Origin of the sequence: Alkaliphilus metalliredigens QYMF, assembly GCF_000016985.1 — a bacterium.
GTDB classification, from domain to species: Bacteria; Bacillota; Clostridia; order Peptostreptococcales; family Natronincolaceae; genus Alkaliphilus_A; species Alkaliphilus_A metalliredigens.
Genome location: NC_009633.1, coordinates 2,364,529 through 2,422,199 on the forward strand (window position 1 = coordinate 2,364,529; position 57,671 = coordinate 2,422,199).

At 36.2% G+C, this 57,671-nt stretch carries 60 protein-coding genes, 1 tRNA gene and 1 other annotated feature (2 of these 62 only partly in view); of the genes, 57 read left to right on the forward strand and 4 right to left on the reverse strand.

The genetic code is table 11. The features are described from left to right. The 24 genes from minD to sdaAA all read left to right on the forward strand — a co-directional run. Nucleotides 1–593: the 3' portion of a septum site-determining protein MinD gene (minD, locus tag AMET_RS11340; RefSeq protein WP_012063427.1), read on the forward strand. It extends 205 nt beyond the left edge of the window; only the last 593 of its 798 coding nucleotides appear in the window; the start codon falls outside the window, past its left edge; its stop codon occupies nucleotides 591–593. Between the two features lie 19 nt (nucleotides 594–612). Then, the gene (minE, locus tag AMET_RS11345) at nucleotides 613–897 is read left to right on the forward strand and encodes a cell division topological specificity factor MinE (protein ID WP_012063428.1); all 285 of its coding nucleotides are present in this window, start codon (nucleotides 613–615) and stop codon (nucleotides 895–897) included. 17 nt (nucleotides 898–914) lie between these two features. Then, the gene (gene mgsA / locus AMET_RS11350; RefSeq protein ID WP_012063429.1) at nucleotides 915–1,319 is read left to right on the forward strand and encodes a methylglyoxal synthase; all 405 of its coding nucleotides are present in this window, start codon (nucleotides 915–917) and stop codon (nucleotides 1,317–1,319) included. A 213-nt stretch (nucleotides 1,320–1,532) separates the two neighbouring features. Next, nucleotides 1,533–2,228, forward strand: a complete 696-nt coding sequence (locus AMET_RS11355) for a M23 family metallopeptidase (RefSeq protein ID WP_012063430.1) — start codon at nucleotides 1,533–1,535, stop codon at nucleotides 2,226–2,228. Between the two features lie 27 nt (nucleotides 2,229–2,255). Beyond that, nucleotides 2,256–3,173 carry a M50 family metallopeptidase gene (locus AMET_RS11360; protein ID WP_012063431.1) on the forward strand — a complete coding sequence of 306 codons (918 nt, stop codon included), beginning with the start codon at nucleotides 2,256–2,258 and terminating at the stop codon, nucleotides 3,171–3,173. A gap of 78 nt (nucleotides 3,174–3,251) precedes the next feature. After that, the gene (locus AMET_RS11365) at nucleotides 3,252–5,093 is read left to right on the forward strand and encodes a TIGR03960 family B12-binding radical SAM protein (RefSeq protein ID WP_012063432.1); all 1,842 of its coding nucleotides are present in this window, start codon (nucleotides 3,252–3,254) and stop codon (nucleotides 5,091–5,093) included. Beyond that, nucleotides 5,090–5,830 (forward strand): TIGR03936 family radical SAM-associated protein, encoded by a 741-nt coding sequence (locus tag AMET_RS11370; RefSeq protein ID WP_012063433.1) that lies wholly within the window; start codon nucleotides 5,090–5,092, stop codon nucleotides 5,828–5,830. Before AMET_RS11365 ends, AMET_RS11370 begins: the two co-directional genes overlap by 4 nt. 11 nt (nucleotides 5,831–5,841) lie before the next feature. Further along, a complete protein-coding gene (locus AMET_RS11375; RefSeq protein WP_012063434.1) occupies nucleotides 5,842–7,344 on the forward strand; it encodes an Rne/Rng family ribonuclease in 1,503 nt (500 codons plus the stop codon). A 128-nt stretch (nucleotides 7,345–7,472) separates the two neighbouring features. After that, nucleotides 7,473–7,784 (forward strand): 50S ribosomal protein L21, encoded by a 312-nt coding sequence (gene rplU / locus AMET_RS11380; RefSeq protein WP_012063435.1) that lies wholly within the window; start codon nucleotides 7,473–7,475, stop codon nucleotides 7,782–7,784. 10 nt (nucleotides 7,785–7,794) lie between these two features. Beyond that, nucleotides 7,795–8,127: a ribosomal-processing cysteine protease Prp gene (locus tag AMET_RS11385; RefSeq protein ID WP_012063436.1), complete on the forward strand. Its 333-nt coding sequence runs from the start codon at nucleotides 7,795–7,797 to the stop codon at nucleotides 8,125–8,127. 3 nt (nucleotides 8,128–8,130) lie between these two features. Beyond that, on the forward strand, nucleotides 8,131–8,427 hold the full coding sequence (rpmA, locus tag AMET_RS11390; RefSeq protein WP_012063437.1) for a 50S ribosomal protein L27: 297 nt from the start codon (nucleotides 8,131–8,133) through the stop codon (nucleotides 8,425–8,427). Nucleotides 8,428–8,583: 156 nt separating this feature from the next. After that, complete coding sequence (locus AMET_RS11395; RefSeq protein ID WP_012063438.1) at nucleotides 8,584–9,159, forward strand: Spo0B domain-containing protein; 576 nt, start codon at nucleotides 8,584–8,586, stop codon at nucleotides 9,157–9,159. Nucleotides 9,160–9,300: 141 nt separating this feature from the next. Next, complete coding sequence (obgE, locus tag AMET_RS11400) at nucleotides 9,301–10,584, forward strand: GTPase ObgE (RefSeq protein WP_012063439.1); 1,284 nt, start codon at nucleotides 9,301–9,303, stop codon at nucleotides 10,582–10,584. A gap of 56 nt (nucleotides 10,585–10,640) precedes the next feature. Then, nucleotides 10,641–10,982, forward strand: a complete 342-nt coding sequence (locus AMET_RS11405; protein WP_012063440.1) for a YhbY family RNA-binding protein — start codon at nucleotides 10,641–10,643, stop codon at nucleotides 10,980–10,982. Nucleotides 10,983–11,173: 191 nt separating this feature from the next. After that, on the forward strand, nucleotides 11,174–11,878 hold the full coding sequence (gene nadD / locus AMET_RS11410) for a nicotinate-nucleotide adenylyltransferase (RefSeq protein WP_198135423.1): 705 nt from the start codon (nucleotides 11,174–11,176) through the stop codon (nucleotides 11,876–11,878). Then, nucleotides 11,871–12,446 carry a bis(5'-nucleosyl)-tetraphosphatase (symmetrical) YqeK gene (gene yqeK, locus AMET_RS11415; protein ID WP_012063442.1) on the forward strand — a complete coding sequence of 192 codons (576 nt, stop codon included), beginning with the start codon at nucleotides 11,871–11,873 and terminating at the stop codon, nucleotides 12,444–12,446. The genes nadD and yqeK overlap by 8 nt, the downstream gene beginning before the upstream one ends. 45 nt (nucleotides 12,447–12,491) lie before the next feature. Beyond that, nucleotides 12,492–13,655, forward strand: coding sequence for an LCP family protein (locus AMET_RS24350; RefSeq protein ID WP_012063443.1), 1,164 nt, complete (start codon nucleotides 12,492–12,494; stop codon nucleotides 13,653–13,655). Between the two features lie 297 nt (nucleotides 13,656–13,952). Next, nucleotides 13,953–14,957, forward strand: coding sequence for a calcium/sodium antiporter (locus AMET_RS11425; RefSeq protein WP_012063444.1), 1,005 nt, complete (start codon nucleotides 13,953–13,955; stop codon nucleotides 14,955–14,957). 21 nt (nucleotides 14,958–14,978) lie between these two features. Next, nucleotides 14,979–15,347: a ribosome silencing factor gene (gene rsfS / locus AMET_RS11430; RefSeq protein ID WP_012063445.1), complete on the forward strand. Its 369-nt coding sequence runs from the start codon at nucleotides 14,979–14,981 to the stop codon at nucleotides 15,345–15,347. 99 nt (nucleotides 15,348–15,446) lie between these two features. Beyond that, nucleotides 15,447–15,634: a binding site (T-box leader), on the forward strand. Between the two features lie 53 nt (nucleotides 15,635–15,687). After that, a complete protein-coding gene (gene leuS / locus AMET_RS11435; protein ID WP_012063446.1) occupies nucleotides 15,688–18,162 on the forward strand; it encodes a leucine--tRNA ligase in 2,475 nt (824 codons plus the stop codon). A gap of 10 nt (nucleotides 18,163–18,172) precedes the next feature. After that, entirely contained in the window at nucleotides 18,173–18,820 is a 648-nt protein-coding gene (locus tag AMET_RS11440; protein WP_012063447.1) for a helix-turn-helix transcriptional regulator, read from the forward strand. A 21-nt stretch (nucleotides 18,821–18,841) separates the two neighbouring features. Continuing rightward, nucleotides 18,842–19,222, forward strand: a complete 381-nt coding sequence (locus tag AMET_RS11445) for a RidA family protein (RefSeq protein ID WP_012063448.1) — start codon at nucleotides 18,842–18,844, stop codon at nucleotides 19,220–19,222. Nucleotides 19,223–19,372: 150 nt separating this feature from the next. Beyond that, on the forward strand, nucleotides 19,373–20,041 hold the full coding sequence (gene sdaAB, locus AMET_RS11450) for an L-serine ammonia-lyase, iron-sulfur-dependent subunit beta (protein ID WP_012063449.1): 669 nt from the start codon (nucleotides 19,373–19,375) through the stop codon (nucleotides 20,039–20,041). A 22-nt stretch (nucleotides 20,042–20,063) separates the two neighbouring features. Then, nucleotides 20,064–20,939, forward strand: a complete 876-nt coding sequence (sdaAA, locus tag AMET_RS11455; RefSeq protein ID WP_012063450.1) for an L-serine ammonia-lyase, iron-sulfur-dependent, subunit alpha — start codon at nucleotides 20,064–20,066, stop codon at nucleotides 20,937–20,939. A 44-nt stretch (nucleotides 20,940–20,983) separates the two neighbouring features. On the opposite strand, the gene AMET_RS11460 is transcribed toward sdaAA, so the two are convergent. After that, entirely contained in the window at nucleotides 20,984–22,309 is a 1,326-nt protein-coding gene (locus tag AMET_RS11460) for a D-alanyl-D-alanine carboxypeptidase family protein (RefSeq protein WP_012063451.1), read from the reverse strand. Between the two features lie 172 nt (nucleotides 22,310–22,481). Here AMET_RS11460 and AMET_RS11465 point away from each other — a divergent pair, with 172 nt between their 5' ends. After that, nucleotides 22,482–23,111 (forward strand): helix-hairpin-helix domain-containing protein, encoded by a 630-nt coding sequence (locus AMET_RS11465; protein WP_012063452.1) that lies wholly within the window; start codon nucleotides 22,482–22,484, stop codon nucleotides 23,109–23,111. A gap of 51 nt (nucleotides 23,112–23,162) precedes the next feature. Beyond that, nucleotides 23,163–24,176, forward strand: a complete 1,014-nt coding sequence (gene selD, locus AMET_RS11470; protein ID WP_083761098.1) for a selenide, water dikinase SelD — start codon at nucleotides 23,163–23,165, stop codon at nucleotides 24,174–24,176. Nucleotides 24,177–24,249: 73 nt separating this feature from the next. Here selD and AMET_RS11475 read toward each other — a convergent pair whose 3' ends face one another. Next, nucleotides 24,250–25,632, reverse strand: coding sequence for an alanine/glycine:cation symporter family protein (locus AMET_RS11475; RefSeq protein ID WP_012063454.1), 1,383 nt, complete (start codon nucleotides 25,630–25,632; stop codon nucleotides 24,250–24,252). Between the two features lie 588 nt (nucleotides 25,633–26,220). Between AMET_RS11475 and selA the strand changes: the two genes are divergently transcribed. The 12 genes from selA (at nucleotide 26,221) to AMET_RS11530 (ending at nucleotide 37,276) form a co-directional block, all read left to right on the forward strand. Next, nucleotides 26,221–27,624, forward strand: a complete 1,404-nt coding sequence (selA, locus tag AMET_RS11480) for an L-seryl-tRNA(Sec) selenium transferase (protein ID WP_012063455.1) — start codon at nucleotides 26,221–26,223, stop codon at nucleotides 27,622–27,624. Between the two features lie 11 nt (nucleotides 27,625–27,635). After that, a complete protein-coding gene (selB, locus tag AMET_RS11485) occupies nucleotides 27,636–29,531 on the forward strand; it encodes a selenocysteine-specific translation elongation factor (protein WP_012063456.1) in 1,896 nt (631 codons plus the stop codon). A gap of 38 nt (nucleotides 29,532–29,569) precedes the next feature. Further along, nucleotides 29,570–30,259 carry a response regulator transcription factor gene (locus AMET_RS11490; RefSeq protein WP_012063457.1) on the forward strand — a complete coding sequence of 230 codons (690 nt, stop codon included), beginning with the start codon at nucleotides 29,570–29,572 and terminating at the stop codon, nucleotides 30,257–30,259. A gap of 64 nt (nucleotides 30,260–30,323) precedes the next feature. Continuing rightward, the gene (locus AMET_RS11495; protein WP_012063458.1) at nucleotides 30,324–31,679 is read left to right on the forward strand and encodes a sensor histidine kinase; all 1,356 of its coding nucleotides are present in this window, start codon (nucleotides 30,324–30,326) and stop codon (nucleotides 31,677–31,679) included. Nucleotides 31,680–31,707: 28 nt separating this feature from the next. Then, nucleotides 31,708–32,565, forward strand: coding sequence for a GerMN domain-containing protein (locus tag AMET_RS11500; RefSeq protein ID WP_012063459.1), 858 nt, complete (start codon nucleotides 31,708–31,710; stop codon nucleotides 32,563–32,565). 232 nt (nucleotides 32,566–32,797) lie between these two features. Further along, nucleotides 32,798–32,881: an FMN-binding protein gene (locus tag AMET_RS27375; protein ID WP_083760971.1), complete on the forward strand. Its 84-nt coding sequence runs from the start codon at nucleotides 32,798–32,800 to the stop codon at nucleotides 32,879–32,881. Nucleotides 32,882–33,190: 309 nt separating this feature from the next. After that, a complete protein-coding gene (locus AMET_RS11505) occupies nucleotides 33,191–33,520 on the forward strand; it encodes a hypothetical protein (protein WP_198135424.1) in 330 nt (109 codons plus the stop codon). A 15-nt stretch (nucleotides 33,521–33,535) separates the two neighbouring features. Next, nucleotides 33,536–33,778 carry a hypothetical protein gene (locus tag AMET_RS11510; RefSeq protein ID WP_041720712.1) on the forward strand — a complete coding sequence of 81 codons (243 nt, stop codon included), beginning with the start codon at nucleotides 33,536–33,538 and terminating at the stop codon, nucleotides 33,776–33,778. 49 nt (nucleotides 33,779–33,827) lie between these two features. Further along, nucleotides 33,828–34,847 carry an alpha/beta fold hydrolase gene (locus tag AMET_RS11515; protein ID WP_012063460.1) on the forward strand — a complete coding sequence of 340 codons (1,020 nt, stop codon included), beginning with the start codon at nucleotides 33,828–33,830 and terminating at the stop codon, nucleotides 34,845–34,847. A 581-nt stretch (nucleotides 34,848–35,428) separates the two neighbouring features. Next, a tRNA-Sec gene (locus tag AMET_RS11520) sits at nucleotides 35,429–35,525 on the forward strand. 399 nt (nucleotides 35,526–35,924) lie between these two features. Next, the gene (truA, locus tag AMET_RS11525; RefSeq protein ID WP_012063461.1) at nucleotides 35,925–36,671 is read left to right on the forward strand and encodes a tRNA pseudouridine(38-40) synthase TruA; all 747 of its coding nucleotides are present in this window, start codon (nucleotides 35,925–35,927) and stop codon (nucleotides 36,669–36,671) included. Nucleotides 36,672–36,808: 137 nt separating this feature from the next. Then, nucleotides 36,809–37,276: a Fur family transcriptional regulator gene (locus AMET_RS11530; RefSeq protein ID WP_012063462.1), complete on the forward strand. Its 468-nt coding sequence runs from the start codon at nucleotides 36,809–36,811 to the stop codon at nucleotides 37,274–37,276. Nucleotides 37,277–37,305: 29 nt separating this feature from the next. Here the strand turns inward: AMET_RS11530 and AMET_RS11535 are convergent, their stop codons facing one another. Together AMET_RS11535 and AMET_RS11540 are read right to left on the reverse strand one after the other, a co-directional pair. Further along, nucleotides 37,306–37,506 (reverse strand): DUF378 domain-containing protein, encoded by a 201-nt coding sequence (locus AMET_RS11535; protein ID WP_012063463.1) that lies wholly within the window; start codon nucleotides 37,504–37,506, stop codon nucleotides 37,306–37,308. Nucleotides 37,507–37,596: 90 nt separating this feature from the next. Next, entirely contained in the window at nucleotides 37,597–38,031 is a 435-nt protein-coding gene (locus AMET_RS11540; protein WP_041720714.1) for a hypothetical protein, read from the reverse strand. A gap of 114 nt (nucleotides 38,032–38,145) precedes the next feature. On the opposite strand from AMET_RS11540, the gene AMET_RS11545 reads away from it, so the two are divergent. From AMET_RS11545 to AMET_RS11630, 19 genes are all read left to right on the forward strand, one after another. Beyond that, nucleotides 38,146–39,342: a hypothetical protein gene (locus tag AMET_RS11545; protein WP_012063464.1), complete on the forward strand. Its 1,197-nt coding sequence runs from the start codon at nucleotides 38,146–38,148 to the stop codon at nucleotides 39,340–39,342. A gap of 52 nt (nucleotides 39,343–39,394) precedes the next feature. Then, nucleotides 39,395–40,072, forward strand: coding sequence for a BofC C-terminal domain-containing protein (locus AMET_RS11550; RefSeq protein ID WP_012063465.1), 678 nt, complete (start codon nucleotides 39,395–39,397; stop codon nucleotides 40,070–40,072). A gap of 207 nt (nucleotides 40,073–40,279) precedes the next feature. After that, nucleotides 40,280–40,774, forward strand: a complete 495-nt coding sequence (ruvC, locus tag AMET_RS11555) for a crossover junction endodeoxyribonuclease RuvC (RefSeq protein ID WP_012063466.1) — start codon at nucleotides 40,280–40,282, stop codon at nucleotides 40,772–40,774. A 23-nt stretch (nucleotides 40,775–40,797) separates the two neighbouring features. After that, nucleotides 40,798–41,382, forward strand: coding sequence for a Holliday junction branch migration protein RuvA (ruvA, locus tag AMET_RS11560; protein WP_012063467.1), 585 nt, complete (start codon nucleotides 40,798–40,800; stop codon nucleotides 41,380–41,382). 14 nt (nucleotides 41,383–41,396) lie between these two features. Beyond that, entirely contained in the window at nucleotides 41,397–42,407 is a 1,011-nt protein-coding gene (gene ruvB / locus AMET_RS11565; protein ID WP_012063468.1) for a Holliday junction branch migration DNA helicase RuvB, read from the forward strand. An 86-nt stretch (nucleotides 42,408–42,493) separates the two neighbouring features. Continuing rightward, nucleotides 42,494–44,215, forward strand: a complete 1,722-nt coding sequence (locus AMET_RS11570; protein WP_012063469.1) for a SpoIID/LytB domain-containing protein — start codon at nucleotides 42,494–42,496, stop codon at nucleotides 44,213–44,215. Between the two features lie 7 nt (nucleotides 44,216–44,222). Continuing rightward, nucleotides 44,223–45,248, forward strand: a complete 1,026-nt coding sequence (queA, locus tag AMET_RS11575; RefSeq protein WP_012063470.1) for a tRNA preQ1(34) S-adenosylmethionine ribosyltransferase-isomerase QueA — start codon at nucleotides 44,223–44,225, stop codon at nucleotides 45,246–45,248. A 16-nt stretch (nucleotides 45,249–45,264) separates the two neighbouring features. Beyond that, nucleotides 45,265–46,386 (forward strand): tRNA guanosine(34) transglycosylase Tgt, encoded by a 1,122-nt coding sequence (gene tgt / locus AMET_RS11580; RefSeq protein ID WP_456297478.1) that lies wholly within the window; start codon nucleotides 45,265–45,267, stop codon nucleotides 46,384–46,386. Nucleotides 46,387–46,507: 121 nt separating this feature from the next. Next, a complete protein-coding gene (gene yajC, locus AMET_RS11585) occupies nucleotides 46,508–46,771 on the forward strand; it encodes a preprotein translocase subunit YajC (RefSeq protein WP_012063472.1) in 264 nt (87 codons plus the stop codon). A gap of 189 nt (nucleotides 46,772–46,960) precedes the next feature. Beyond that, entirely contained in the window at nucleotides 46,961–47,368 is a 408-nt protein-coding gene (locus tag AMET_RS11590) for a TIGR04086 family membrane protein (RefSeq protein WP_157047237.1), read from the forward strand. A 73-nt stretch (nucleotides 47,369–47,441) separates the two neighbouring features. Next, entirely contained in the window at nucleotides 47,442–47,582 is a 141-nt protein-coding gene (scfA, locus tag AMET_RS25045) for a six-cysteine ranthipeptide SCIFF (protein WP_012063474.1), read from the forward strand. A gap of 108 nt (nucleotides 47,583–47,690) precedes the next feature. Next, nucleotides 47,691–49,067 carry a thioether cross-link-forming SCIFF peptide maturase gene (gene scfB / locus AMET_RS11595; RefSeq protein ID WP_012063475.1) on the forward strand — a complete coding sequence of 459 codons (1,377 nt, stop codon included), beginning with the start codon at nucleotides 47,691–47,693 and terminating at the stop codon, nucleotides 49,065–49,067. Next, nucleotides 49,048–49,560, forward strand: a complete 513-nt coding sequence (locus AMET_RS11600; protein WP_012063476.1) for a gamma carbonic anhydrase family protein — start codon at nucleotides 49,048–49,050, stop codon at nucleotides 49,558–49,560. The genes scfB and AMET_RS11600 overlap by 20 nt, the downstream gene beginning before the upstream one ends. A 105-nt stretch (nucleotides 49,561–49,665) precedes the next feature. Then, entirely contained in the window at nucleotides 49,666–50,928 is a 1,263-nt protein-coding gene (gene secD / locus AMET_RS11605) for a protein translocase subunit SecD (RefSeq protein ID WP_012063477.1), read from the forward strand. 13 nt (nucleotides 50,929–50,941) lie between these two features. Beyond that, a complete protein-coding gene (secF, locus tag AMET_RS11610) occupies nucleotides 50,942–51,835 on the forward strand; it encodes a protein translocase subunit SecF (protein ID WP_012063478.1) in 894 nt (297 codons plus the stop codon). A gap of 73 nt (nucleotides 51,836–51,908) precedes the next feature. Beyond that, nucleotides 51,909–53,582, forward strand: a complete 1,674-nt coding sequence (locus tag AMET_RS11615; RefSeq protein ID WP_012063479.1) for an ABC1 kinase family protein — start codon at nucleotides 51,909–51,911, stop codon at nucleotides 53,580–53,582. A gap of 78 nt (nucleotides 53,583–53,660) precedes the next feature. Beyond that, on the forward strand, nucleotides 53,661–56,186 hold the full coding sequence (recJ, locus tag AMET_RS11620; RefSeq protein WP_012063480.1) for a single-stranded-DNA-specific exonuclease RecJ: 2,526 nt from the start codon (nucleotides 53,661–53,663) through the stop codon (nucleotides 56,184–56,186). Nucleotide 56,187: 1 nt separating this feature from the next. Beyond that, on the forward strand, nucleotides 56,188–56,700 hold the full coding sequence (locus AMET_RS11625) for an adenine phosphoribosyltransferase (protein WP_012063481.1): 513 nt from the start codon (nucleotides 56,188–56,190) through the stop codon (nucleotides 56,698–56,700). A 61-nt stretch (nucleotides 56,701–56,761) separates the two neighbouring features. After that, nucleotides 56,762–57,671, forward strand: the 5' end (the start) of a protein-coding gene (locus tag AMET_RS11630) for a RelA/SpoT family protein (RefSeq protein ID WP_012063482.1). Its footprint extends 1,274 nt past the window's final position; 910 of the gene's 2,184 nt are visible here — the first part of the coding sequence; the start codon lies at nucleotides 56,762–56,764; the stop codon falls past the right edge of the window.

The window sequence follows — 57,671 nt, forward strand, 5'->3', positions numbered from 1 at the left end:
GATTAAAGCAAGCGTTGATTAGAGATAAACGATATGAAGGGTTATATCTACTGCCTGCTGCGCAAACAAAGGATAAAACTGCAATCAAACCAGAGGAAATGAAAAAGCTAACTGATGAACTGCGGGAATTATTTGACTATGTTTTAATTGATTGTCCTGCTGGTATTGAGCAAGGTTTTAAAAATGCGATTATAGGTGCAGATCGTGCAATTGTTGTGACAACACCAGAAATTTCTGCTGTAAGAGATGCAGATCGAATTATAGGCCTATTAGAAGCTGCTGAATTACAAGATCCACAGCTTATTGTTAACCGGATAAGATATGATATGGTCCGTAGGGGAGACATGATGAATATTGATGATATGATTGATATCCTAGCCATAGACTTAATTGGTGTTGTTCCCGATGACGAATCAATTGTCATATCCACAAACAAGGGAGAACCAGCAGTAACAGATCTACAGTCATTAGCTGGACAAGCTTATCGTAATATTGCCAAGCGAATTTCAGGAGAAGAAGTGCCCTTTGTCAACATGGAGGCAGAAGAAGGATTTATGTCTAGGTTAAGAAAAGCATTTGGACTACGAAAATAAGAATGGGAGGAGGAGAAAAATGATGGATTTATTTAAATTTTTTAGTAAGGATAATGGAACAAGTAAAAAGGTGGCAAAAGAGAGATTAAAGCTAGTTTTAGTTCATGACAGAACTAATTGCTCTCCTCGCTTTCTTGAAATGCTGAAAGAGGATATCATTAAGGTGATTTCAGACTATGTGGAGATTGACGAAGTCGGCTTGGAGATAAAATTGACCACAACAAAGCGTGATTTTGATGAACAATCTGTACCGGCCTTAGTGGCGAATATTCCGATAAAAAAAATGAAAGAAAGAAGTCGTTAATTAAACAGGAGGTTTAGATGAATATTGCATTGATCGCCCACGATAATAAAAAGAAAATGATGATTAACTTTACAACAGCATATGAACTCATTTTATTAAACCATCAATTATATGCCACGGGGACAACTGGAAAAAGAATCATGGAAGAAACCAACTTGAAGGTCACAAGGTTTCAATCGGGACCGTTAGGTGGCGATCAACAAATTGGTGCTGAAATAGCCAATAATCGGATGGATGTGGTGATTTTTTTGAGGGATTCTCTGACAGCCCAACCACATGAACCTGATATACAAGCGCTGATTCGACTGTGTGATGTACATATGATACCAGTGGCCACTAACATTGCCACAGCTGAGATATTAATAAGAGCTTTAGAACGAGGCGATTTAGATTGGCGAGAGCGTGTTAAAGAAAGAGGATAAATGAAGGCTATAAAAGGGAGAGATTGCTAGATAACTTAGCAATCTCTCCCTTTTATTTATGTGTTCTGTGAGTGGATGTGCAAGCATCAAAGGAGTTGATTATTAACTGCATCACTATGATTTCACCCGATCCAAGACCCATTATATAGTGTAATAAAACAGCAGTATAATCAATATACTATAGTAGGGATTTCCAGGCAAAGGGGTGAAAATATGGGTGTACCACAGAAGAATTATGAAATGGTGGGGATTTTTAAAAATAGAATTGCAGAGAAGCGGGATCAGGTAAAAGAATTTAATCTAATGGACTGGTTTAAAAAGACAATGATTCGGACCGCCATCAGTGTTTTGATATTGATTGTTATATTAGGGATAAAAAGCATTCAAGTAGATGGATTTAAACAAATGAGTGAGCAAATTGATTATCAGTTAAAAAATCAAATTACGGTAACCGAGTATTATCAGCATACAATAAATATTGTCCAGAAGGCAATGCAAAAAGGAGAGGATTTACTGGGTTTCATAGACTTCAATGGAAGTAGTAACAACGGCCTTTTATTTCCGTTGTCCGGTACAGAGGCTGAGTTACATGAGAGTGAAATCATGCAATCAATAAAGGAACATAGGGCAGTTGTCATTACGGGTATAGAAGGAGAAGTGATAGTAGCAGCGGAGGATGGGGTTGTCATAGAGACCGGTTCTAATCAATTGGTGGGTAAATTTGTCGTGATTAAGCATAAGGGTGAGCTTTTGTCTGTTTATAAACATTTACAAGAAAGTCAAATGGGAGTGAATGAAATCGTGAATAAAGGAGATGTGATTGGGGTGAGTTCAGAGCAATTACGATTTGAACTTTGGTATCGAAATGAACTAGTTGATCCATCGGACTATCTAGGAGTCAAAAATTAAAAAGATCAAAATAAAGGAACCCTACTTATGAATTTATTTATCATTAAAGGAATTAAAATTAAAATCAACTTCTTACTATTTCCTTTTCTTTTTATTAGTCTATTAATGGGGTATTTATTGGAATTAACCACAATCATGATTATTATTACAATTCATGAGCTATCACATAGTTTGATCTCTTCGTATTATGATATACCAGTAACGGAGATCGAATTATTTCCCTTTGGAGGTGTGGCTAGAACTACATATTACTTAGAAAAAAAACCAAGAGAAGAAACAATCATTGCATTGGCGGGGCCTTTATCAAATATAGTTCTTTTCATCCTTGCTAAAGCAATTGGAAAATATATTGAATCACCCATAGGTATATATGAATTTTTTTTATATGCCAACTTATCTATTGGGTTATTCAACCTAATTCCAATTTTGCCTCTAGATGGTGGAAGGATTTTGCGTTCAAATCTAACCACTTATTTTGGTATTAAAAAAGCAACTACGGTCATGATATATTTAAGTAAGGTCTGTAGTATGATATTATTCTTGTTAGGTCTATGGTTTTCCATAAAAGATATTAGATATGTATATATTATATTGCTAGCTATTTTCATATGGATGAGAGTAGAACAGCAAGATGAGATGCTAGATTATATTGTCATGCAAGAGATGATAAGTAAAAAGGTGAATTTATTGCAACTAGGCAAGATGGAGGCTAAGTATATTGTTGCATTGGAGTTTTTAACTTTAAAAGAAATATATCATGAGTTTAAGGTGGATAAATATTATATTGTAACAGTGATCAATACCAAGGGAGAAGTGATAGGCCAATTAACAGAAAGTCAGGTATTACAAGGTATGGTGGAGGCAACAGTAAATACCTCTTTGGAAACCCTATTAGTCTCTTTGAGTAAAGGAAAAGAATTGAATAAAGTGTTTTCAAATGATTGAGGATGTCATATACTATTAGATGACATATTTTTCAGAAGGTACTAAAACCTAAGAGAAGATTTGAATGGAGGAATACAAATGCAAAAAATCAAAATTGAGGAGCTACTATATAGAGTTGAAAAACCAGCTAGATATTTAGGGAACGAACTAAATAGTGTACATAAGCCTACTGATGAAGGGTTGATTAGATTTGCTTTCTGCTTTCCTGATATCTATGAGATTGGTATGAGTCACTTGGGAATGCAGATTTTATATCACTTGCTTAATAATGAGTCAAACATATACTGTGAAAGGGTTTTTGCTCCAGCGGTAGACATGGAAGAAGAAATGAGAAAAACAAACATACCCCTATTTGGCTTAGAAAGCAGGGAAGCAATCACTCATTTTGATTTTGTTGGCTTTACATTACAATATGAATTAAGCTATACAAACATTTTAAATATGTTAGATCTTGCCCAAATTCCTCTTTTCAGTAAAGAAAGAGAAAATAATCATCCCATTATTTTAGTAGGAGGACCTTGTGCCTATAATCCGGAACCGATTGCGGATTTTGTAGATATTGTGATATTAGGTGAAGGAGAAGAGGTTACCCTAGAATTAGTTGCCTTGTATGAAAGCCTAAGAAAAGACCAGTATAATAGAGGGAAATTCTTAGTTGAAGCTGCTAAAATTCAAGGTGTATATGTCCCTTCTCTATATGAGGTAGCCTATTTTGAGGATGGAACAATTAAAACTTTTAAGTCTGAAATTGAAGGGGTACCACAGCGAATTCAAAAACGATTTATTCATAATCTAGACGAAAGCTTCTACCCTGAAGAGATTATCGTTCCTTATTTAGATATTGTTCATGACCGGGTGATGCTTGAAATTTTCAGAGGTTGCATCAGAGGATGTCGGTTTTGCCAAGCTGGAATGATTTACAGGCCTGTGCGGGAAAAAACCCCTGATAAGGTAGGCTATTTTGCAGAAAAACTATTAAAAAGCACAGGGTATGAAGAGGTCTCTCTAGCTTCATTAAGCACAAGTGACTATACAGGGCTAGATCCATTGGTCAGACACCTCATTGATAAATATGAAGAAGATAAAGTAGGGATTTCTTTACCTTCCTTGAGACTGGATAGTTTCTCTTTAGAATTAATTGAAGAAATTCAAAAGGTTAGAAAAACGGGGTTAACATTTGCCCCAGAGGCAGGAAGTCAAAGGCTACGAGATGTAATCAATAAAGGATTAACAAAAAATGACTTGGTACAAGCTACGACTAAGGCCTTTGCATCGGGATGGAGTAGTGTCAAGCTGTATTTTATGATTGGATTACCTACGGAGACATTTGATGACCTACTTGGAATTAAGGATTTAGCTATGGATGTCATCGAGACATATCATCAGGCACCAAAGGCCTTGAGAGGAAAAGGACTTAATGTAACTGTCAGCACTTCAACCTTTGTGCCTAAGGCTTTCACACCATTTCAATGGGAACCTCAAGATACACAAAAGGATATTGATGAAAAACAAAGCTATTTAATGAAGGAATTAAAGCATAAAAGCATTACCTATAACTACCATGATGCAAAAACAAGTTTCTTAGAAGCTGTATTTGCCCGGGGAGATCGAAAGTTATCGAAAGTGTTAGCCATGGCACTGCAGGAAGGCTGTAAGTTTGATAGCTGGCAGGAACATTTTAGTTATCATAAGTGGATGAGTATTTTTGAAAAATGCAATATGGATCCAAATTTCTATGTATCTCGAAAACGTGAATATGACGAGATATTACCATGGGATCATATTGACATCGGTGTGACAAAACAGTTTTTAATAAAAGAAAGTGAGAAAGCCAAAAATGAGGAATTAACAGATAATTGTCGAACCAGTTGTGCTGCTTGTGGGATTACCCAGATGGAAACAGGGGGAATATGCAAATGATGAAAATTAGGTCACGTTTTTATAAAAAAGATGATATGGTATTTATTTCACACCTAGATGTCATCAGGGTATTTGAAAGAGCCATCAGAAGAGTTAATATTCCTATTGCATATACACAAGGGTTTAACCCCCATCCGATTATGGCTTTTGCCGCTGCTTTAGGACTTGGCATATCAAGTGAAGGTGAATATATTGATATTCAGTTTAAGGAAAATCTAGAACCGCAATTTTTTATGGAAAAGCTAAATGAAGCACTACCTATTGGCTTGCAACTAGTGGAAAGTAAAGTGATAAGCAACAGGGAGAAATCACTGATGTCTATTATCCAATATGCTTCATACTTGGTGAAGATACCCTTAGGCTCCAATGAAAATAAAGCTTTAAAAACGACAATAGAAAACCTTTTAAACAGAGATGAAGTCATGATTACTAAAGAAAAAACAAAAAAAGTTGGTAGAAGAAAACAAGTAACGAGACGGGAAGTCAATATTAGAGATCAAATCATTAACCTTGAGCTGATGGATTCCAATGAAGAAATGACCCTTATGAGCATGCTTTTAGTAGCAGGAAGTGAAGGTAATTTAAAGCCTGAGGTGGTGCTTGGAATCATAAATGAAGAGATGGAGGCATCTATTGATCTACAAACAGTAAGGATTCATAGAGTCGATTTATTTAAAGAAATAAATGGGGAAAAGATGACGCCCTTAGAAGGCTTAGAGAAGATTATTGAAAGTTAGGGGCTGGTGATGTGAATCAAATTATTGCAAGTGTTTCTTTAATTGAAACCAAAGTGGCACTATTGGAAGGGCAAGAACTTGTGGAATTATATATTGACAGAAAGAATAGCCGTCGAATTGTAGGAAATATCTATAAGGGACGGGTGATTAACGTATTGCCAGGCATGGAAGCGGCTTTTGTCGACATCGGATTAGAAAAAAATGCGTTTCTGTATGTCAAAGACGCACTCTCAGAAGAGATGTTTAATCAAGATGTCACGAAATTAAAAGATTTGAATATAAGGGAATTAGTCAAGCCAGGGCAAGAGATTGTTGTTCAGGTCATCAAAGAACCTATTAGTTCAAAGGGCGCTCGAGTGACTAGGAATATTACCTTGCCAGGTCGATATCTTGTATTAATGCCCTATACTGATTATGTTGGGGTTTCTAGACAAATTGGAAATACCGCAGAAAGAGATCGTCTTAAAAGTGAGATTGAGGAGATTAAGCCTGCCAATATGGGCATTATTGTTCGAACAGTGGCAGCCGGCAAGGAAAAAGAAGATTTCAAGGATGACATCAAGTTTCTACTGAAGTTATGGTTAAAAATTGAAAAAGATAAAAAACTAGGTTATCCTCCAAAAACAATCTATAAAGATTTTGATATATTAAATAGAACAATTCGAGATACATTCACCAAATCAATAGAGCGATTTGTAATCGATTCACCAGAAGCCTATCAGCAGTCACTAGAGCTAGTGGAGCTTATTTCACCACACTTGAAGGATAAGCTAAAATTATATGAAGAACCCATTGATATTTTTGAATATTATGGGATCGAGTCTCAGATTCAAAAAGCATTAGAAAAGAAAATATGGTTGCAAAGTGGCGGGTATATTATTATTGATTTAACGGAAGCCTTAACGGTTATCGATGTGAATACAGGAAAGTATGTTGGCAGCATTGATTTGGAGGATACAGTCTTTAAGACTAACATGGAAGCAACCAAGGAAATTGCCAAGCAGCTTAGACTTCGAAATATTGGTGGTATTATTATTATGGATTTCATTGATATGACAAATCCAAACCAGAAACAGAAGGTGCTGGAGCTATTAGAAAAGGAACTAAGTAAAGATAGAACCCGTACTAAAGTACTGGGGATGACACAATTAGGTCTTGTTGAAATGACCCGCAAAAAAGTAAGGGATCGAATCGAATCGACTTTGCAAACAAAATGTCCAACTTGCGAGGGGACAGGTAGAATATTATGTGAACAAACCATGTTGACTAAACTAGAAAAAATGATGATTCGAACGCAAAAGCATACAAATGCCGCTGCAGCGATTGTTGATGTCAATCCCAATACATATGAAGCGATGATGGTATATAGGACGGTCATTGAGGAAATAGAACTCCAAACTAATATCAAAGTTTACTTCAATAAATCATCAGCACTAAGCTTTGACGATTTGAAAGTAAGGTCGATTGGAAGTATTGAGATGATTCAAAAACTAGTGGATCAAAAGTATAGTTAAACGCTTGACACTCTTTAGGCCTTGTGATAACATATATATCTGTAAGTAGCCGCACGAATCGGGTTTAAAACTGGGTTTAAACCTTAGTTACCTAGCATTCGGCGAGTTTGGTTTGAGGAGGTGTAATTATGTACGCAATTATTGAAACTGGTGGTAAACAATACCGAGTACAAGAAGGCGATACATTATTTGTAGAAAAGTTAGAAGCATCGAAAGATGATGTTGTGACTATTGATAATGTACTTGCAGTATCTAAGGATGGAAGTTTAACGATTGGAAGTCCTATTGTAGAAGGCGCTAAGGTTGAAGCTAAAGTAGTTGAACAAGGTAAAGGAAAGAAAATAATCGTTTTCAAGTACAAGCCTAAAAAAGACTATAGAAGAAAGCAAGGACATCGTCAACCGTATACAAAACTAATCATCGAAAAAATTAACGCATAGGATATTGTATATGATACACATTAGGGTTAATCGAAACAAGAAAAACGACATAAGTACATTTGAAGTGAAGGGACACGCTAACAGTGCACACTATGGTGAAGATGTGGTATGTGCTGCTATATCGGTTCTGAGTCAAACAACTGTGTTAGGATTACATGATATTGTTGGAATTAATGTTGAATATAAGATTCAAGATGGATATTTATTCTGCAAGATGCCTGAACAATTATCTGATAATGAAAAAGTAAAAAGTGACGTATTGATAGAGACAATGCTCTTGGGCATTGCAAATATTAAAGAAACTTATCCAAGCTATATTGAGATTTATGACAAGGAGGTGTAAGTGATGTTATTTATAATGGACCTTCAACTATTCGCCAGTAAAAAGGGAGTAGGTAGTTCTAAAAACGGTCGAGACAGTATTTCTAAAAGACTTGGTGTCAAGAGAGCAGACGGACAAAACGTTCCAGCTGGAAGCATTCTCGTAAGACAAAGAGGAACTAAAATTCATCCTGGTAACAACGTAGGTAGAGGTGGAGATGACACTCTATTTGCAAAGGTAGAAGGAATTGTGAAGTTTGAAAGAAAAGGTAAAGACAAAAAGCAAGTAAGCGTTTATCCAAGAGATGTAGTTGCTAACTAAAATATACTGCAACCGCCAAGTAATTGGCGGTTTTTAATTGGATAGAAAAGGTTTCCTTCAATTTACGATGGAATTAAAAGAATAGAGAAGGATAATCTTTAAATATATAGAAATAATATACATAGGGTTGGATGTCGGTGTAAAGGTGTGAATAATATGGATGCTAACACACAAAGAAAAATAGAAATTCACTACTGGAATGAAATTGAACAATTACTTACAAATCAACGTCATGATTTTATGAATACGCTACAGACAGTATATGGCTATATTCAATTGGGGCAACCAGAAAAAGCGGTGGAGCAAATTAAACAGGTGACAAACTATGCAAACCAAATGGGTCGGGTTTTCAATTTGCAATGTGTTCCTCTAGCGATGTTGATTACGGAAACAATGAAGCTTAATACCATAGGAGAAAATTGCACCGTTATTGAAGTGCAAAGCTTTGTGACTATGGAAGATTATATAGAAATTAATGTAGAGGCCGCAATTGAACAGGTAAAGAAGCTACTGGAGAATATCTTAAAACAATTCAATGAATCAAAATCCCAAGAAGTAATTCATATGAAAATTGAAGAGCATGAAATGTGTTGGATTTTTTTTGTTAAGTATAATAAATTTCTTGAAAAAGCTACTTTAGATCATATGCTAGTGGATTTACAATTACAGCATACTTATGGAGATGACATGGTGATTGTCTATTTCAAACTAAAAAAAACAGCTAAACAATAGAAGTTTTTTGCCATTTGGCGGGTATACTAAATATATTGACAGCGCAACACAAATTGGTATAATTAAGTTACAAATCATTAGTAGTAATTTGTACCAGTAAAACAAAATTGATATTAAGTCTAGCACATTAAGGGTGATATTATGTTTATTGATAAGGCAAAAATACATTTAAAGTCTGGTAAGGGAGGCGATGGAGCTGTTGCATTCCGAAAGGAAAAATATGTTCCAGCCGGTGGTCCCGCAGGTGGAGATGGAGGCAAAGGTGGAAACATTATCTTTGTTGTTGATGAAGGTATGCGTACATTAATGGATTTTAGGTATAAAATGCACTATTCAGCTGAGAATGGTGAGAATGGCAAAGGCAGAATGCAGTATGGTAAGGACGGTGAGGATCTAATCCTAAGGGTTCCTCCGGGTACAATTATTCGTGAAGAAAAAACCGGTCACCTTGTGGCAGATTTAACGCAACCAAAAGAAAGAAGGATCATTGCAAAAGGTGGTAAAGGTGGTAAAGGAAATGTACACTTTAAATCAGCTACGAGACAAGCGCCTCAATTTGCAATAGCTGGAGTGAAGGGTGAAGAGCTCACCGTAACACTAGAGCTGAAACTTATTGCAGATGTTGGACTTGTAGGGTTTCCTAATGTAGGTAAATCTACGCTTTTATCAGTGGTTACCAGTGCAAAACCTAAAATTGCAGATTATCATTTTACGACCCTTACACCTAATCTCGGGGTTGTGAGAACGAAACGTGGAGATAGCTTTGTTTTGGCAGATATACCAGGACTGATTGAAGGCGCCCATGAAGGAACGGGCTTAGGCCATGAGTTTTTACGTCATGTTGAACGGACAAAACTCCTAATCCATGTATTAGATGTAGCGGGAATAGAAGGACGAGATCCCCTAGAGGATTTCGAAAAAATAAATGAAGAGTTGAAATTGTACAATGAAAAGCTATCAACTCGACCACAAGTGGTTGCAGCCAATAAAACTGATGTCATGGGTGAAAATGAAAACCTTAAGAAGCTGACGGAAGCTTTAGCAGAAAAAGGGATAGAAGTTTTTCCTGTCTCAGCAGCAACAAAGCAAGGGCTAGATGAGCTATTAGATTATGTCTCCATCAAGCTCAAGGAATTAGAGGATACTGAAGTAGAGCTAGAAGAGGTCGAAGAGGAAAAATTATATGAACTCAAAGAGAAAGATACAAATCAATTCACAGTGAAAAAAGAGGATGATACCTATATTGTAGAAGGTGATTTCCTAGAGAGATTAATTATGTCTACTAACTTTGAGGATATGGATTCACTGACTTACTTCCAAAAAGTGTTGCGAAGAAAAGGTATTATTGATGAGTTAAAGAAGCTGGGAATCGAAGATGGAGAATTTGTAAAAATCTATGATGTGGAATTTGAATATTTTCACTAAAGTAAGCTTGTTTCAGCAAGCCGAAACATCAGGAAATCAGATGGGGAATTCACCTCATGAGATTAAAAAATGATAGAAGCGTAGAGAAGAGGAGTATTAAAATGTTAACGGGAAAACAACGGAGTTATCTTAGAAAACTAGCAAATGGAATTAGACCAGTTACGCAAATTGGTAAAGCAGGTATTACTGACAGTTTATTGGAACAGCTAGAATTAACCTTAGCGTCACGGGAATTAATTAAAGTAAGTATTTTAGAGACAAGCTTATTAGACACAAAAGAAACGGCAAATGAAGTATCAACAAAATTAAGAGCAGAATTTGTACAAGCCATTGGAAATAAATTTGTCATTTACCGTAAGGCCTATGAAAATCCTCAAATTGAATTACCAAAAAGCTAGTGCAATTGCACGGCTTTTTTCAAATAATAGGAAAGTTCTGCTTTCCTATTATTTGAAAAAGAGGGGTTGTAGGGGATGAAATCCCCTGCCCGCACTGAGGAAGGTGCTCAGGCTGCAAAACAGCCGTCGAAGGAAACCTAGGGTTTCCTAGCGAAAGCGTCGAAGACGCTTTTTTCAATAGACACAATATTATGGAGAATAGGGTGAAAGGTGGAAGGGATACTGTGGATTCTGCTATAGGGAGTATTAAAGAAGAGGGTATCACTAAAGTAGGAATTATGGGTGGAAGCTTTGATCCGATTCATATTGCACATTTGATCGTTGCAGAATCTGCATTAGAAGCCTTTGGTCTAGAAAAAATTATATTTATTCCAACGGGGAACCCTCCTCACAAGGATTCTAGTAAGATGAGTGATGCTAAAAATCGCTTAGAGATGACAAAACTTGCCACCCAGAGTAATAGTCGATTTAGGGTTTCAACAATTGAAGTATACCAGGGGAAGGTATCTTATACCATAGATACAATCGCAGCATTACAAAGTCATTGGGGTAAAGAGGTTTCCTGTTATTTTATTATTGGGATTGATGCCCTGATTGAAATTGAAAGCTGGAAGGCGTATGAAGAATTACTGAAATCAATCACCATGGTTGTTGCCACTCGGGCGGGACATGTAGGGAATTTTATAGACACAACCATTGCCTCTCTTAAAGAAAACCATCATGCGAACATATTACCTATGACGATCCCAGATATTGAGGTTTCTTCAACCGAAATTAGAAAAAGGGTTAAGGAGAATCACTCGATTAAATATTTGGTTCCTGAATCAGTTGAAAACTATATTAAGAAAAACAAATTATATAGGGTAAGCGATCAAGGGGGGGATACCTGTGAGTGAAATTGTTAAAAGGATTGATGAAGAGCTGAAAAAGGTATTGACTTATGAAAGATATATTCACACACAGGGAGTCGTAGATGCTGCGTTGTATTTAGCCCGAAAATATAATGAAGATTCTCAAGAGGCTGAAATAGCAGCTTTGATGCATGATTATGCTAAGGGCTTCAGCAAAATTGAAGCCCTTGGATTTATCCAAAAGCATAAAGTTGAAATAGATGAGGTACTATTAGAGGCACATCAATTGTTACATGGCAAGATAGCAGCTCATATCGCACGTAATGAGTTTCAAATTGATAACGAGAATATATTAAATGCCATTGAAAATCATACCACTGGTCGACTGAACATGAGCAAATTAGAAAAAATAATTTACTTAGCTGATTTTATAGAAATAGGGAGAACATATGCTGGTGTTGATGATTTAAGGATCGTTGCTGAAGAAGATTTGGATAAGGCTGTGCTACAGGCACTAAACAATACAATGAAGTATGTATTGAGTATCGAAAAATTATTGCATCCCAATACCTTATTAGCCCGGAATCAACTGCTGATTGGTTTAACAAGGTAGGAGAATTGGTTTGAGTTAGCAAAAATTTCGATAAAGAGGTGAAGTATGTCTATCGAAAAAAAAGGAAATAAAAAGAAGCTATCATTATTTAGGGTAACTTTAATTGTCGTTGTTATTTTATTTATTGGGAATTTTATCAATACATACAGAGCAGACCAAGTAGGAGACCGGACACATGTTTTGGTTTTTGGTGTAGACGATCCTGATGGTAATAGTGGGGCGCGTACAAGAGCAGATACAATCATGGTATTAAGCCTAGACCCTAAAATGAATAATCCGCTACTTTTATCTATCCCTCGAGATACAAGAGTCAATATTCCAGGAAGAAAATCCATGGATAAGATTAATCATGCCCATGCCTATGGAGGACGGGAGCTTCTTGTGAGCACTGTTGAAGGATTGTTAGAAATTGAAATTGATTATTATCTACGACTTAATTATGAAGCTGTGAGAGAGGTTGTGGATACCCTAGGGGGCATTGAGGTTGATGTTGCAGTGGATATGAAATATGAGGATCCCTATGATGATCCACCCTTGTCTATTAATATCCCTAAGGGAAATCAAGTACTTGATGGTATAAATGCAATGCATTTTTTGCGATTTAGAAGTGGTTATGCCAGTCAAGACTTAGGACGCATACAGGCGCAGCAACAGTTTGTTCAAGCCTTAATTAAAGAAGGATTGGCACCATGGAATCTAATTAAAACACCAAAACTACTAAGTGTATTCTTTCAACACGTGGATACGAACTTGACCATGGGAAAAATACTTACTATGGGTGTTAACTCGATCAATTTAGATACTGATAATATGACAAAAATCACTTTGCCTGGGACACCTAAGATGATTAACAGGGTCTCTTATATTGTGGTTGATGAAAATGAACTAAAGGAAATTAAAAAAGATTATTTACTCAATTCCGAATCTGTATCATCACAGATTGTGATAGAAGTATTGAATGGTTGTGGGGTATCCGGTACTGCAGGGAAATTTGCCGAGGTAATTCAGGGACATGGCTATGCAGTTGAGGGTATTGGAAACTATGACAATGGTAATGTTGAAAACTCATTTATAGAATATAGCTCTCAAAGTAAAAAAGAGGTGAATGTTTTAGCTAAAAAACTAGGAATTTCTCAACTAATTGAAGTTGATGGGGAAACAAACACTGCCAATGTACGTGTTATTATTGGAAGCGACTTAGTCAATTAAGAATTATGGGTATTAAAATGCAATTCAAGAGCCTTGTTTACCATTTATCATAATGGGAGACAAGGCTTTTATTATACTTGTATAAAGTAAAATTGAATGCAGAGGTGAGCTTAGAAATAATTTGAATACAAATCTGGGTTTCCTTTGCGTATATTTAAAATGAAGCTGAGAAAAAAGGACATAAGTTTAAAATAAAAAAATATATTATAAAAAGATCTATTTATAATTAAAAATCACAATTATGAGAGTGGATGAATCATCTATGTGAAACGAGATGAAAAACCAGGGGGAGGCAATATGGGAAGCTGGAGTGTCTTTTTTCTTTTTTGTATGGGATTAATTATGATTATCAAGGGGGGGGACTGGTTCGTGGAATCCGCAGTGTGGGTTGCCAAGGTAACCGGGGTCCCCAATGTGTTAATAGGAGCTACAATTGTGAGTATTGCAACAACACTTCCAGAATTACTGGTATCAGTGATCGCAACACAACAACACTACTACGATGTGGCCATTGGCAATGTCATCGGATCTATGATTTGTAATGTTGGACTGATTCTAGGGTTAACGACGCTATTCTCTCCAATAAAATTAAATAGATCCGGGTTTGCCATCAGAGGTTTTTTTATGTTAGGGAGTACGGCCCTAATGCTGTTCTTTTTACGGGATAGAATGATTAGCCCTAGGGAGGGAACGTGGTTTATTGTATTATTCACTATTTATATTCTAATTAACTTACAAGAATTCAATAAAAATCAAAAAAGAGTACCTCATGTCCTGAATCAAGAACAGGATGTTCCTCAAGGTAGTGCAAGTAAGAAGATCATTATGTTTATTGTAGGAGCTGTGTTTATAGCCTTAGGGGCGAGACTACTGGTTAACAATGGTGTCATCATTGCAAATATATTAGGTGTACCAGAACAGGTGGTGAGTTTGACCTTGATCGCCTTAGGAACATCGCTACCTGAGCTAACCACAGCCATCAGTTCTGTTGTAAAAGGACATCAAGGTATTTCTGTAGGAAACATTTTAGGAGCGAATATACTTGACATAGTGATGGTACTTGGGTTATCCTCTAAAATAGGAAGCCAAGGAATTGTAATTAGTTATCAAAATGTAATGCTAGGAGCAACCATATACAATATTCCCCAGACGCTTTATTTAGATCTCCCAGTGACCCTACTGATGATGGGTGTATTGGTTTTCGGGGGACTCTTGACCGGGAAGATTAATCGTGTAATTGGTTTTTTGATTTTTAGTATTTATGGTATATATTTGATTGCATTGGCTAAATTATTTATGTAGTCCTATAATAGGAGGCGTACGATGGAGAAGGAAATATTTCAACAAGTAAAGAATATCGTAAAAGCAATTGATGACAAGTTAGGAGAAGACATTGTTGTACTGAATTTAGGGCAGGTATCCCCCATATGTGATTATTTTGTTATCGCAACCGGTAAGTCAGATCGCCAGGTGAAGGCGATTGCCGATGAGGTCGAAAATCAATTAAAGGAAACAGGAGGTCTGCTAAGTCATAAAGAAGGACATAGACTAGGGAGATGGATTCTCTTAGATTATGGTGATATTGTGGTGCACATTTTCCATGAGGAAGATAGAGAATTTTATAGTATCGAGAGAATTTGGAAGGATGCATTGGTTGAAAATATTGACAAATTTATGGATAATGATATATAATATAATTTAATCAATGGTAATAAGTAGATGAATGGGTTATGTGTAGTGTGATTAATGAAAAACTGTATATATCAGAATAAAATGATAACATCATAGAAAGAACATATGGTTATAAGGAGTAGTAGGTAAACTTACTTTTTTAGAGAGTCGATGGTTGGTGTAAATCGATAAAGCAAGATGCTGAACTTGCCTTAAATAAGTACCATAAGGGTGGTTTCCTTTACAGACTACTATAAGTGGACTTTCAGTCAATTAGGGTGGTACCGCGGGAATTTCCCGTCCCTAAAGACTTGAAAGTTTTTTTGTTGTAAATTTTTGTATTTTGAAGGAGGTAGCTAAAATGGCAATATATGACTTTGGCAATATTGAAAAGAAGTGGCAGGAAAGATGGCAAGAGAACAAGGCTTTTTCAATTATAGAGAGAGATCGTCCTAAATATTACGTGCTTGAAATGTTTCCTTATCCATCTGGAAAAATTCATATGGGACATGTACGTAATTATTCAATTGGAGATGTTGTGGCTCGATTTAAGAGAATGAAAGGCTACAATGTGTTACACCCAATGGGATGGGACTCTTTCGGACTTCCTGCTGAAAATGCTGCAATAAAGCATGGAATTCATCCGGATCATTGGACTAAAGAAAATGTAAAAGAGATGAAGGAGCAGCTAGATGCCCTAGGATTAAGTTATGATTGGGATCGAGAAGTGTCAACTTGTACGCCAGAGTATTATAAATGGACACAATGGCTCTTTTTACAGTTTTATCATAAAGGACTTGCCTACAAAAAAGAATCTCAAGTTAACTGGTGTCCATCCTGTGAAACGGTTTTAGCTAACGAGCAGGTAGTCAATGGGGGCTGTGACCGATGTGATAGTTCTGTTGGTAAGAAAAACTTAAACCAATGGTACTTTAAGATTACGGATTACGCTGAAGCACTATTAGAGGATATCAAGCTTTTAGATGGGTGGCCGGAGAAGGTTAAAACAATGCAACAAAATTGGATTGGTAAAAGCCACGGAGCTGAAATTGATTTTCCCATCGAAAACACTTCAAAAGAATTGAAAGTTTTTACCACTAGACCAGATACAATCTACGGGGCTACATATATGGTTCTGGCACCAGAACACCCCTATGTGATGGAACTAGTGAAGGAAACAGAATATGAAGAAGCGGTTGTGGCCTTTCGCAATAAACTACAGCATATGTCTGATATTGAAAGGACATCTACTGAAATAGAAAAAGAAGGAATCTTTATTGGTAAGTATTGTATCAATCCTGTATCTAATGAAAAAATACCGATTTATATTGCTAATTATGTATTAGCCGACTATGGTACAGGGGCCATTATGGCGGTACCTGCTCATGATCAAAGAGATCTAGACTTTGCAAGAAAGTATGATATAACCGTGACTCCGGTTATTCGACCAATAGATGAATCAGATGGTTTTGACATCGAAAAGGAAGCTTATACAGATAGTGGTATCATGATCAACTCAGAAAAATTCAATGGATTAGATAGTGAAAAAGCTTATGAGGACATTGCAAAACATATTGAAACCCTAAATGCAGGAAAAAGGACCATTAATTATCGGTTAAGAGATTGGTTGCTTTCAAGACAACGATACTGGGGAACACCAATTCCTATCATATACTGTGATGATTGCGGTATTGTACCCGTAAGAGAAGAAGAACTGCCAGTCAAATTGCCTGTTGATGTGACATTCTCAGGAAAAGGATCATCACCACTTGAAACAAGTGAAGGTTTTTTAAACACAAACTGTCCAAGCTGTGGTAAAATGGCTAAAAGAGAGACTGACACAATGGATACCTTTGTTGATTCTTCTTGGTACTTCCTGAGATATACTGACGCAAACAATGAACAACTTCCTTTTTCTAAAGAAGCTGCTAATTATTGGGTGCCAGTAGATCAATACATTGGTGGCGTAGAGCATGCCATTTTACATCTACTTTATTCTAGATTTTTTACAAAGGTCATGAAGGATCTAGGTTTGACGGATCAACCTGAGCCATTTAAAAAGTTACTGACACAAGGGATGGTTTTAAAAGATGGGGCAAAGATGTCTAAATCAAAAGGCAATGTAGTCAGTCCTGAAGAAATCATTCAAAAGTATGGTGCAGATACAGCGAGACTATTTGTGTTGTTTGCAGCGCCACCAGAAAGAGATTTAGAATGGAGTGACCAAGGGGTTGAGGGTAGTTATCGTTTCTTGAACCGAGTATGGCGCTTAGCTGAGGAATTCATAGACAATAATCTATTTATGTCAACTTCTTTGGGTGAGGCCCTAACTAAAAGGGACAAAGATTTGAAGTATACGATACATTACACCATTAAAAAAGTAACCAGCGATGTTGAAGATAGATTTAACTTCAATACAGCCATTAGTGCGGTTATGGAGTTAATTAATGAATTATATAAATATAAAGAAACAGATCCTTCGAAATTAAATGGCGATCTATTTCGAGAAGGAATTGAAACAAGTATCTTGTTGCTAGCGCCATTTGCACCTCATTTTACCGAGGAATTATGGGAGAAACTTGGGAAAGCTGAAAGTGTCCATATGACAAATTGGCCTGAGTACGACCATGAAGCCATCATAAAGGATGAAGTTGAAATCGTTATGCAAGTCAATGGTAAGGTAAAGGATCGAATGATGGTTCCTACCAATGTATCTAAGGAAGAGCTGGAAAGTTTAGCCATGAAAAATGAAAAGATAATACAGATTATAGAAGGGAAACAAATCATTAAGATTATTGCTGTACCAAAGAAGTTAGTTAATATTGTTATAAAATAGGGGGGGCAATATGGAAAAGAAGTTACATCCAATACTACAGGGAATGATTCCTTTAGTTGAAGGAATTGCAAAAACATTGGGGAAAAATTGCGAAGTCGTGCTTCATGAAATTAAGGATAATGAAAAATCCATCGTAGCCATCACGAATGGACATGTTACAGGTAGATCAGTTGGAAGTCCTATGCTAGATGTGGGAATACAGGCAATTAGGAAAGGGAACGATGCTGATAATATATTAAACTATCGAAATAAAAGTTCAGATGGCAAAACGTTGAAGTCCTCAACGATGTTTTGTAAAAATGAAAAGGGCATCATTATTGGTTGTTTATGTATCAACATTGATATTTCAGAATTTATGATTGCACAACGTGTACTTGAAGAGTTAACATTTACAGATATAAAAGGGGAACCAAATCTAGGTGATACCACAACCAATAATGTGAATGATGTGTTGACTGCTATTGTCTCAGAGACATTAGAGTTATCAGGAAAACCTGTTGCATATATGAACAAAGAAGAAAAGGTAAATATTGTAAAAAAGCTAGATGATCAAGGTGCTTTCTTAATAAAAGGAGCAATTGACTATGTAGCAAAAATACTATGTGTCTCCCGTTATACGATTTATAATTATCTCGATGAAATCAGAGTTAACGGATAAGCGAGTAAAGGAGGAAATAAAATGTCAAAGGTAATCAATACAAAAAAGGCACCAGCAGCTATTGGCCCTTATTCACAGGCGGTGCAAGCTGGTAATATGTTATTTGTTTCTGGTCAAATTCCATTTGTTCCTGAGACAATGGAATTAATTTCTGAAGATGTACAAGAGCAAACCAAACAAGCACTGGAAAATTTAAAAGCAATTTTAGAAGAAGCAGGGCTAGGCTTTAAGGATGTTGTGAAAACAACAGTTTACATTAAAGATATGAATGAATTTGGAAAAATCAATGAGATTTATGGAGAATACTTTAAGGAAAATAAGCCTGCAAGAGCTTGTGTCGAAGTGGCAAGATTACCCAAGGATGTTAAAGTAGAAATTGATGCAATTGCTGTAGTAGAATAAGAAGACAAAAGTGGCCATGAAAATCGGCCACTTCTGTTATGTAAAGAAGAATTATATCTATGGATAAAAATACAATAAGAAGTTAAAATAAGAAGATTAGATATGACTGATCCAATTGAATGGGATCAAGAAGGATGGGAGGAGATGTGTATGAAAAACTATAGTATGTTTGATGTGATAGGACCTAATATGATAGGACCTTCGAGCTCTCACACTGCGGGGGCTTGTCGATTGGGAAAGGTTGCTTATAAAATTGCTGAGGGAGACATCAAAAAAGTCACATTTCTATTGCATGGTTCCTTTGGAAAGACATACAAAGGACATGGAACGGATAAAGCACTGGTGGCAGGAATATTAGGATTTGACCCCGATGATGAACAGATCAAATACTCCTTTCAGATGGCAAAAGAGAAGGAGATCCTGTTTTCCTTTGTAGAGGAGGACCTAGGTGAAGTTCATCCTAATACGGCTAAGATTATGATTGAGAAGGCCGATGGCAAGGAATTATCCATATTAGGTTCTTCAATTGGCGGAGGAAGCATTATCATTACTGAGATCAACGATCTGAAATTAGAGTTTACTGGAGAATATCCAACTATAATTGTTTCTCATAAAGACAGACCAGGATTAATTGCCAAAACCACAGCGATTTTATGTGAGTATGGCATTAACATTGCATTTATGAGGGTCTACCGATATCATAAAGGACAAAATGCATTTATGATTATAGAAACAGATAATGAGATTGTACCTGAGGTAGTAGGTGATATTAAAAAGGTAGCTGAAATAGATAACGCCTATCTGATCAGTATTAAATAGTTGAAGGGAGAAGAGATAGCAGATGAGTTTTACAAATGGGATCGAACTATTAGAAATATGCGAGAAAAGTAATAAAAAAATATATGAAGTGATGATCGAGAAGGAAATAGAAGATACCGGTTTAAGTGAAATTGAAATAAGGGAAAAGATGACAGAAAGTTTGACGATTATGAAGGAAGCATCACTAAAAGGATTGACCGAGGACATTAAATCTGTCAGTGGTTTAATTGGAGGAGATGCCAAGAAGGTAAAGGAAAGAAATGAAAAGGAAAGATCTGTATGCGGGCCATTGATGAGTAAAGCCATTAGTAGTGCCATGGCTATACTAGAGGTGAATGCTGCAATGGGCAAAATTGTTGCGGCTCCCACAGCAGGCTCCTGTGGTATCGTTCCAGGAACACTGTTAACAATAGGTGAAGAGTTTAACTTAAGTGAAGTGGACTTGATCAATGGGTTGATTACAGCCAGTGCTGTTGGATTCATTATCTCAAGAAATGCCACAGTAGCAGGAGCTGAAGGAGGATGTCAGGCTGAAACCGGTTCAGCAGCGGCTATGGCATCAGCAGCCATCGTAGAGTTAATGGGAGGAACGCCAAAGCAGGCCTTGGATGCTTCTGCCGTGTGCATTAAAAACATTCTTGGATTGGTATGCGATCCAATCGCAGGATTGGTAGAAGCGCCATGTGAAAAAAGAAATGCGATTGGAGCAGCAAATGCATTGATTTCTGCTGAGATGGCATTATCTGGTGTAGGTAGTTTAATTCCCTTTGATGAGGTTGTAGAGGCTATGTATCGAGTGGGCAGGTGTTTACCCTTTGAGCTTAGAGAAAGTGCCTTAGGAGGCTTAGCGGATACGCCTACAGGTAAAAGAATTAAGAAGGAAATACTAGGTGAATAACTTAGAATGAAAAAACGCCCATTGATTTTTAATGGGCGTTTTGATTACTTCATTAGATTTTTACTAAAGCTGTATCCCTTTCGTCTTCCATAGGACATTCCACGGCTTCTTCGCTTTCTAAATCTCAGATGAGCAATGAATAATTGCCAGAATACCAATACCACTAGGAAGCCACCTACAAATACCATTGGACGTCTAAGTCCTTCTATTATTGTACGAGAAAATGATTTTAGCTCGATGGATTGAATCGGGACTAATTCTACCTCACCGAGTATTTCGCCTCCTAAGGAGTAAATGATTTTACCATAGGTCTCTTCCAATAGAATTGGAGCACTTAGTTCATCATTAATAATCAATTGTTTTTCGATAAGAGATGGGTCTACATCTATAGGTAATATCTTGGTGAGGGAATCTTTTGAATATAAGGAAACTTCATCCTCCACGCCTTTTAATAATGGCTCAGTGGTAACGTAATGTTGTTCTTCAACCAATTGAACAAGCTGATAATTTTCAAATCCATAGTCAATCAATGCCCTTGAATCAGCATAAACATTAACTCCCTGAGCGCCTAAAACAACTGAAATGAATCGCTGATCCCCTTGTATAGCCGAGGCAATTAGACAATTTTGTGCTGCGTTGGTAAACCCTGTTTTGAGACCTTCGACGATGTCATACTTGATGTTTTGGTACTGTCCTCTGTATAAAATTTGATTTCCTGATCCCGTTCCCCATAGAAATCGATTGGTATTTCGATAATAACGAGTTTCAGGCGTAAATTCTGTTGGCTCAACGTCATAACGAACTGTGCCAGCAATTTCTCTAAGTACATCGAAGGTGATGGCATGTTTCCCGATCATGGCTAGATCGTAGGCTGTGGTTACGTGTTCCTCATCGGGTAAGCCATGGGGGTTGGTAAAGTGACTATTTAAAGCACCAAGCTCTTTAGCCCTTCGGTTCATTAGGTCAGCAAAGGCCTCAACGGATCCTGAGATGTGTGTTGCAAGCAGTTCAGCAACGTCATTTGCTGAACGGATCATCAGCACATGTAATAGCTCATTAACTGTGAAAGCCTCACCCTTTAAGAGATACATACCTGAACCACCAACGAACATATCTTCTTCTACTGTAATGACTTCGTCTAACTCAAGATTCTCTAAAACAAGTATCGCAGTAAGGGCCTTGGTAGTACTGGCAGGATAGGTGATTTCATGTGCATTTTTGTCATAAAGCACCTCTCCAGTCTGAAAATCAAGCAATACACCATTAGGGGCAGTGATAGAAGGTTTGCCTTCCCCATGAGATATATCAGGATTGAACATAAAAATTAAAGTAATCACACAAGTTAAAAATAAAGAAACACTTTTTTTCATCTGTAATACACCCCCCTCGTCAGCCAAGTTTCTACTTTATACAGTATATCAAACTTTTAGAAGAAAATTAAGGAAAAATTTTGTTAAATGTAAAGGAAATAAATGTTATCTTGTAGAAATAATAAAAAGTTGAACTATTATGGCGCGTATGATATAAAGGGGGTATAATAAAGTGAACCTTTCAAAGCAACAACGCTTTATTGTTTTTGCAGTAGTTGCATCAATTGTGTTATTGGTAGGTACATTCAATCACTTGAGGGATAGACGGGAAAAATACATTTTAAGTGGAGACAATCAGAAGGCAAATGTTGATTTTCTTCAGGAGGATAATCTGGAGATTGTTTTAAACCAACCAGAAAAAATCATTGTACATATAGAAGGAGAAGTTTATGCACCTGGAATATATGAATTAGGAGAAAGTAGCAGAATTTTTGATGCAGTAGAAGCAGCAGGTGGATTGACCCCTAATGCAGATCGTAGGAGGTTAAATCTTGCCAGACGATTGAATGATGAGGAATTTATTTATGTTGTCAGTCATGATGAAACAGAGCCCGTAGATGCTAACTGGGGACAGGAAGCATTAGTGGCAGGCAATCAAAGTCAAAATGCACTTATCAACATCAATTATGCCGACACAGAAGACTTAAAAAAGCTAAATGGTATAGGGGATAGCTTAGCCAAAAGGATTATTGAATACAGAGAGCTCAATGGATATTATCAGCAAATTGAAGATATACAAAATGTGAGTGGTATTGGCGAAAAGAAGTTTCAGGATATAAAAGATGAGATTACCACTAGATAGGATTGAATAGGAGGAGAGCACAAAGTGAATGAAGACAAAAGACTAACTCAAATGACGGCTAGTGCAGGCTGAGCGGGCAAAATTGGACCCGATGTCCTGGCACAGGTGCTGTGTCATATACCGAGAATAAAAGATGAAAAACTCATTGTTGGATTAGAAACATCAGATGACGCTGCTGTTTATCAAATTGATGAAGAGCGGGCGCTGGTACAAACATTAGACTTCTTTACTCCTGTTGTTGATGACCCTTATACATATGGACAAATAGCAGCAGCAAATTCCCTAAGTGACGTCTATGCCATGGGGGGACAACCACTCACTGCCATGAATATCGTATGTTTTCCTAGTTGTTTGTCTCCAGATGTTCTTAAAGAGATCCTTAAGGGTGGGGCAGATAAAATAATGGAAGCTAATTGCTTGTTAGTAGGGGGACACACAGTAGAGGATAACGAGCCAAAATATGGACTGTCTGTTACTGGCATGGTTTCTCCCCATGAGATTTGGACTAATGCTGGGGCTAAAGTTGGGGAATACTTAATTTTAACTAAGCCAATTGGGACAGGAGTCCTGAACACAGCAATCAAAGTAGACATGGTAGATGAAAGTCAATATGAGGACGCAGTCAAAGTGATGGTGACCCTCAATAAGTACGGGATGGAGGCACTGAAAGATTTCAACATTTCAGCTTGTACAGATATTACTGGTTTTGGTTTATTAGGCCATGCCTATGAAATGGCAAAGGGAAGCCATGTTTCGCTGGAAATATACAGTGATCAAGTACCTTTCATAGCCGGGGTTAAAGAATTTGCTAGAATGGGGATTATTCCAGGTGGTATGTACGCCAACAAAAAGCATATTGAAAAAGATGTAAATGTCAACGGTGACGTGGAGGAAGTGATAATGGATTTATTATATGATCCACAAACTTCTGGAGGACTATTGGTATCAATAGCTGAAGAACAAGTAGAAGAGGCTATAGAGAAGCTCACAGAGCTAAATTTAACTGAGTTTGCTGTCATAGGGAAAGTCGTTGAAAAAGATGAATTTACAATCTATATAAAATAAAGTTGGACAAAGAAAGGAGACAGGCAATAGCCTGTCCCCTTTCTTTGTAAAAATATATTAAATCATATTAATCTTAAACGTGTCTTTTAGTTGTAAAGAATTCCTTAGTCAACTTAAGAACAATACCACTTAATCCTAATAGACCAATTAAGTTTGGTATAGCCATTAATCCGTTTAATGTATCCGCAACGTCCCAGATTAATTCTAATCCACCGATGGCACCAACAACAATTAATGGAAGCCATAGAATACGGTAGAATTTATTGATTCCAGAACCAAATAAATGCTCAGCACATTTTTCACCATAGTAGGCCCAACTTAATATTGTAGAGAATGCGAAGAATAGGATACCGATTGCTACGATAATTCCACCAGGACCTGGTAAACCATGATTAAAGGCAGCAGTGGTTAATGCGGCACCAGTCAACTGATCTCCAGCTACATCTACAAGTTTCCAAGCACCTGTTGTGATAATAGTAAGAGCTGTTAATGTACAAATAACAATTGTATCAGCAAATACTTCGAAAATACCCCATAGTCCTTGTCGTACAGGGTGGTCTGTTTTTGCAGCAGCATGAGCGATTGGCGCACTACCTAAACCAGCCTCATTGGAGAATACCCCACGGGCAACACCAAATCGCATAGCCATCATAACAGTTGCGCCAGCAAACCCACCTACACCAGCTCTAGGTGTGAAGGCATAACTGAAGATTTCGCCAAATGCTGCAGGAATCGCAGCGGCATTTAGGATGATAATGACTGAAGCACCAATAATATAGAATACTGCCATGATCGGAACAACTTTTTCTGTAACAGAGGCAATTCGCTTAAGTCCTCCTAGGATAACTAAAGCAGCACCACCAGCTAAAGCTAATCCAGTTAGAAGCGGCGGAATGTTGAAAGTTGCATCTAATGCAGCTGCCACAGAGTTAGACTGAACCATGTTTCCGATACCAAAGGCAGCTACTGCCCCAAATATCGAGAATATAATCGCAAGCCATCTCCAGCCCAGTCCCTTTTCAATATAGTACATAGGACCTCCAACCCAGCTACCTTCTGCATTCTTTTCACGATATTCAATTGCCAAAACAACTTCTGCAAATTTGGTCATCATACCAAAGAAAGCAGAAATCCACATCCAGAAAATTGCACCTGGACCTCCAATTGCAATTGCTGTAGCAACACCGGCAATGTTACCAGTACCGATTGTTGCGGCTAAAGCAGTAGAGAGGGCTTGAAAAGGTGTAATATCTCCCTCTTCTGAAGCTTCTGGTTTGTCAAAAATTTTCATTAAGGTTTCTTTCATAGTAAATCCAAATTCTCTAACCTGTAAAAAGTTTGTCTTAAAAGAAAACCAAACACCAGTTCCAACTAACAGAATTAGCATATAAGGTCCCCAAACAAGGCTGTTTATGAAACCATTAATATTTTCAATAGCACTTATAAAACCGTACACATTAAAACCTCCTTAGAATTTAGTAATAATAAATGTAATGCGTTGTGCTCAGACTAGTAAGAAGGATAAATCGCTCTACGAACTATGTAACTAAAATGTTCACCCCCCTAGCTAAGATTTGATGGCTTCATTTCAAGGACTAATCAAATAAGAAACGTAAAGTCTCAGATGAAAGTAGATGCGAATAAAAAATGTATTTAAACGCAAGTTACTGAAGATAACTTCAATGATGAATTTGAAATGAAGTCTAAGAATTTTAAGTAAATAATTTCGAAAAGCACACCAGTAGAGAGTATTCCACATATCAGTAGAGAGTATTCCAAATTTGTACAACCTTCTTACTATTTACTATATTAACACAAATGTAACAGAAATGAAATAATTTTTTCCATAGGATACCAGTTAGTCTAGATATAAATAGGTGATTTACTGCACTAGATATTATAAAAGAAGCTTGTGCTTATAAGTGAAGATATAGAACATTTCTTATGTACTTTATAAAATGTTTTCTCATGGACAAGCCGCATATTCTAGAAAAAAATATGTTATAATCAACATAACACTTAACACGTAAGGAGTGATTGATCGATGAATAAAGGAAGAATATTAAGTCAACTGCCCTCGGTGGATGAACTTATAAAGAACCTTGAACATGATAAGCTTGAAAAAATGATACCAAGAAGTGTCGTTGTAGAACAAACGAGAATAACAGTTGATACCTATAGAAAAGCCATCTTAACAATGGATGAAGGCTCACTGAGAGATTATCAAATTGATATCACCTCGATGCATGATGAAATTAAGCAAGCCTGTGAGTCCTTTTGCTCTATGAACTTACGAGAAGTGATTAATGGAACAGGGGTCATTTTACATACTAATTTAGGAAGGTCATTGCTTAGTGAAGAAATAAAAGGACAGATATGGGAAGTTGCTTCCGGGTACTCTACATTAGAGATCGATGTCACCACGGGGAAAAGGGGAAGTCGATACAACCACGTAGTTGACGTTTTAAAACACTTGACTGGAGCAGAGGATGCGTTGGTTGTCAATAATAATGCCGCAGCGGTCATGCTTGTGTTAGGGACAATTGCTAAGGGCAAAGAGGTGATTGTGTCTAGGGGAGAGCTAGTGGAAATCGGAGGCTCCTTTCGTGTGCCTGATGTAATGGAACAAAGTGGAGGCAAGCTAAGAGAGGTTGGAACCACAAACAAAACACATTTGTGGGATTATGAAGGGGCGATTTCAGACGAAACTGCCGCTTTACTAAAAGTACATACAAGTAATTATCGGATTATGGGATTTACTGAATCCGTAGGCCTAGAAGAGATAGTCGAGCTTGGCAACCGATATCATATTCCAACCATAGAAGATATTGGTAGTGGCGTTTTAATTGATTTACAAAAATATGGTTTAGCACATGAACCAACAGTTCAGGAAAGTGTGAAAGCCGGTGTTGACATTGTTACTTTTAGTGGGGACAAGCTATTAGGAGGACCACAAGCTGGCATCATTGTTGGAAAGCGCAAGTGGATTGAAAAAATGAAAAAGAACCCTCTAACCCGAGCTATTAGAGTAGACAAATTAACCATGGCGGCTTTGGAAGCCACATTAAAACTCTATTTAGATGAAGACACAGCGATTAAACATATTCCAACACTAAAAATGCTAACGGAAAACCTAGACACAATTTCTGAGCGCGCATCGGACTTGTTTAGAAAGTTACAAGCTTTAGATGAGCACCTGCTAGTGAGAATTGAAGAGGATTTTTCTCAAGTGGGAGGCGGCTCTATGCCTCTTGAAAAATTACCAACAAAAGTAATTACCCTTGAGCATACAATTCTATCTGCGGCTCAAATGGAGACTAAACTGAGAAACTTTAAAAGACCGATTTTCACTAGGATTCGAGATGAAAAAGTAATGATGGATTTAAGAACCATAAGAGAGAAGGATTTTGTATTTATTGTAGAGGCATTAAAGACAGTTGCAAAGTAAGGAGGGACCACGTGGAAAACATAGTAATCGGAACAGCGGGACATATTGATCATGGAAAGACAACGCTGATCAAGGCACTGACAGGCAGGGAAACAGATCGATTAAAGGAAGAGAAAAAAAGAGGGATTTCAATTGAGTTGGGTTTTACATATTTTGACCTGCCAAGTGGTAAAAGAGCAGGTATTATTGATGTACCAGGACATGAAAAATTTATTAGAAATATGTTGGCTGGTGTTGGTGGTATGGATATTGTTTTGTTGGTTGTGGCAGCTGACGAAGGGGTTATGCCACAAACCAAGGAACATTTAGATATTATTTCTGTATTAAATATTAAAAAGGGTATCATTGTGATTACCAAGGCGGGATTAGTAGATGAGGAGTGGCTAGAATTAGTTAAGGCAGATATAAAGGAAAGGGTGAAGGATACCTTTTTAAGAGACGCAGATATGATGGCAGTCGACTCCGTTAATCAAATAGGCATTAAAGAATTGGTTGAAAAAATAGATCACCTGACAAATGAAACTGGTCCTAGAGATACCAATAGCCCTGCTAGGATGCCTATTGATAGAGTATTCACCATTACAGGATTTGGAACTGTGGTCACTGGGACATTGGGGCAGGGGAAAATCACAGTAGAAGATACCATGGAGATTTTACCAGCAAAGCAAAAAGTTCGAATCAGAAATATTCAGGTCCATGGAAAGTCTGTTAAGACTGCCTATGCTGGGCAAAGAGTCGCAATCAATTTAGCAAATGTTAAAAAGGAAGAAATTGAAAGAGGGTTTATTTTAGCACAAATAGATAGCTTAGAAGCAACAATGATGATAGATGCAAAGTTTAATATGTTAAAGGATGCACAAAGAATTATTAAAAATAGAGACAGGGTTAGAATTTATCATGGATCAGCAGAAGTATTGGCAAGGGTGAGCTTATTGGGAACAGATGAATTACTCCCAGGTGAAAGCAGCTTTGTCCAATTTAGACTTGAGGAATTGACTGCTATTAAAAAGGATGATCCACTTGTCATACGTTTATACTCACCTATGGAGACCCTGGGGGGAGCAATTGTCATTGATGGCAATCCTCAAAAACACAAAAGATTCGATCAAAAAGTAATTGAAGATTTGGCCTTACGTGAGAAAGGGACCCTTAAAGAGGTGATTGAGAAGCAAGTGGAACGATATAGCAATGAATACCCAGATATTTCATTTATTTCCAAAACAATGGGATTGCAATTAACAGAAGTTAAGGAGCAAATTCAATTACTAGAACAAGAAGACAAGGTGGTTTTTCTGGGTTCGGGACATGTTTTACACCAAAAATATTTTGGGGATTTAAAAGAGAAGTCATTGACGTTACTAAGCTCTTACCATGAGGGGAATCCTTTAAGAAAAGGTATGTTAAAGGAAGAATTAATCAGCAGGCTTTTTACCACTAAGTTTAATAAAGTTGCTGATTCTTTTTTACAGAAACTCTTTGAAGCAGGGGAAATAAAAATCTACCAAAAATATGTGGCCATGAGTACCTTTCAAGTCAAGTTTAATGAACAGCATCAAAAAATAAGAGCTTTATTAGAGAAGGCTTACGGAGAGCAATTTTATAATCCCCCAAGGTTAGAGGATGTAACGAAACAATTACCATTCGACAATGAAATAATAAACCAAGTAATCGAGGCGATCATGGATGAGGTGTTGATTAAAATTAGTTCAGACATCACACTTCATATGGATGCCTATAAAGAAGCAAAAAATAAGTTGTCAGATCACATTGAGAAAAACGGAAAAATAACATTGTCGGAGTTTCGTGATCTTCTAGATACAAGTAGAAAGTTTGCGGTTGCAATTTTAGAGCATTTCGACAACCACAAGATTACAAAGCGACTAGGGGATACACGAGTCTTAATGTAACATACAAATAGGTATTGAACCCTAAAAGAGGTGAAAAAATGGTATACAAATTGCTAGTTGTTGACGATGAACCGTTATTAGTGAAAGGATTGAGATATAGTCTTGAACAAGATGGGTACGAAATATTATCTGCCTCTGATGGCGAAGAGGCCTTAGATAAATTTAATAAAGGGTCCTTCGATTTAATCATTTTAGATTTAATGCTACCTAAAATCGACGGATTGGAGGTGTGTCAAACAATTAGACAAACCTCACAAACGCCGATTATTATGCTGACGGCTAAGGGTGAAGACATGACTAAAATACTAGGGCTAGAGTATGGCGCTGATGATTACATGACAAAACCCTTTAATATTTTAGAACTAAAAGCAAGAATAAAAGCAGTTCTAAGGAGAGCACAAAGCAAAGAAGGAAATGTGGGAGAACGTGTGATTCATATTGATGACTTTAAAATCAATACAATGGGCAGAAAAGTAAGCATACATGGGGAAGAAGTCAATTTGACCGCCAAGGAGTTTGATCTATTACTACTCTTAGCATCAAATCATGGTAAGGTCTATAGTAGGGAGGCGCTATTGGAAATCATATGGGGATATGAATATTTTGGAGACCTGAGAACAGTAGATGTACATGTGAGAAGATTAAGAGAAAAGGTAGAATCAAACTCTAGCCAACCAAAGTATATCTTAACTAAATGGGGGGTAGGCTATTATTTTAGAACCAAATAATCGCTTTTTTAGTATTAGGTGGAAGCTCATTTCCACTTATTTACTATTACTTTTAGTTGCCCTAATGATTATTAATATATATGTATACCGCACAATTAAAGAAGATTACTTAAGAGATAAAGAAATGAATTTACTCACCCAGGCCAATATGATAGCTACCCGGACTACTGAAGCCATTTATGAATCAAATCATCAATTCGATCAATTTGCGTTGAAGGAAATGATGCAATCTTTTGATGCACAAATACAAGGTAGGATTTTAATTGCTGATGAAAATAGGATTATCGTATACGACTCTTTTCATGAGTTTAATAATAAAAAATTAGAGCATCCAAATATTATTAGAAGTATTAAAGGAGAAACTGTTGTCCGAGAATATCATTCTGAACAGTATGGACGGACCATGTATACCAGTGTGCCGATTACGAGACAAAGTCATGTTGTGGGTGTGGTTTTTTTATCGGTATCCCTAGAACATGTTTACGATAGAATTGCTAATGTTTCTAATCGCCTGATTGTTATGTCTTTTTTGGGTTTGGGAATGATTACTGTGATTAGTATTTTATTTGCAAATCTGATTACAAAACCGATTAAACGATTGACGGAAACGATGCAAAAAACTGCTCAGGGAAAGTTTGGTGGACGCATTCCCATAAAGGGAAATGATGAAATAAGCCAATTAGGAGTAGCCTATAACTTAATGAGTACAAAACTAAGTCAAATAGACAAGCAAAGAAGAGACTTTGTGGCCAATGTATCCCATGAATTAAAGACACCATTAACTTCAATGAAGCTACTTTCAGAATCCTTACTTATGCAAGAAGGTGGAGATATTGCCATCTATAGAGAGTTTTTAAGTGATATAGATACGGAGATAGACAGACTCAATAAAATTATAGAAAGTCTATTAATGCTAGTAGATCTAAATGAAGATAAATTAACAATAGAGTATGAAATCACCTATGTGAACTATTTAGTTGAAAAGGTTACGCAATCCATCAAACCTTTAGCTGAACAAAAAAAAATAAAAATCATTATTAACCAGTGGCATAAGATTCAAATATATTTAGATCAAGGCAAAATTCATCAAGCACTGACAAATATCATTTACAATGCAGTCAAATATACTGAAGATGGTGGGAAGGTTGTCATTACACTCTATCGTGAAGGTAATCGTGCCATCATTAAAATCGCTGATAATGGTATTGGTATTTCTGAAGAAGAACTGCCCTATATATTTGAACGATTCTATCGAGTAGACAGTGCTCGGTCAAGAAAAACAGGAGGATCTGGATTGGGATTATCAATATCTGAACAAATTATACACCTTCACCAAGGAACCATTGAAGTGGAGAGTAAAGAACACAAAGGAACAACTGTTTATGTCAAATTGCCCATAGATTTAAAGACAGGGTTATAGTATTTGAATCTGAATTGTAGGGGGATTTATGGTGAAAAATGGATTGTTGTTTTTATTAGTTTTGACAATAAGCACAATGCTATGGGGATGTGGGCCAATCCAAGAAATGGATGAGATTGAAATTAGCCCTTTTCCTGAAAGAAAGATTGAATTGACAACACTTTATTTTAAAGTTAAGGGAGCAAGATCATTAGAAAGGGAGACAAGAGTAATTGAGAGGACTTTTGAATCCGCTGAAGAGATGATTGTAAAAGAGCTCATTAATGGACCTACAGAAGAACATTTACTTGAAACCCTTCCAAGGGAAACAAAGGTCCAGGGTGTCATAATCATTGGTTCAACAGCATATGTTAATCTTTCTCAGGAATTCATCTGGGAATTTGATGAAAAAATACATGATGAGTCTATTACAATTTACTCGATTGTAAACACACTAACGGAACTCAATAAAATAGATGACGTACAGATTTTAGTAGATGGAGAAACACTAAATCAATACCAACAGTATGTCTCTTTAAAGCAAATATTTGACCGAAATGAAAAGGTGATGAGAGAGGAATTGCCTTACCCCCACGAAGTACTTAAACGCTATTTTCAGGTAATTGATGAACAGGATTATAGAAGAGCTTACGATGAATTATACATTCCCCTTAGTCAAAACATTGACTATTTAAACTTCTATCGATATATGTTGATAAATAAAGGACATATTGAAAAACATAAAATAACTAAGTACAGCACACAATATATGGAAAATGAAATCGTGCTAAAAGTAGATTATGATGAGGAGAATTTTAATGGTGAAATAATTGAACATATTGGAGAACCCTTTCACTTTAGAAATCACTTGGGAGAGTGGAAAATTGTAATAGATGATATTGAATAAGAGTATGGTGACTTTATATGATTTCATGATATTAGAATGACGACATACGTTGACAAAACTAAGAAGTTTTTACATAGTTTCAGAGAATGTTAAATAAATGCTTATAATATAGAATAATAACCATTTGAGACTAAACCAGTTTCAAGTGGTTTTCGTTGTTTTTGTTATTTATAAATACTTAGACGTCCAAATGACGTCGGAGGGGGAACCCTAAATTCACTTCTACTGCACAATGCAGGTTGATACAGTATCAGGATCAACTGTTAGCAGCAAAGTAATATTAAAAGCAGTTGAGGAAGCCTTAGTTGCCAATTGAAAAGTATTACAAGTCATAAAATGAAAAAACAGTATAGGAATATATGTATTGAGGGAAAAATAGGGCATCTGCTGAAAAGTGGGTGTCTTTTTTTGGACAAGAGCAGATTGAGAATAGGGATAATTAGGGGATTTGAGTTATTTTTTTGGTAGTTGTTGAAAAATATCGAAATTTATTGGAAAATAGTGGCTGATAAATTTGATGGAGAGTTGTTTGGTAGGTTAATTGAGAAGGTTGTAGTCAGGTCACTGGTTGAAGGTACGTTTGAGTTATATGACTAGCAAAGCCTTCAATAGTCCACATAATCATGTGTTTGAAGAAGTGAACCGTACCTGTGATCGTATCTCTATTATAAAAGATGGTAGGCTTGTGATTACTGATCAAACAATGAACTTAGAAGCACAACAAGGAAAAGTATATACTGTCATCGTAAAATCGTCAAAAGATATTGAATGCCTTGAAAGCACTGGTTTGGATATATGGCTGAATAAAATCAGTATTTTTAGATATTTTAACCCTGCGAAAATTATTAATGGTAGCGTAGATATATTATCAACAGCAATAAGCTTTTTTATACTTAGAGTTATTTTGTATGGTGCATCAATATATATTTTTAATAAACGGAAATTACCACTTTAGGTATTAAAGCCTGAATTGTTTGAAAATACCGATAGATCTAAATTTAAAGATGATATAGATATAGATATAGATATAGATATAGATATAGATACAGATATAGCCATTAACATGATTATGTGGACTATAGAAGGCTTTGCTACAAAAGAAATAGAAAAAGCAAAATTATCGCTAAAAGAATTAGATTATGAGTGTATCATCACCGACATGGAAGTCTATTTGATGGTATTGAGAAAATTATTTTATAAAAAGAAGTTGTAAACCCATACATCATAAAAAAGCAAATACATTAAAAAGGAGAAGGAGAGCTATGATTATAGTTGGTACTATTTTTTTAACGATTTTAGCAAGCTTAACAATTTGGATCTTTATAGCAGGTCCAAAACTCCCAGCAGAAACGGATGCTATTATCGATGAGGTACTAAATAATGAGTTGCCCGAACTGTTTACTGGTAAAACAGGTGTTGTTACATCAGACGGTTTGGATATTTGGTATGAGAATATTTCTCCTGAAGGTCAGTCGAAAGGGACAGTTTTGCTTAACATTGGAATGGGAGCGAGTGCTTTAGATTGGCCTCCAAAATTTGTGCGGGAATTTGTTGACTCCGGCTATCAGGTAATTCGTTACGACCAAAGAGGAACAGGGATGTCTGATTGGGTTGCTGATTGGGATAATAAAAATCCATATTCGTTAGTAGATATGGCAGGAGATGCTGTTGCGGTACTAGATGCACTTCAAATAAATGAAGCACATATTGTTGGGCTATCTATGGGAGGGATGATAGCACAAGAAATTGCTATCAATCATCCTGATAGAGTTACCACTCTTACGCTGATGTTGACAACGGGTCATGCTATAGATCCTGAATTACCAGGACTAACCTCGCGTTACTTTTTTAGTTCTATGGTGAAGGGAATTCCATTGTTAAAGTATCGTATAGCAGGTGGTGAGAAAAATTTGATTAAGGGACGGATTGCGAAAACAATTAGTGGGTTAGGATATGACGTCGACATCAAAGAAATTGCTGAGGTGGCTTTATATGATCTTCGAAAGCGAAAGGGTTTTAACATGATGGTATTATTTCAACATCGCAGAGCTGTGGAAATTTCACCATCACGATATGATAAACTAAAAACGATAGAAATTCCTACTCTAGTAATTCATGGAACAGACGATCGGTTTATGCCAATTGAACATGGAAAGAAACTGGTGGAACTGATACCAAATGCAAAGGGCTTGTGGATAGATGGTATGGGTCATGTCTTTCCTGTACCAGATATGGATACTTTAATAAAAAATATAGTTTCACATTTTGAGGGTTTATCATAAATAACTCAGCAACCCATCTACCCCCATATCAGAACGATTATTGACCCTGCATGCGGTACAGGCGGAATGTTAATCGAAGTGATTCGGAATATGACAATGATAAGAGTAATTATGGTAAAATCTATGGTCAAGAAAAAATGTTTATGATAATCTAAAATTACCCTAGTATAATAGTTGAAAATTCCCCTATGAACATTTTTAATTGAAAATGCATTATTTGATTAGTTATTCCAAAAAGTACACTTTATGGAACAGATAAGCAATATTGCTTCTTTCTTGAATTGTAACAGAAATTTATATAATTACCAAAATAAAGCACAGCATTTTAAATCAATCTTTACCCAAAACAACATTTTGTCGGTAAAGAGCCGAGTCAATATATATTAATAATGGTCGAGTAATAATAGGGTATTTTATAGCGGATTCAAGGCGGAGTTTTAAATAGTTTTAATTAGATTCTGCTAGCTGTTCCTATTACGACGTCAAAACGACGTCGCATGCCGACGAAAACAAGAAGATTTATGTTGAATATCATAATCAGCTATGCTATAATACTCTAGTGGCAACAATCAATATCATATGGGGGTAGATGGGTTCTGGTGTGCCCTCTGGTCTTCAAAACCAGCGCGAGGGGTTAGTAGCCTCTTGGGTGGGTTCGATTCCCACGTACTCCCGCCAAACATTTAAATTTGAACGGTTATGACATTTATGTTGTAGCCGTTTTCTTGTTTTTGGAAATAGTTAGAACCAGTGTGTTCAATGATGGATTTCTGCTCTGCGATCTGTTTTTGAAATTTAGTGTCCTGATTACCTACTTTGTGTACATACCTATGGCACATCTATTCCCCAACATGAGTATTAATATAGGAAACTTAAAAGGATTAAACAGTTTTATGTGGAAATAATAGTATTAACAGTTTTTTAGGGGACTAAAAAAGAGATACCCCAAATGAAGTACTGTCAATATTAGTAAATATTTTTACTAACAATTAACAATTAATATTACATTATGTATAATAACCTATCTTAATATATGATAAGATGTATTGATCGGTATCCAGAAAAAGGAGGGCTCAAATGCAAAATTATAAGATGATGATAGCGTATGATGGTAGAAAATATACAGGGTATAATAAATCAAAAGATAACTTAGAAAAGAGTATCCAAGGTAAGTTAGAATTAATATTATCAAAGCTTTATGAAGAAGAAGTAGAGGTGATTAGTGCAGTTAGCACTGATGCGGGGGTACATTCTAAAGGACAAATTGTTAATTTTATCGCACCCAATAGTCGATTAGATGAAAAGGAAATCTTTGACTATTTTGAAAAATACTTAACTGATGATATTATTATATTATCAGTAGAAACTGCTGATGAAAGATTTCATAGTAGATATTTAATGAAAAGTGCAACTTATGAATATCGCCTATGGAAAAAAGATGCTCCTAATCGTCCTTTGTTTGAGAGACAATATGTTAACTTAATGAACCAAACAGTAGATGTAACTAAAATTAAAAAAGCTGGAAAGTACCTTGTAGGTGAACATGATTTCTTAGCTTTTACGACGAATAGGAAAACAACAAAATCAATCAAAACAATGGTTTCTCTTGATGTAATGGAAACTAGAAACGAGATTATTATTACGATGACAGCAAATGGATTTTTATTGAATATGGAAAGAGTAATCGTAGGTACATTAATCCAAATCGGTCTTGGTCAATTACCTATGAATACAATTGAGAAAGCTTTTGAATCTAAGAATATGAATGATGTAGGTCATAAAGCCAGTGCAGGAGCACTTTGTTTATTAAGTGTGGAATACTAGTTGGTATAAAGAATGGGATAATGAATGGGAACAGTTAACAAGGATTATGACTAACAGGTCTTCTTATTTGACAAACAAATTGATTGTCTTGTATGATAAAATAATAGAAATGAATGTCTTGTTAGGAGAGGATCTTATTGAAAGAAAGCATAGAAAAACATTTGAAAGAAAAAGGGTTGAAAATAACAAATCAAAGAAAGGCCATATTAGAAGCCTTTCAGAACCCTGAAAAACATTTATTAACTGCAGCTGAAGTGCTAGAAATTGTTTCGAAATACACCGACAAGCTAAACTTCTCAACGGTATATAGAAACCTAGAAACCCTAACTGAGGTAGGAATCCTCAAGAGGATTAATCTAGATAATGGCATCAATAACTATGAATTAGACATAGAAAATCATCACCATCATCATTTGATTTGTTTATCATGTGGAGATGCGAAAACAATTGACTATTGCCCCTTTGATGAAATGAGAATTAGTAATAAACAACTGCAAGATTTCACACCGGTTGACCATAAACTGGAAATTTATGGATATTGTAAGAAATGTGGAAATAATATGAGCTGCGATAAATTGAATAAAAAACAAAAAGTATCAAAATAATAGACATTACCCAAAATGGGTAATGTCTATTATTCTTTCGTAACAGTACGTTCTCTGAAAAGCAAACTAATGCTGTAAGCTCCTGCGACACCAACTAATGTGTAAACAATTCTACTGAGCAAGGATGCTTGGCCACCAAATAATGTAGCTACTAAATCAAACTGAAACAAACCAATCAATCCCCAATTAAGTGCACCAATAATAACTAAAATTAAAGCTAGTCTATCCACACTGATTCCTCCTTCAATATAACTGAGTAATATCGATAATAGTATGTGTCATTTATTTATAAAAATACTCATTTATAAAAAAAATTTAAACTAAGAAAAATGGCCATTAAAATAGATGAGGGAATTCATAGCGATAATAAGGGCAAACAGTATAATACCTTCAATGGACATAAAATAGAAAGACAGATAACAAGTTGTAAAAAGGATAGCAATATTCCATGATATAAGGGAAAACTTAATAATAAAGCCTAAAATAGTCCAATTCAAATATGAAAAGACAAAACCCTTGAAGGTAACATTAGAAGCAAAGGCTAATGTGGAAATAAAAAATAAAAACATACCAATAAACTCCCCAGGTGAATGGATCAATTGATAGATTGAAAAATTCATACCTTCATATTGATAATAATTACTAACCGGAAAAGAATCCAACAAGTATTGACTGGACATCAATAAAAGTCCAAGAGTAAAAAGGTTTTTTAAAAGACTAGTCAGAGGTATGATAATAGTATATGATTTTTTCAAAGCATAAAACCTCCTTAATAATAGAAGTTTATTGATATCAATTGAGAAAAAGGGGTAATATCTGGTAAGAACTAAATTAGCATTTAAGAAATAGGTAGTGAGGTGGATGAGCCGATGAATAAATATAAAAAATTTAATATCATCAAAGGTGGTAAAGAATACGTAAAATATCAGTTTGTTTCTGCTATGGTTACACAAACCAGGCTGATGGGAGTGATGGCAGTCAAGATTCATTGGAAAATAACTGATGAAAAAACGCAGTTAATTCAGTGGTTTTTATTGGACTCAGAAGAACATGGAATTTATGACTATAAAAGCATGAAAACAAATAAGCCAAGTGAATATGATTATTATACTGAGCAGTTTATGGCTAACCTAGGTGGCAAAAGAAATAACATAACCAAAAGTGAAGCAATTCATTTGGTTTCTTGCTTTATGAAAGAAAATAAAAAGTACAACAAACCACTACCTGATCCACTGGAAGAATATAAGTTTATTGGTGAGTATTTCCAGATATTCATTCAAAACCAACCTTCATTATTAAAAGACAAAATTTTTGAAAAAATATACTCTTCTATGGCGTTGCTAAACTACTTTATGATGAGGGCTACAGGTAAAGATATAGAGGGAATGAATCATCTTATTGCCGATCATAATATATTTCTTCCCGTGGACTTTGAAATCGCTTCAGAGGCATCACAATTATTGAAAAATACAATACAATTCATTGAAAAGAACGAGATGTCTTTGATTTATTCTATGACTTCAATTATCGATACATGTGAGGGGTATAAAGAAATTGTTTCTCGAATCAAGATTAAAAGAATTGAACGGGAGTGGCGGGTCTTAGAGGCATCGATTATAAAAGAAAAAACATTTTCCCCAGAGGAAGTAAAAATTGAAATACAAAAAATCGAATACATTAAAATTTTTACAGGAATTGAAAATTCAGAAAAACTAATAAATAAATTACTGGAAAACAAACGAAGTTTATTAGAATATGAGTTTATACAAGGAAGGATGTTTGTTGAATATTACCCAAATAATAAGCATGTTGAAAAAGACATTTATTATTTGAGTGGTGATTTACGAGCAATTTATTTTGTAAACCAAAGAAGTCAACTTATTGTGTGCTATTATAATGCAGCTGAAGAAGATGAACTCCAGGATTTTGTGTTAGGTCAAATTAGCTCTGAAAATGCTCAAGTTTCAAAAAAATATGAGATCAATGAATCTGTTATCTATCAATATGCGGAAGGAGAAATGACTGATTTCATTGAATTTATTGGTCAGTTTCAGTCCAAGGTATAAATTTGTATCAATTGGTTAAAATAACTTCCTATAAGAACAAGGAGGTTGTTTTATGAGAAGAAGGAAAGGTGTGCCTTTCTATGTCACTTTCTTCGCCATTGGATTATTATTCAGCTTCGGAGGTTTTATCCTTGGATATTACCGTTATGGAGGAAGTGAAATTGAGGAAAGTCCTTATCGTTATGAACAACAGTCAGAAAATACAGCTGATGAAGGTCAAATACATGAATACAATGAAGAGACCAATATCAATATTAATAATGAGTATACAGATAGAGAAGAAGATTGGCCTGCTAGCAATTATGAGAATCTCATATCAAATGAAACCAACATCAAACTCAAAACTGTGTATACGCAGTGTGGAAGCACGGTGGAAGAGAGGATGGATCTCTTAGAGGCGTGGGTTGGATTTGAAGAGAGCCAACTAAAAGCATACCTAGAAAGCCAACAGAATCAACAAACTATTTTATCCTTTACCACCAATGAAGTTGTATTGATGGAAGAAAAAAATGAAGTTTGTCCAGCGCATTTGAATTATTTTCTAGTGGCAGAAAAAGATGGATACATTGTTGTTTATCATTTTAATGAAAGAGGTTTAAAAAGTTTAATTCGAGAAACAAGGATTTCCATAGCTACATTACCGCCTGTAGACCAAGAAAAACTGAAACGAGGCATTCTCAAGAAAACAGAACGGGAAGTTGAACAAATATTAGAAGATTATAGTAGTTAAATAATAGGAGGCATTCATCCAATCATTATAGGAAGAATGTCTTCTATTTTGGTTGAGGCCACTACAATACTGTGGAGCTTTTAATGATAATAATGGATTTCGGCCTATACCCATAGATATATCGCATTTTGAGGAATATTATGTTAAACTAAATAAGGAAAAGAAGTGCATATAGCCAAAGACTGGCAGTAAAAGGAGGACAACTTGATGATCATATTAGGAATTGACCCAGGGATTGCAATCCTAGGCTATGGAATTGTTAAGTATGAGGGCAATAAATTTAAAGTAATAGATTATGGGGCTATCAAAACCTCAAGTAAGATGGCCACACCACAAAGATTAAAAGAGATCTATTTGAGACTAGATGAACTCATATCAGAATATCAACCGGATGCTGTGGCAATTGAAGAACTTTTTTTTAATACAAATACAACAACAGCCATGGTGGTGAGTCATGCTAGAGGGGTTGCTGTTTTAGCTGCTGCAATACATGAAAAAGAAATATACGAGTATACACCACTACAGGTAAAACAAGCAGTTGTAGGATATGGTAGAGCGGAAAAAAAACAAGTGCAACAGATGATTAAAATATTGCTTAACTTAGAACAGGCACCAAAGCCAGATGATGTAGCCGATGCTTTGGCAGTAGCTGTATGCCATGCCCACTCTGGTCATTTTCAAAGTTTATTTAAAGTGAAGTAGTGATTTGAAGGGAGGAACACGGATTGTTTGAGTATATGAAAGGTATGATTGTAGAAGCCCAGATAGATAAAATTATTGTGGAGGTCAATGGCATTGGTTATCGAATTAATAGTTCGATAAATAGTGCATCACAGGTTAAGATAGGACAAGTATCCACGCTTTTTACACACTTTGTATTGAGAGAAGATGAAGCGCATTTATATGGCTTTGTAGATAAAGAAGAATTAGCAATGTTTAAGAAATTGATATCTGTATCAAAGATCGGACCAAAGGTAGCCGCCGGAATTTTATCGACATATACTCCCCAGAGATTAGGGGCGTACATAGTGAGCAACGATGCCCAGGCCATTGCAAAATCACCAGGGGTTGGTAAGAAAACAGCGGAAAGAATGATACTTGAATTAAAGGATAAAATTGATGATAGTCAAGTCGAATATGACCAGAACTTTTTTAACCATGAGAACAAAAACAATAATGAAGTCGTTGATGCATTAATGGCTTTAGGCTACACCAAACATGAAGGAGAGCAAGCTGCTTCGGCAGTAAGAGATACAAGTCTGTCCACAGAAGAAATGATTAGAAAAGCTTTAAATTGGTTAGCTAGGTAGAACGGAGGGGTAGGATGCAGGATCAGGAAGAAGAACGGATGATTACAAATCAGCCTAAGGAAGAGGACCTAATACTGGAAAATGGTTTGAGGCCTAAATTTCTAGTTGATTATATTGGTCAAAATAGCGTTAAAGAAAGGCTCAAGATATTTATCGAAGCAGCAAAACAACGTCAGGAGCCTCTAGATCATGTATTGCTTTATGGACCGCCTGGCTTAGGAAAAACAACATTGGCAAATATTATTGCCAATGAGATGAATGTCAATATTAAAATAACTTCCGGACCGGCTATTGAGAGACCAGGTGATTTAGCTGCTATATTAACAAATCTTGCAGCGAATGATGTGTTGTTTATTGATGAAATTCATCGTTTAAACCGTACGGTAGAAGAGGTACTTTACCCAGCAATGGAGGACTTTGCCTTAGATATCATTATTGGAAAAGGACCAAGTGCCCGTTCGATTCGTTTAGATTTATCACAATTCACACTAATAGGTGCAACCACCAGGGCAGGACAATTATCCTCTCCTCTTAGAGATCGATTTGGTGTCATATGCAAGTTGGAGCTGTATAACAATAAACAATTAACTGCTATCGTAAAACGTTCAGCAAGAATTCTTGATGCATATATTGATGATGAAGGAGCCACTGAAATCGCTTCAAGGTCTAGAGGCACCCCTCGGATTGCTAATCGTCTTTTAAGAAGAGTCAGAGATTATGCACAAGTTAAGAGCGATGGTAGAATTACTAAACGTGTTGCAGAAGAAGCTTTGATTCTACTAGAGGTTGACTCCTTAGGTTTAGACAATACAGATAAGAAAATGATTGAAACCATGATTTATAACTTTAATGGGGGGCCAGTAGGGCTAGACACCTTAGCCGCAACAACTGGAGAGGAAAGAAATACAATAGAGGATGTATATGAACCTTATTTATTGCAAATGGGCTTTATTAACAGAACACCTAGGGGACGTATTGTCATGCAAAAAGCATATGAACACTTTAATATTCCAAGTGCAGAGTAGGTGATGGAAATGGAAATAAAACAAGGAATTTCATCTTTTTTGTCGAATAAGAATATTATTAATTATTTTTTAGGGGGACATGAAGGATGAGTGGCAATAAAAAAAGTATGATGGGTATGGTTTGTTTATTTCTGATGGTTTTTGCTTCCGTAAATTTATTTTCTAATGGGTATGATACGAAACCTCTGTATGTCGAGGTCGGATTGAATTTTCAACAATCATCAAAGGCTGTCGTTAATTTGCAAACAAATACGGGGTTTCAAATAGAAAAGTTTGAACATAACAATTTTAACTCACTTCTAAGTTTGTTTGACCATAAAGAAGTGATCCTGAGGAAAGATGCTTATTACTTAGGTACCGGAGGAAGATTTGTTGAATATACCGGAGAAATACCAAATGAAAATAGTTCTTTGAATCTACAAGGACCCTATCATGTACAGATTGGAACAATTTCGCCTGATTTGAATCAGGCGAAGGAACAATTAAGCACTTTGAAATCTAAGGGCTATCAGGGATATCTATCCTATGAAGCTGGTTGGATGATATTTCAAGGCCCCCACCTTAACCAAGAACAGGCACAGCGTAGTGCAGAGGAAATAGAATTGCTCTTAAATGAACGGGCCACTGTGATTGCTCCTTCACAGCACAGGGTACAGGTATTAGACAAAGTAGGTGAACTTATTTTTGTTTTTGACTCCCGGGAAGGTCTTTATTTTAAAGCAGTGGAGGATAAGGGCAGTGTCAACCTCATCTCAGTAGATAACCAACAATACCGAGGGGCTGTGACAGCTACGCGATTAAGTGGTAGTGATATGACAGTTATTAATAAGCTATTATTAGATGAATACCTATATGGAGTTGTGCCTCGAGAGATGCCAGCCAGTTGGCCAATTGAAGCTTTAAAAGCACAAGCAGTTGTTGCTAGAAGCTATGCCGCTGCAGAAATACAAATGAGTAAGTACAAACATTTAGGTTTTGACTTATCAACCACCACAAGCTCTCAGGTGTATGGTGGTTATGCTAGTGAGCATAATAATAGCACCAGAGCAGTACAGGAAACAGCAGGAGTATTAGTCATGTATAATGGTAAACCGGCAAATACATACTATCACTCAAATAGTGGCGGATCTACAGAAGACAGTGAGAATGTTTGGTCAGGATCAGTGCCCTATATACGAGGGGTACAGGATGAGTTTTCATTAAATGCACTTAACTCTACATGGGTAGAGGCATTAACTGCACAAGAAATCAAAGCAGCACTGGCAAAAAATAATATTCACATAGGAGATGTACAAAGTATAGAAATTCGCTCTCAGTCAAAAAATGAGCGCGTACTTGAGTTGATTGTCTATGGAACACAGGGAGAAAAGAGTTTGGAAAAAGAACAGAGTCGAAGGATTTTCGGACTTAAAAGTACATGGTTTGATGTAAAAATAGAAGGCCAAAGTCAAGTAGAAAGTCAAGTACAAAGACAAGGACAAAGACAAAGTGGCGAACTTCATATCTTGGGTTCATCAAATGGAAGTAAACAGGCAAAAGATGTACAAAAAAGCTATGTCATCACCAGTCAAGGCCCTAGAGAAATTGACTTATCTTCAAATATCTTAGTCTATAATGGGCAAAACTATAGACAACAAGAAAAGGTGAATAGTACAAATAGTGCTGGAACAGGTACTTTTGTATTTGAAGGAAAGGGATTTGGGCATGGTCTTGGAATGAGTCAATACGGTGCAAAGCGAATGGCAGAATTAAATTATAATTATCAACAGATTTTGAATCACTACTACACGGGAATAAAGGTGGAATAATAAGAAAATGAAAACAAACGAATTTGATTTTGATTTACCAGATAGATTGATTGCACAGACACCATTAGAAAAACGAGATCATTCTAGGTTAATGGTGTTAGATAAAAATAAACAAGAGATCGTACATAAGCACTTCTATGATATAACGGATTATTTAAACCCTGGGGATTGTCTTGTCATTAACAATACAAGGGTATTACCTGCAAGGCTATTCGGTGTAAAGGAAAACACCGGGGGTAAAATGGAATTTTTACTCTTAAAAAGAATCGATCTAAATACGTGGGAAGTATTGGTGAAACCAGGTAAAAAAGCCAAAATTGGTTCTAGATTTGAATTTGGTGAAGGTATTTTAAAGGCAGAAGTACTGTCAATGGCTGATGAGGGTGCTCGGATCGTTAGATTTGAATACGAGGGTGTGTTTGAAGAATTATTAGATCAGCTAGGAAAAATGCCCCTGCCGCCCTATATAACTGAAGAGCTAGCGGATCGTGAAAGATATCAAACTGTATATTCAAAACACGAGGGCTCATCTGCTGCCCCAACAGCTGGACTTCATTTTACACCAGAACTATTGAGCGAAATAAAGAAAAAAGGCATCAATGTTGTGAGTATTACATTGCATGTTGGATTGGGAACATTTAGGCCTGTGAAGGTTGATAGTCTTGAAAACCATGAAATGCATGCAGAGTACTATGAAATTACTGAAGAAGCCGCTCAAGTCATTAATGATACAAAAAAAGCTGGTAATCGCGTATTTGCTGTTGGAACAACAAGTTGCCGAACGCTAGAATCAGCTAGTACTGAGAAGGGTAAAATTGAAGCGAATAAAGGATGGACAAATATTTTTATTTTTCCAGGATACCAATTTAAAATACTTGATGGATTAATCACAAATTTCCATTTACCAGAATCAACACTGATTATGTTAGTTAGTGCTTTACTGGGTAAGGAAAAAACATTACAGGCATACAAAGTAGCTGTGGATGAGCAGTATCGTTTCTTTAGCTTTGGTGATGCAATGCTGATTGTGTAGAAAGGTAGGAATGTATATGGCAATAAGATATGAATTGATTAAAGAGTGTAAACAAAGTGGGGCTAGACTAGGGAGATTACACACACCCCATGGTGTAATTGACACCCCTATATTTATGCCTGTAGGAACACAGGCTACTGTAAAAACCATGACACCTGAAGAACTAAAAGAAATGAATGCCGAGATTATTTTAAGTAACACCTATCACCTATATCTAAGACCTGGACATGAAACAGTTGAAAGAGCAGGTGGACTCCATAAATTTATGAATTGGGATGGACCCATCTTAACGGATAGTGGTGGATTCCAAGTATTTAGCTTAGGAGATATGAGAACAATTAAAGAAGAAGGTGTTACTTTTAGATCTCATATAGATGGATCAAAGCATTTTATCAGTCCTGAAAAGGCTGTGGAAATACAAACTGCCCTTGGAGCTGATATCATGATGGCTTTTGATGAATGTGCACCTTATCCTGCGGAGAGAGACTATGTTAAGAAATCTTTAGAGAGAACCTCTCGATGGGCAAAACGTTGTAAGGAGGCCCATGAAAATACATCTAAACAGGCTTTGTTTGGCATTATTCAGGGTGGCATGTATGAAGATCTCAGAAGACAAAGTGCTGAAGAAATAATTGATTTGGATTTTCCCGGATATGCAGTCGGAGGACTCAGTGTTGGCGAACCCAAAGCGTTGATGTATGAGGTATTAGAATATACCACGCCTTTGATGCCTAAGGATAAACCAAGATACTTAATGGGTGTTGGAAGCCCAGATGATCTGATCGAGGGTGTGATTCGAGGCATCGATATGTTTGATTGCGTCTTGCCTACTCGGATCGGTAGAAATGGCACCGCCATGACCTCCAAGGGGAAAGTAGTCATAAAAAATGCAAAGTACAAAGAGGACTTTGAGCCATTAGATCCAGAATGCCAATGCTATACATGTAAAAACTATTCCAGGGCTTATTTAAGACATTTAATTAAAGCCAACGAAATATTAGGAATGAGGCTTATGACAACACATAACCTTGCTTTTCTCTTGAAATTGATGAAAGATGTCAGAGGAGCCATTATAGAAGACCGACTATTGGATTTTCGCAAAGAATTTTTTACACAGTATGGCTATGCATTAGAATAAATTAAGATTAATTAAGATATTAATAATATAAAAAATAGCAGGATATTTTAGAACGATGTTGAATTGAAATAAAGAGCATCATAAATAAATGCAAATGTAAGTATAAGGAGGGAGCAATGATATGGAGCAATTTGGTGGTTTGATTATACCTTTGGGATTTTTGGGTATTTTTTATTTTTTAATTATTCGTCCTCAGCAAAAAAAGGAGAAGAAAGTTAAGGAAATGAGAAATAGCCTTCAAGTAGGTGACGATGTCGTAACAATTGGCGGAATTTACGGTAAGGTTACGAAAATCAAAGAAGATATGATTACAATTGAAGTAGGAGCAGATAGAGTGAAACTAGTAGTGGGAAAATGGGCTATTGGTAGCGTAATAACTGAATAAAAATGGGATATGAGCAGAAAGGTGCGAATGAATAATTCGTGCCTTTTATTGTTTTATCTTTTAACTGTAGTCGTTTAGGTGTTTCATAAAAATCCATAAAGCATGGAAGTCCCCAGAAAATTTTTATTTTAAAGCATATTTAACTTGGACTAAAGCATAATGATGGATTAAAGGAAACATGGGGGTGGAATGATGAAAATGAGTAAGAAGGGTAAAAAAGCCAGTGGACCAGGACCATTCAATTTGTGGATATATGGTAAAGGATTGATGAGGGCATATTTTCTTTCTTTTATTCTACTACTAATAGGTGCTGTTTTACTTACGTATACAAGCTTAAGAGAAGGAATGATTCCTCTATTCACTTCAATTGTGATGATGTTAAGCATTGTCTACGGTGCTGTCTTTGTATCGGTGCATCTAAAGAAACGGGGTTGGCTGCATGGCATTATGATTGGACTCATCTACATGGGGCTTATCGTACTTTTAAGTAAGGTATTTATGACAGACATTACTTTAGACCGTTTTATGGGATATAGGGTGCTTATCAGTATTGTAACCGGGGGAATTGGTGGCATGATTGGAATAAACATCAAATAATTATCTTTATTTCTTCTTCCTATATGTGATATAATTTTAATGAAAATATAGAAAGTAAGGAAGGAGCTCGAAAATGAAGCACATTAAAACATTAAGTGGAGCAACTCTTGCCAACAGTGCTGCTAAAGGCGGATGTGGAGAGTGTCAAACTTCATGTCAATCAGCCTGCAAGACATCTTGTACAGTAGCAAACCAAGAGTGTGAGAATAAGTAATCATACATATAGTGAGCAGCAGTGACAGCACTGCTGTTTTTTCTTGATATGTAATACATTTCTAAGATAGACACTATGGCTTAGATAATGAAAGGGGCAATATAATTAATGATTCATAAATTTACACAAGATAATGTACATATTGTTTTAGATGTTAATGGAGGGGCAGTTCATGTTGTGGATCCATTGGTCTACGAAATTTTAGATTACTATCCAGGCTCCAGCAGTCCAGAGATAATCGAAAAACTAAAGAGAAATTATCGTGAAACAGAAATCATAGAGGGTATAGATGAGATAGAATTACTAAAGGAACAGGGACTTTTGTTTACCCAAGATAGGTACCAGCAACATGAGAGCTTTCAAAATAAAAAGACTGTGGTTAAAGCCCTGTGTTTACATATTGCCCATGACTGTAATATTCGTTGCAAGTATTGTTTTGCTTCTCAAGGGGACTTTCAAGGGGACCGTAGCTTCATGAGCCTCGAAGTAGGGAAAAAAGCCATTGATTTTCTTTTGGAGAACTCAGGAAATAGAAAAAATTTAGAGGTTGATTTTTTTGGTGGGGAACCATTAATGAACTTTGATGTTGTCAAAGGGCTTGTGGATTATGGAAGAAGTCGTGAAAAGGATTTTGATAAAAACATTCGGTTTACCATGACCACAAATGGTGTACTGCTAAATGATGAGAATATGGAATATATCAATGAAAATATGCACAATGTCGTTCTCAGTATTGATGGCCGAAAGGCAGTCAATGATCATATGAGATACACCATCAATGGACAGGGCACCTATGATGTGATTGTTCCAAAATTAAGGAAGATGGTTGAAATGAGGAAGGACAAGCATTGTTATGTTAGAGGGACATTTACCAAGCATAATTTGGACTTTTCTCAGGACGTGCTTCATTTAGCAGACTTAGGATTTGATAATGTATCAGTTGAACCGGTTGTTGCAAGTCCAGAGCATGATTATTCCATTGGGAGAGAAGATCTTAAAGAGGTATTTGAGAATTATGAAATACTCTCTCGAGAGTATGTGAACCGAAAAAAATCTGGAAATCCATTTAACTTTTTTCACTTTATGATTGATTTGAAACAGGGCCCCTGTGTCATCAAAAGAATTGCTGGATGTGGTGCCGGTGCTGAATATTTAGCAATTACACCCCAGGGGGAAATTTATCCCTGTCATCAATTTGTAGGGAATGAAAAATTCAAATTAGGGGATGTTACTGATAATTCATTAAAGGAAGTGCTGTATCATGAATTTGCTGATGCACACATTTATAATAAGGAAAAATGTAATGACTGCTGGGCAAAGTTTTACTGTAGTGGAGGATGCCATGCCAATGCATATAACTTTAATCAAGACATTTATAAACCCTATGACATAGGCTGTGAGATGGAGAAAAAAAGAATTGAATGTGCATTAACAATACAAGCAAAACTAATGGAGGAGGATCAAGATGATCAAGGATCTAGGTAACAAAAAAACGGAAATTCATGAAAGTTGTTTTATTGCTGAAAGTGCAGATGTAATTGGCAAGGTTAAGATTGGTAAGAATAGTAGTGTATGGTACAAGGTGGTTATCAGAGGCGATGGAAACTATATTGAAATTGGAGAAAACACCAATATTCAGGATAACACTGTGGTTCATATTGATAGTGAGAAGTATCCCACAATTATAGGAGACAATGTGACTGTGGGCCATAGTGCCATCGTCCATGCATGTAAAGTAGGAAACAACGCTCTTATTGGAATGGGAGCTATTATTCTAGATGGTTCTGAAATTGGGGATAATACGATTATTGGTGCTGGAAGCTTAGTGCCTCCTGGTAAGAAAATTCCATCGGGGGTATTGGCTATGGGCTCACCTGTTAAAGTGGTGAGGGAGTTAACAGAAGACGAAAAGAACGGTCTAAAGAAGTCGGCAGAAGAGTATGTTAAATATGGTAAAGAACACAAAAATAATCAGTAGTCAGTTTGCTCAAAATACTGTAAAATCCATATATATACTCTTTATTGACGTTAAATTGGCTTTTGTATATAATAGAGGGTATGACATGAGATAGGGGGAAATATAATGAACTTTAAAAGTACAATCATCTTTATTATGATTGTGGTAATGGTTGGATTAGCATCGTTCACTGCTTTTAATGGTTTGGAAGTAGGGAATGTTGCCATCAGGCCAATAGGTGAATCAGTGAGGCAAGGATTAGACTTACAGGGCGGTGTGTATGTGGTCTATGAGGCCCAAACTGATGAAACAGGCAATGAATTAGATCGAATGATGAGTCAGGTGATTGAAGTATTTAGAAGACGTGTAGACAGCATGGGATTAACAGAACCTGAAATTGTAAGAGAGGGAGACAAAAGGATCCGAGTTGCATTGCCAGGTGTTGAAAATGCACAAGAGGCCATTGAGATGGTTGGTAAAACAGCTCAGCTACAATTTGTAGATCCCGAGGGAAATGTGATTTTAACTGGGAATAACATTAGAGGCTCAGAGGTTAAATTTCCATCAGGACAAGCAAATCCCATTGTATCCTTAGACCTTGACAGTGAAGGAGCTAGAATATTTGCTGAAGTAACAGGGAGACTAGCACAAATACCAAATAGTCAAGTGGATGATAAAATCATTTATATTGTTTTAGATGATGAAATCATCTCAAGTCCGGTTGTTAACGACAGAATTCCCGATGGACAAGCAACAATTAGTGGGAATTTCACTCCGGAAAGTGCTTCGAATTTAGCGACATTAATTCGAGCAGGTGCTTTACCAGTAGATTTAACAGAAGTACAAACCACAACGATTACAGCCTCTTTAGGAGAAAATTCATTAGCAAGTAGTGTAAGGGCTGCACAAATTGGCATTACAATCGTGCTACTCTTTATGTTGGCTTTCTATAGACTATCAGGTCTAGTGGCTGATATCGCATTAGTAGTTTACATTTTAATTGTATTAGGCATTTTTGTCGCATTGAATGCAACATTAACACTTCCAGGAATCGCAGCCCTTATTTTATCTGTAGGGATGGCTGTAGATGCAAATGTTATTATATTTGAAAGACTAAAGGAAGAGCTGAGAGCAGGAAAGACACTTCGTTCTGCCATAGATTCAGGATTTAATAGAGCATTTAAAGCAATTATAGATTCTAATATTACAACCCTTATTGCAGGTGTTGTGCTCTATCAATTTGGTACTGGCCCCATTAGAGGATTTGCTGTCATGCTGATCATCGGTATTGTTGCAAGTATGTTTACCGCCGTGGTCGTCACCAAGTTTTTACTAAAATTACTTGTGGCAATGAACATTACTAAAAATAAAAAGCTGTTTGGAGCATAAGGGGGGAAAAATCATGCGAATTATTGAAAATAAAAAGATATGGTTTTCTATTTCAGCAGCAGTCATTATATTGGGTCTCGTACTTGGATTGGCTCGAGGGATAAATGTAGGGATTGACTTCACTGGAGGAACCCTGATGGAAATAGAACTATATGAATATGTATCCACAGATGAAATCAGAGAAATTACAGATCAGTATGATCCTGGTGCTAGTATTAATCATTTAGGTAATGAACGAACAACTATTCAAATTCGAACCATAGAAGATTATAATAATCAAGAAAGAATGGAAATTTTCAATCAGTTTAAAGCGGAATACGACTTGCCGGATAATGAGCCATCATATGCATCTCAATTTGGTCCCTCTGTTGGGAGAGAGATTCAGAATAGAGCAATGCTAGCTGTTGTGATATCAGCCCTAGGCATGCTGGCTTATATCACTTACCGCTTTGAGCTAACATTTGGTTTAGCAGCAATTACTGCTCTGGTTCATGATGTACTGATTGTCTTAGCAGTCTACTCTATTTTAAGGATTCCTGTAAATAGTCCTTTTGTGGCTGCTATTTTAACCATTTTAGGGTATTCAATCAATGATACAATTGTTGTGTTTGACCGTGTAAGAGAAAATGTAAAACATATGAAAAAATCAAACTTTGCACAAGTAGCCAATGATAGTATCTCACAAACAGTTGTTAGATCAATTAACACCTCTGTGACAACATTAGTTACAATTGTCGCTTTATATGTACTAGGGGTATCGCAAATTAGAGAATTTGCATTACCACTAATTGCAGGTGTCATCAGCGGAACCTATTCATCTATCTTTATTGCCAGCCCAGTATGGGTTATGCTAAAGGAAAGACAAAAAGGAAAAAGATCACACCGAGTAAATCCTGATACTAATTAGGGAAAAAATAAGTAAAAAAAGGTAATAATACAACAAGTTGTATTATTACCTTTTTTAAAATGGAGGTGAGGTAATGGGTAAGTTAAGAAGAAAATATAAAAGCCTAAAGCGGTATATACAAATCAGTGAAGTACTGGTTAAGTATGGTTTTTCATTTGTAGCTGAGAAACTCCAAGAAAAAGGATATATTCCAAGGTTTGTATTGAGAATAGATCCACTTAAGGAACAAGCAAGTCAAGGAGAACGGTTAAGGAGAGCCTGTGAAGAACTGGGTCCTACATTTATTAAACTAGGACAAATTATAAGTACCAGGCGGGATATTATCCCAGAAGAAATTATTAATGAGTTATCAAAACTTCAAGATAATGTGGTGCCAGTGGCTGTTGAAGAAGTAAAAAAGGTTTTCAGATTAGAAATGAACACTGAAATAGAAGATGCTTTTGCATATTTCAATGAAAATCCCATTGCCTCCGCATCCATTGGACAAGTATACGAAGCCCGGCTTCATTCTGGAGAGGCGGTGGTTGTTAAAATCCAGAGACCTAATATTAAGTATAATATCCAACGGGATATAGAAATCTTATTTGATATTGCACAACTATTAGACGATCACTCAGATAAGAAAAAGCCATATAGACTTGTTGAAATTGTTCAAGAATTTAGCTATGCAATTTTAAAAGAGTTAGACTATTCTATGGAAGCAAAAAATACGGAAAATTTCAAAGAGAACTTCAAATCAGATTCACACATTGAAATACCAAGTATATTTTGGAAATACACATCCAACAAAGTCATTACCATGGAGCGAATTTATGGCATAAAAATAATGGATATTGATGAGTTAAACAAACAAAAATGGGACTTAGAGAGATTAGCAAGAATCGGTGCCAAATCATTTATGAGACAGGTTTTTATTCATGGCTTTTTCCATGGAGATCCACATCCAGGTAATATTTTTGCAGTCTCCTCAAGTAAAATTGCTTTTATTGACTTTGGTATTGTGGGGTATCTAGATAAGAGTACCATGGAACATATCAGAAGAATGTTTACTGCTGCGGCAAGTAAGGACGTAGATAAGGTTGTAGATGTCTTGAAGGATATGGATGCCATCAGTAATGAAACCAATATCAGGCGTCTAAAGGAAGAAATGTCCTTTCTGATCAACTTTTACTATAATATGCCTTTAAAGAAGATGCATTTAAGTGATGTTGTCAAACAATTCATGGCTGTGGCATATGAAAACCAAGTAAAGCTCCCTTCTCAGTTTGCTATGCTATTAAAGGCGATTATTACAGTGGAAGGCAGTGGGAAATTATTATACCCTAATTTTACTTTATCAATGATTGTTAAGGATTCGATTAAAGAAATTTACTTACATAGATTAAAACCTGAAAATATGATTAAGGAAGCAAGGGATTACACCGATGAAATTTTATATGGCATTAAATACTTGCCTAAACAGATCAGATCATTATTGGCTCGGGTTGAAAAAAATGAAATTGTTTTTAAGTTTGACCAAACAGGGTTTAAAATTATAGAGCGAGAATTAATGAGACTAACAAATAAAATCTCATTAAGCTTAATTACGTCAGCACTGATTGTGGCATCCTCATTAATTATACAAAGTAATATGGGACCGTTGCTATGGGGGGTACCGGTATTTGGTTTAATCGGTTATGTGCTTTCTAGTATTCTTGGGGTTGGTATTATTACAACAATTCTGTATAACATTTGGAAACAAGAGTAGTGACCTGGTTTCACCTTGCTCAATACGTTGAAAATAAAGTCATAGTAAAATATTAGCTAGTTAGGTAGGGATGTAATAATGAAGCGAAAAATATGGACATATAAGGACTATAATGAGATTGAAATCAAGAAAATGAGTGAAGAACTGGGTGTGCTCCCTTTTACTGCACAGATTTTAACAAATCGAAAAGTAATAGATACCCGTGAGGCAAAACGATTTATTGATTCCAGTCTAGAACAGCTTCATGATCCTTTTTTATTGAAGGATATGAAGAAGGCTGTTGATCGCATTCAAGAAGCGATCCAAAAGAATGAAAAAATTTGGATATATGGTGATTACGATGTTGATGGGGTATCCAGTACCTCTATTATGCTACAATACTTTAAAACCATCGATTTTTCTGTAGACTACTATATACCGGATCGAGTCCAAGAGGGATATGGTATTAATCAAGAGGCAATTCAATTGATTAAGTCTAGGGGAGGCAATTTAATCATCACTGTGGACTGTGGCATCACATCTTTTGAGGAGATTGCTTTAGCAAACAGTCTAAGCATTGATATGATTATTACAGATCATCATGAGTGCCAAGGTGCAGTTCCTGAAGCATACGCAATTATAAACCCTAAGCAGCATGATTGTTCTTATCCCTTTGATTCAATTTGTGGATGTGGGCTGGCGCTAAAACTCATTCAAGCCCTAACACCAAAAGAGGAATTTAAATCAACGATTTATCTATATATTGATATTGTTGCCATTGCCACAGTAGCGGATATCGTACCCTTGGTGGATGAAAATAGAATATTTGTAAAGAACGGTCTCCAATATATGCCAGATACAAAAAACCTTGGTGTGCAAGCGTTATTAGAAGTCTGTAAATTGAAAGACAGAAAATTGAATGCTGGGCACATTGGATTTAGTCTAGGACCTAGAATCAATGCAGCAGGAAGAATTGGCTCTGCAGATTCAGGAGTCAAGTTATTAACCTCTTCTGATCCTGCGGAGGTACAGCAATTGGCACATTTTTTAAATGAAGAAAATCAAAATCGCCAAGAGATAGAAGTGAAAATTTTAGACGAAGCAATCAATATGATTGAAAGCAGTGGACAATTTAACATAGATAAGGTGTTAGTCCTGGCCAAAGAAGGATGGCATCATGGGGTAATTGGAATAGTTGCTTCTAGAATTGTTGAAAGATACCATAAGCCAGTCATTATCCTAGCTATCGAGGGTGATAAAGCAAAGGGATCTGCTAGAAGTATTCCCAAATTAAATTTATTTGAAGCCATGAACCAGTGTAAGGATCTTTTTCTTAAAATTGGTGGACATGAGCAAGCAGCGGGCTTGACGTTGAAAAGTGAAAACATTGAGGCATTTAGGATGAAGATTAATGATATAGTGAACCAAACCCTAAGCCCCGAGGACTTTATAGCACAAATCCACTGTGATGGTCTGTTAAGCTTGGATGTGGTTGAGGATAGCTTAATTGATGAGCTTGGAAATTTGGAACCCTATGGTATGGGAAATCCCAGTCCTAAATTTATCGGATATGATTTCACAATCGTAGACATAAGGGCTGTGGGAGTTGATGGCAAGCACCTAAAGCTAAAATTAGGATCAAAGAGCAAGCAAGTCGATGCCATTGGATTTAACTTTGGAGACTATAGTGACCATATTGAACAAGGAGACAAAATTCATCTTGTTTACACCCCGGAATTCAATGAATTTAGAGGGCAGAAGAATATTCAGTTGCAAATTAAGGATATTAAAACTGTCAAACCGGTTTACTCAATTGAAGATGATTTTATTAAAAACTATTATGACTCATTGGAACTAAAAGAGAATCATGAGATAAATCTTCCTAAGGAAACATATTTGTCAAGACTCAAAATTTTCAACTCAAGGGAAAGCTTTATCAGTCAGGAACTTAAAGAACAAAAGCAACCTCTTATTTTAGTTTACACAATCAATGAAACACTAAAGCTTATGAATTTTTTAGATATTAGAAACCGCTCTGAAGTTAAAAAGGTTAATTTTTACTTTTATGAGCCAGAATCTTCTCCAAAAACCAACGAAATTCACGTTGTTGTGAATCCAAATATTGATAAAATCGACTTAAAAAGATATAATAATATTATTCTTTATGATATGCCTTTTAATGAAGGTGATTTAGTGAATTTAATAGAAATGAGCGAGTTAGAAGAAATAATTGCCTTTCATAATAAGGATGATGAACTATATAATGAAGTTATTTTAAAGAGCATCATACCAACTAAAATGGATTTGGCAAAAATTTACAAATTACTGAAAAATCAGAAGACTTATCATGATGGGTTTTCACTTGAAACAATTGCCAGGGAGTTACAGCATTTATTTGAAATGAGTATCAATAAGGTATTTTGGGAGAATACTCTGAGAATTTTTCAGGAGGGGAGTTTATTGGAATACCGATCAAGTCAGGGTCAGTATCAAGTGAAATTGAACCCCACCCCACAGAAAATCGATATTGAAGCATTAGATTATTATCAAAAATTACTTGCCCAATATAAGGATTTCGAAGTGTTGAGACAGGTATGGAAGAATTATGCACAAGGAGGAAATTAGAATGAATTTAGATAGCAAAATAAGAGTAATCGAAGATTTTCCGAAAAAGGGGATTAGCTTCAAGGATATTACCACATTATTAAAGGATAAAGAAGCTTTTCGAAGTATGGTAGACCAATTGTCGGATCAACTAATAGATCTAGACATAGATATTGTGGTTGGACCTGAAGCAAGGGGATTTTTAGTGGGTGCTCCTGTGGCCTATAAAATTGGAGCAGGATTTGTACCCATAAGAAAACCTGGAAAACTTCCCGGAGAAACCATTAGCTATGAGTATGAATTGGAATATGGCACGGATTCCTTAGAAATTCACACAGACGCCATTCAACCGGGTCAAAGAGTGGCCATATTAGACGATCTATTAGCCACTGGAGGAACAGTGGTTGCCACAGCTAAATTAATTGAAGAATTAGGTGGAGAAGTGGTTTCTATTAATTTTTTAATTGAGTTGGGTTTCTTAAATGGAGGGGAAGTATTAAAAGGGTACTCAGTGAAATCATTACTTAAATACTAAGCTGTAAAGTTAAACATGGGAAAAATGAAATTTATTCAGAAAACGAAAGAGGGTGAGTATAATGTTGGAAAACTTGATAGCAAAGATTGAAGAATATAACCCTCAATGCGATGCGGAATTAATTATTCGAGCTTATCATTATGGTGAAAATGCACACCAAGGTCAATATAGGAAATCAGGTGAGCAATATTTTATTCATCCAGTGGAAGTGGCGAAAATTTTAATCGAGTTGAAAATGGATAGCAGTACCATTGCAGCTGGACTACTTCATGATGTTATTGAAGATACACCATATGGATATGGGAAGGTAAGAGAAGAGTTTGGGGAAGAAGTGGCTGAACTAGTTGAGGGTGTAACAAAATTGACCCGTCTTTCTTTTGAATCCAAGGAAGAAAGACAAGCAGAAAACTTGCGCAAAATGTTTATTGCTATGGCTAAGGATATTAGAGTTGTATTGATAAAGCTGGCTGATCGACTTCATAATATGCGAACACTTAAGTATCAATCAGACGAAAAGAAAAAAGAAAAGGCAATGGAAACCCTGGAAATTTTTGCGCCAATAGCCCACAGGTTAGGTATTTCTAGAATCAAATGGGAGTTAGAGGACCTATGTCTACTTTATATAGATCCCGAAGGATATTATGATCTAGTTGATAAAGTGGCTAAAAAGAGAAGAGATCGGGAGACATTTATTAACAAAGTCATTTCTATTTTAGATGGTAAAATGGATGAATTCGGAATTGAAAATGAAATATCTGGACGACCAAAGCATTTTTATAGTATTTATAGAAAAATGGTCTATCAAAATAAATCATTTGACGAAATATTTGACTTTATTGCTTTTCGTGTCATTGTAAATAATGTAAAGGACTGTTATGGTATTTTAGGAATTGTTCATACATTATGGAAGCCCATACCCGGGAGATTTAAAGACTATATTGCAATGCCAAAACCAAACATGTATCAATCTT

Excerpts from the sequence above, each read along its gene's own strand:
- AMET_RS11625 (WP_012063481.1), top strand. The coding sequence starts at position 56,188 with ATGAATTTAGATAGCAAAATAAGAGTAATCGAAGATTTTCCGAAAAAG.
- AMET_RS27375 (WP_083760971.1), top strand. The coding sequence starts at position 32,798 with ATGCAGGTTGATACAGTATCAGGATCAACTGTTAGCAGCAAAGTAATA.
- scfB (WP_012063475.1), top strand. The coding sequence starts at position 47,691 with ATGATTCATAAATTTACACAAGATAATGTACATATTGTTTTAGATGTT.
- AMET_RS11615 (WP_012063479.1), top strand. The coding sequence starts at position 51,909 with ATGGGTAAGTTAAGAAGAAAATATAAAAGCCTAAAGCGGTATATACAA.
- AMET_RS11460 (WP_012063451.1), bottom strand. The coding sequence starts at position 22,309 with ATGAAAAAAAGTGTTTCTTTATTTTTAACTTGTGTGATTACTTTAATT.
- AMET_RS11495 (WP_012063458.1), top strand. The coding sequence starts at position 30,324 with ATGATTATTAATATATATGTATACCGCACAATTAAAGAAGATTACTTA.
- scfA (WP_012063474.1), top strand. The coding sequence starts at position 47,442 with ATGAAGCACATTAAAACATTAAGTGGAGCAACTCTTGCCAACAGTGCT.
- AMET_RS11500 (WP_012063459.1), top strand. The coding sequence starts at position 31,708 with ATGGTGAAAAATGGATTGTTGTTTTTATTAGTTTTGACAATAAGCACA.
- AMET_RS11355 (WP_012063430.1), top strand. The coding sequence starts at position 1,533 with ATGGGTGTACCACAGAAGAATTATGAAATGGTGGGGATTTTTAAAAAT.
- AMET_RS11515 (WP_012063460.1), top strand. The coding sequence starts at position 33,828 with ATGATTATAGTTGGTACTATTTTTTTAACGATTTTAGCAAGCTTAACA.
- minE (WP_012063428.1), top strand. The coding sequence starts at position 613 with ATGATGGATTTATTTAAATTTTTTAGTAAGGATAATGGAACAAGTAAA.
- sdaAA (WP_012063450.1), top strand. The coding sequence starts at position 20,064 with ATGAGTTTTACAAATGGGATCGAACTATTAGAAATATGCGAGAAAAGT.
- mgsA (WP_012063429.1), top strand. The coding sequence starts at position 915 with ATGAATATTGCATTGATCGCCCACGATAATAAAAAGAAAATGATGATT.
- truA (WP_012063461.1), top strand. The coding sequence starts at position 35,925 with ATGCAAAATTATAAGATGATGATAGCGTATGATGGTAGAAAATATACA.
- AMET_RS11365 (WP_012063432.1), top strand. The coding sequence starts at position 3,252 with ATGCAAAAAATCAAAATTGAGGAGCTACTATATAGAGTTGAAAAACCA.
- AMET_RS11545 (WP_012063464.1), top strand. The coding sequence starts at position 38,146 with ATGAATAAATATAAAAAATTTAATATCATCAAAGGTGGTAAAGAATAC.
- ruvB (WP_012063468.1), top strand. The coding sequence starts at position 41,397 with ATGCAGGATCAGGAAGAAGAACGGATGATTACAAATCAGCCTAAGGAA.
- yajC (WP_012063472.1), top strand. The coding sequence starts at position 46,508 with ATGGAGCAATTTGGTGGTTTGATTATACCTTTGGGATTTTTGGGTATT.
- AMET_RS24350 (WP_012063443.1), top strand. The coding sequence starts at position 12,492 with ATGTCTATCGAAAAAAAAGGAAATAAAAAGAAGCTATCATTATTTAGG.
- rpmA (WP_012063437.1), top strand. The coding sequence starts at position 8,131 with ATGTTATTTATAATGGACCTTCAACTATTCGCCAGTAAAAAGGGAGTA.
- AMET_RS11590 (WP_157047237.1), top strand. The coding sequence starts at position 46,961 with ATGATGAAAATGAGTAAGAAGGGTAAAAAAGCCAGTGGACCAGGACCA.
- AMET_RS11385 (WP_012063436.1), top strand. The coding sequence starts at position 7,795 with ATGATACACATTAGGGTTAATCGAAACAAGAAAAACGACATAAGTACA.
- leuS (WP_012063446.1), top strand. The coding sequence starts at position 15,688 with ATGGCAATATATGACTTTGGCAATATTGAAAAGAAGTGGCAGGAAAGA.
- AMET_RS11445 (WP_012063448.1), top strand. The coding sequence starts at position 18,842 with ATGTCAAAGGTAATCAATACAAAAAAGGCACCAGCAGCTATTGGCCCT.
- sdaAB (WP_012063449.1), top strand. The coding sequence starts at position 19,373 with ATGAAAAACTATAGTATGTTTGATGTGATAGGACCTAATATGATAGGA.
- secF (WP_012063478.1), top strand. The coding sequence starts at position 50,942 with ATGCGAATTATTGAAAATAAAAAGATATGGTTTTCTATTTCAGCAGCA.
- selA (WP_012063455.1), top strand. The coding sequence starts at position 26,221 with ATGAATAAAGGAAGAATATTAAGTCAACTGCCCTCGGTGGATGAACTT.
- ruvC (WP_012063466.1), top strand. The coding sequence starts at position 40,280 with ATGATCATATTAGGAATTGACCCAGGGATTGCAATCCTAGGCTATGGA.
- AMET_RS11360 (WP_012063431.1), top strand. The coding sequence starts at position 2,256 with ATGAATTTATTTATCATTAAAGGAATTAAAATTAAAATCAACTTCTTA.
- secD (WP_012063477.1), top strand. The coding sequence starts at position 49,666 with ATGAACTTTAAAAGTACAATCATCTTTATTATGATTGTGGTAATGGTT.
- rsfS (WP_012063445.1), top strand. The coding sequence starts at position 14,979 with ATGGAGAAGGAAATATTTCAACAAGTAAAGAATATCGTAAAAGCAATT.
- AMET_RS11440 (WP_012063447.1), top strand. The coding sequence starts at position 18,173 with ATGGAAAAGAAGTTACATCCAATACTACAGGGAATGATTCCTTTAGTT.
- tgt (WP_456297478.1), top strand. The coding sequence starts at position 45,265 with ATGGCAATAAGATATGAATTGATTAAAGAGTGTAAACAAAGTGGGGCT.
- queA (WP_012063470.1), top strand. The coding sequence starts at position 44,223 with ATGAAAACAAACGAATTTGATTTTGATTTACCAGATAGATTGATTGCA.
- AMET_RS11550 (WP_012063465.1), top strand. The coding sequence starts at position 39,395 with ATGAGAAGAAGGAAAGGTGTGCCTTTCTATGTCACTTTCTTCGCCATT.
- AMET_RS11570 (WP_012063469.1), top strand. The coding sequence starts at position 42,494 with ATGAGTGGCAATAAAAAAAGTATGATGGGTATGGTTTGTTTATTTCTG.
- obgE (WP_012063439.1), top strand. The coding sequence starts at position 9,301 with ATGTTTATTGATAAGGCAAAAATACATTTAAAGTCTGGTAAGGGAGGC.
- AMET_RS11405 (WP_012063440.1), top strand. The coding sequence starts at position 10,641 with ATGAGATTAAAAAATGATAGAAGCGTAGAGAAGAGGAGTATTAAAATG.
- AMET_RS11490 (WP_012063457.1), top strand. The coding sequence starts at position 29,570 with ATGGTATACAAATTGCTAGTTGTTGACGATGAACCGTTATTAGTGAAA.
- AMET_RS11395 (WP_012063438.1), top strand. The coding sequence starts at position 8,584 with ATGGATGCTAACACACAAAGAAAAATAGAAATTCACTACTGGAATGAA.
- nadD (WP_198135423.1), top strand. The coding sequence starts at position 11,174 with ATGGAGAATAGGGTGAAAGGTGGAAGGGATACTGTGGATTCTGCTATA.
- AMET_RS11600 (WP_012063476.1), top strand. The coding sequence starts at position 49,048 with ATGATCAAGGATCTAGGTAACAAAAAAACGGAAATTCATGAAAGTTGT.
- recJ (WP_012063480.1), top strand. The coding sequence starts at position 53,661 with ATGAAGCGAAAAATATGGACATATAAGGACTATAATGAGATTGAAATC.
- rplU (WP_012063435.1), top strand. The coding sequence starts at position 7,473 with ATGTACGCAATTATTGAAACTGGTGGTAAACAATACCGAGTACAAGAA.
- AMET_RS11425 (WP_012063444.1), top strand. The coding sequence starts at position 13,953 with ATGGGAAGCTGGAGTGTCTTTTTTCTTTTTTGTATGGGATTAATTATG.
- AMET_RS11370 (WP_012063433.1), top strand. The coding sequence starts at position 5,090 with ATGATGAAAATTAGGTCACGTTTTTATAAAAAAGATGATATGGTATTT.